59 protein-coding genes and 1 tRNA gene (2 of these 60 running past the window's edge) are annotated in these 56067 nt (G+C 61.8%); 23 read left to right on the forward strand and 37 right to left on the reverse strand.

Features of this window, described 5'->3' with window-relative positions; genetic code table 11:
* From ACS0VV_RS07080 to pgi, 4 genes are all read right to left on the reverse strand, one after another.
* Positions 1–59: the 5' portion of a DEAD/DEAH box helicase gene (locus tag ACS0VV_RS07080; RefSeq protein ID WP_483532020.1), read on the reverse strand. It extends 1375 nt beyond the left edge of the window; only the first 59 of its 1434 coding nucleotides appear in the window; it begins with the start codon at positions 57–59; its stop codon lies off the left edge, out of view.
* A 233-nt stretch (positions 60–292) separates the two neighbouring features.
* The gene (locus ACS0VV_RS07085; protein ID WP_483532021.1) at positions 293–772 is read right to left on the reverse strand and encodes a TspO/MBR family protein; all 480 of its coding nucleotides are present in this window, start codon (positions 770–772) and stop codon (positions 293–295) included.
* Between the two features lie 150 nt (positions 773–922).
* A complete protein-coding gene (locus ACS0VV_RS07090) occupies positions 923–1312 on the reverse strand; it encodes a hypothetical protein (protein WP_483532022.1) in 390 nt (129 codons plus the stop codon).
* Positions 1313–1523: 211 nt separating this feature from the next.
* Positions 1524–3044 carry a glucose-6-phosphate isomerase gene (gene pgi / locus ACS0VV_RS07095; RefSeq protein WP_483533511.1) on the reverse strand — a complete coding sequence of 507 codons (1521 nt, stop codon included), beginning with the start codon at positions 3042–3044 and terminating at the stop codon, positions 1524–1526.
* Between the two features lie 253 nt (positions 3045–3297).
* Between pgi and lepB the strand changes: the two genes are divergently transcribed.
* Genes lepB through era form a run of 3 tightly spaced genes read left to right on the forward strand, consistent with a single transcriptional unit; the run spans position 3298 to position 5674 of the window.
* The gene (gene lepB, locus ACS0VV_RS07100; protein ID WP_483532023.1) at positions 3298–4107 is read left to right on the forward strand and encodes a signal peptidase I; all 810 of its coding nucleotides are present in this window, start codon (positions 3298–3300) and stop codon (positions 4105–4107) included.
* Entirely contained in the window at positions 4104–4775 is a 672-nt protein-coding gene (gene rnc, locus ACS0VV_RS07105; RefSeq protein WP_483532024.1) for a ribonuclease III, read from the forward strand. The genes lepB and rnc overlap by 4 nt, the downstream gene beginning before the upstream one ends.
* On the forward strand, positions 4772–5674 hold the full coding sequence (era, locus tag ACS0VV_RS07110) for a GTPase Era (protein ID WP_483532025.1): 903 nt from the start codon (positions 4772–4774) through the stop codon (positions 5672–5674). The genes rnc and era overlap by 4 nt, the downstream gene beginning before the upstream one ends.
* 10 nt (positions 5675–5684) lie before the next feature.
* Here the strand turns inward: era and ACS0VV_RS07115 are convergent, their stop codons facing one another.
* The 6 genes from ACS0VV_RS07115 to plsY form a co-directional block, all read right to left on the reverse strand.
* Positions 5685–6335: a response regulator gene (locus ACS0VV_RS07115; RefSeq protein WP_483532026.1), complete on the reverse strand. Its 651-nt coding sequence runs from the start codon at positions 6333–6335 to the stop codon at positions 5685–5687.
* Positions 6336–6354: 19 nt separating this feature from the next.
* Complete coding sequence (locus ACS0VV_RS07120; protein ID WP_483532027.1) at positions 6355–6594, reverse strand: hypothetical protein; 240 nt, start codon at positions 6592–6594, stop codon at positions 6355–6357.
* Positions 6595–6673: 79 nt separating this feature from the next.
* A complete protein-coding gene (gene topA, locus ACS0VV_RS07125) occupies positions 6674–9211 on the reverse strand; it encodes a type I DNA topoisomerase (RefSeq protein WP_483532028.1) in 2538 nt (845 codons plus the stop codon).
* 75 nt (positions 9212–9286) lie between these two features.
* Complete coding sequence (locus ACS0VV_RS07130; protein ID WP_483532029.1) at positions 9287–9991, reverse strand: hypothetical protein; 705 nt, start codon at positions 9989–9991, stop codon at positions 9287–9289.
* Positions 9992–10003: 12 nt separating this feature from the next.
* Complete coding sequence (gene dprA / locus ACS0VV_RS07135; RefSeq protein WP_483532030.1) at positions 10004–11113, reverse strand: DNA-processing protein DprA; 1110 nt, start codon at positions 11111–11113, stop codon at positions 10004–10006.
* The gene (gene plsY, locus ACS0VV_RS07140) at positions 11110–11721 is read right to left on the reverse strand and encodes a glycerol-3-phosphate 1-O-acyltransferase PlsY (protein ID WP_483532031.1); all 612 of its coding nucleotides are present in this window, start codon (positions 11719–11721) and stop codon (positions 11110–11112) included. Before plsY ends, dprA begins: the two co-directional genes overlap by 4 nt.
* Before the next feature lie 116 nt (positions 11722–11837).
* Here plsY and murI point away from each other — a divergent pair, with 116 nt between their 5' ends.
* The 3 genes from murI (at position 11838) to ACS0VV_RS07155 (ending at position 16307) form a co-directional block, all read left to right on the forward strand.
* Positions 11838–12626 (forward strand): glutamate racemase, encoded by a 789-nt coding sequence (murI, locus tag ACS0VV_RS07145; RefSeq protein ID WP_483532032.1) that lies wholly within the window; start codon positions 11838–11840, stop codon positions 12624–12626.
* 137 nt (positions 12627–12763) lie between these two features.
* Positions 12764–13984 carry a 5-aminolevulinate synthase gene (gene hemA, locus ACS0VV_RS07150; protein ID WP_483533512.1) on the forward strand — a complete coding sequence of 407 codons (1221 nt, stop codon included), beginning with the start codon at positions 12764–12766 and terminating at the stop codon, positions 13982–13984.
* 145 nt (positions 13985–14129) lie between these two features.
* Positions 14130–16307 (forward strand): putative bifunctional diguanylate cyclase/phosphodiesterase, encoded by a 2178-nt coding sequence (locus ACS0VV_RS07155; RefSeq protein ID WP_483532033.1) that lies wholly within the window; start codon positions 14130–14132, stop codon positions 16305–16307.
* Between the two features lie 21 nt (positions 16308–16328).
* Here the strand turns inward: ACS0VV_RS07155 and ACS0VV_RS07160 are convergent, their stop codons facing one another.
* Together ACS0VV_RS07160 and ACS0VV_RS07165 are read right to left on the reverse strand one after the other, a co-directional pair.
* Complete coding sequence (locus ACS0VV_RS07160) at positions 16329–17534, reverse strand: type III PLP-dependent enzyme (protein WP_483532034.1); 1206 nt, start codon at positions 17532–17534, stop codon at positions 16329–16331.
* A gap of 147 nt (positions 17535–17681) precedes the next feature.
* Entirely contained in the window at positions 17682–18233 is a 552-nt protein-coding gene (locus ACS0VV_RS07165; protein ID WP_483532035.1) for a LemA family protein, read from the reverse strand.
* A gap of 73 nt (positions 18234–18306) precedes the next feature.
* Between ACS0VV_RS07165 and ACS0VV_RS07170 the strand changes: the two genes are divergently transcribed.
* Positions 18307–19260 carry a DUF3137 domain-containing protein gene (locus tag ACS0VV_RS07170; RefSeq protein WP_483532036.1) on the forward strand — a complete coding sequence of 318 codons (954 nt, stop codon included), beginning with the start codon at positions 18307–18309 and terminating at the stop codon, positions 19258–19260.
* Here ACS0VV_RS07170 and ACS0VV_RS07175 read toward each other — a convergent pair.
* Genes ACS0VV_RS07175 through ACS0VV_RS07185 form a run of 3 tightly spaced genes read right to left on the reverse strand, consistent with a single transcriptional unit; the run spans position 19257 to position 21512 of the window.
* A complete protein-coding gene (locus tag ACS0VV_RS07175) occupies positions 19257–19754 on the reverse strand; it encodes a GNAT family N-acetyltransferase (RefSeq protein WP_483532037.1) in 498 nt (165 codons plus the stop codon). The two genes, ACS0VV_RS07170 and ACS0VV_RS07175, sit on opposite strands and share 4 nt — an antisense overlap.
* Entirely contained in the window at positions 19751–20446 is a 696-nt protein-coding gene (locus ACS0VV_RS07180) for a DUF4760 domain-containing protein (RefSeq protein ID WP_483532038.1), read from the reverse strand. The genes ACS0VV_RS07175 and ACS0VV_RS07180 overlap by 4 nt, the downstream gene beginning before the upstream one ends.
* Before the next feature lie 7 nt (positions 20447–20453).
* A complete protein-coding gene (locus tag ACS0VV_RS07185; protein WP_483532039.1) occupies positions 20454–21512 on the reverse strand; it encodes a 1,9-bis(guanidino)-5-aza-nonane synthase in 1059 nt (352 codons plus the stop codon).
* A gap of 261 nt (positions 21513–21773) precedes the next feature.
* On the opposite strand from ACS0VV_RS07185, the gene ACS0VV_RS07190 reads away from it, so the two are divergent.
* From ACS0VV_RS07190 to ACS0VV_RS07205, 4 genes are all read left to right on the forward strand, one after another.
* Positions 21774–22745 (forward strand): threonine ammonia-lyase, encoded by a 972-nt coding sequence (locus ACS0VV_RS07190; RefSeq protein ID WP_483532040.1) that lies wholly within the window; start codon positions 21774–21776, stop codon positions 22743–22745.
* A gap of 65 nt (positions 22746–22810) precedes the next feature.
* Positions 22811–23254: an MAPEG family protein gene (locus ACS0VV_RS07195; protein WP_483532041.1), complete on the forward strand. Its 444-nt coding sequence runs from the start codon at positions 22811–22813 to the stop codon at positions 23252–23254.
* A complete protein-coding gene (locus ACS0VV_RS07200; RefSeq protein WP_483532042.1) occupies positions 23254–23673 on the forward strand; it encodes an MAPEG family protein in 420 nt (139 codons plus the stop codon). The genes ACS0VV_RS07195 and ACS0VV_RS07200 overlap by 1 nt, the downstream gene beginning before the upstream one ends.
* 86 nt (positions 23674–23759) lie before the next feature.
* Positions 23760–24197: a response regulator gene (locus ACS0VV_RS07205; protein WP_483532043.1), complete on the forward strand. Its 438-nt coding sequence runs from the start codon at positions 23760–23762 to the stop codon at positions 24195–24197.
* 26 nt (positions 24198–24223) lie between these two features.
* Here the strand turns inward: ACS0VV_RS07205 and ACS0VV_RS07210 are convergent, their stop codons facing one another.
* From ACS0VV_RS07210 to aspS, 11 genes are all read right to left on the reverse strand, one after another.
* Positions 24224–25624: an alpha,alpha-trehalose-phosphate synthase (UDP-forming) gene (locus tag ACS0VV_RS07210; protein WP_483532044.1), complete on the reverse strand. Its 1401-nt coding sequence runs from the start codon at positions 25622–25624 to the stop codon at positions 24224–24226.
* 21 nt (positions 25625–25645) lie between these two features.
* Positions 25646–27460 carry a glycoside hydrolase family 15 protein gene (locus ACS0VV_RS07215; RefSeq protein ID WP_483532045.1) on the reverse strand — a complete coding sequence of 605 codons (1815 nt, stop codon included), beginning with the start codon at positions 27458–27460 and terminating at the stop codon, positions 25646–25648.
* Positions 27457–28197, reverse strand: a complete 741-nt coding sequence (gene otsB, locus ACS0VV_RS07220) for a trehalose-phosphatase (RefSeq protein ID WP_483532046.1) — start codon at positions 28195–28197, stop codon at positions 27457–27459. Before otsB ends, ACS0VV_RS07215 begins: the two co-directional genes overlap by 4 nt.
* 115 nt (positions 28198–28312) lie before the next feature.
* Positions 28313–28389: transfer RNA gene (locus ACS0VV_RS07225), tRNA-Met, on the reverse strand.
* A gap of 70 nt (positions 28390–28459) precedes the next feature.
* Positions 28460–28939 (reverse strand): 2'-5' RNA ligase family protein, encoded by a 480-nt coding sequence (locus ACS0VV_RS07230; protein ID WP_483532047.1) that lies wholly within the window; start codon positions 28937–28939, stop codon positions 28460–28462.
* A 44-nt stretch (positions 28940–28983) separates the two neighbouring features.
* Positions 28984–29955 (reverse strand): endolytic transglycosylase MltG, encoded by a 972-nt coding sequence (gene mltG, locus ACS0VV_RS07235; RefSeq protein ID WP_483532048.1) that lies wholly within the window; start codon positions 29953–29955, stop codon positions 28984–28986.
* A gap of 1 nt (position 29956) precedes the next feature.
* On the reverse strand, positions 29957–30106 hold the full coding sequence (locus ACS0VV_RS07240) for a hypothetical protein (RefSeq protein WP_483532049.1): 150 nt from the start codon (positions 30104–30106) through the stop codon (positions 29957–29959).
* 1 nt (position 30107) lies between these two features.
* Positions 30108–31370: a beta-ketoacyl-ACP synthase II gene (gene fabF / locus ACS0VV_RS07245; protein ID WP_483532050.1), complete on the reverse strand. Its 1263-nt coding sequence runs from the start codon at positions 31368–31370 to the stop codon at positions 30108–30110.
* A 124-nt stretch (positions 31371–31494) separates the two neighbouring features.
* Entirely contained in the window at positions 31495–31731 is a 237-nt protein-coding gene (locus ACS0VV_RS07250) for an acyl carrier protein (protein ID WP_483532051.1), read from the reverse strand.
* Positions 31732–31861: 130 nt separating this feature from the next.
* Positions 31862–32317: a hypothetical protein gene (locus ACS0VV_RS07255; RefSeq protein ID WP_483532052.1), complete on the reverse strand. Its 456-nt coding sequence runs from the start codon at positions 32315–32317 to the stop codon at positions 31862–31864.
* Between the two features lie 77 nt (positions 32318–32394).
* Positions 32395–34182, reverse strand: coding sequence for an aspartate--tRNA ligase (aspS, locus tag ACS0VV_RS07260; protein ID WP_483532053.1), 1788 nt, complete (start codon positions 34180–34182; stop codon positions 32395–32397).
* A 187-nt stretch (positions 34183–34369) separates the two neighbouring features.
* Here aspS and rnd point away from each other — a divergent pair, with 187 nt between their 5' ends.
* The 5 genes from rnd (at position 34370) to ACS0VV_RS07285 (ending at position 39121) form a co-directional block, all read left to right on the forward strand.
* The gene (gene rnd, locus ACS0VV_RS07265) at positions 34370–35584 is read left to right on the forward strand and encodes a ribonuclease D (RefSeq protein WP_483533513.1); all 1215 of its coding nucleotides are present in this window, start codon (positions 34370–34372) and stop codon (positions 35582–35584) included.
* Positions 35581–36477 carry a hydrogen peroxide-inducible genes activator gene (locus tag ACS0VV_RS07270; protein ID WP_483532054.1) on the forward strand — a complete coding sequence of 299 codons (897 nt, stop codon included), beginning with the start codon at positions 35581–35583 and terminating at the stop codon, positions 36475–36477. Before rnd ends, ACS0VV_RS07270 begins: the two co-directional genes overlap by 4 nt.
* A 110-nt stretch (positions 36478–36587) precedes the next feature.
* Positions 36588–37583 (forward strand): serine hydrolase, encoded by a 996-nt coding sequence (locus ACS0VV_RS07275; protein ID WP_483532055.1) that lies wholly within the window; start codon positions 36588–36590, stop codon positions 37581–37583.
* Positions 37584–37649: 66 nt separating this feature from the next.
* Positions 37650–37976, forward strand: coding sequence for an REDY-like protein HapK (locus ACS0VV_RS07280; protein ID WP_483532056.1), 327 nt, complete (start codon positions 37650–37652; stop codon positions 37974–37976).
* A gap of 83 nt (positions 37977–38059) precedes the next feature.
* A complete protein-coding gene (locus ACS0VV_RS07285) occupies positions 38060–39121 on the forward strand; it encodes an NAD(P)-dependent alcohol dehydrogenase (protein WP_483532057.1) in 1062 nt (353 codons plus the stop codon).
* Positions 39122–39150: 29 nt separating this feature from the next.
* Here the strand turns inward: ACS0VV_RS07285 and pgsA are convergent, their stop codons facing one another.
* The gene (gene pgsA, locus ACS0VV_RS07290) at positions 39151–39765 is read right to left on the reverse strand and encodes a CDP-diacylglycerol--glycerol-3-phosphate 3-phosphatidyltransferase (protein ID WP_483532058.1); all 615 of its coding nucleotides are present in this window, start codon (positions 39763–39765) and stop codon (positions 39151–39153) included.
* Between the two features lie 130 nt (positions 39766–39895).
* On the opposite strand from pgsA, the gene ACS0VV_RS07295 reads away from it, so the two are divergent.
* Complete coding sequence (locus tag ACS0VV_RS07295; protein WP_483532059.1) at positions 39896–41224, forward strand: MFS transporter; 1329 nt, start codon at positions 39896–39898, stop codon at positions 41222–41224.
* A 10-nt stretch (positions 41225–41234) separates the two neighbouring features.
* Here the strand turns inward: ACS0VV_RS07295 and ACS0VV_RS07300 are convergent, their stop codons facing one another.
* Positions 41235–41438: a hypothetical protein gene (locus ACS0VV_RS07300; protein ID WP_483532060.1), complete on the reverse strand. Its 204-nt coding sequence runs from the start codon at positions 41436–41438 to the stop codon at positions 41235–41237.
* Between the two features lie 128 nt (positions 41439–41566).
* On the opposite strand from ACS0VV_RS07300, the gene ACS0VV_RS07305 reads away from it, so the two are divergent.
* Complete coding sequence (locus ACS0VV_RS07305) at positions 41567–43234, forward strand: thiamine pyrophosphate-binding protein (protein ID WP_483532061.1); 1668 nt, start codon at positions 41567–41569, stop codon at positions 43232–43234.
* Between the two features lie 3 nt (positions 43235–43237).
* Here ACS0VV_RS07305 and ACS0VV_RS07310 read toward each other — a convergent pair whose 3' ends face one another.
* The gene (locus tag ACS0VV_RS07310; RefSeq protein WP_483532062.1) at positions 43238–43645 is read right to left on the reverse strand and encodes an EVE domain-containing protein; all 408 of its coding nucleotides are present in this window, start codon (positions 43643–43645) and stop codon (positions 43238–43240) included.
* A 129-nt stretch (positions 43646–43774) separates the two neighbouring features.
* Here ACS0VV_RS07310 and ACS0VV_RS07315 point away from each other — a divergent pair, with 129 nt between their 5' ends.
* The 5 genes from ACS0VV_RS07315 to ACS0VV_RS07335 all read left to right on the forward strand — a co-directional run bounded on the left by ACS0VV_RS07315 (position 43775) and on the right by ACS0VV_RS07335 (position 49183).
* Positions 43775–45439 carry a putative bifunctional diguanylate cyclase/phosphodiesterase gene (locus ACS0VV_RS07315; protein ID WP_483532063.1) on the forward strand — a complete coding sequence of 555 codons (1665 nt, stop codon included), beginning with the start codon at positions 43775–43777 and terminating at the stop codon, positions 45437–45439.
* Positions 45440–45489: 50 nt separating this feature from the next.
* Complete coding sequence (gene dapF, locus ACS0VV_RS07320) at positions 45490–46299, forward strand: diaminopimelate epimerase (protein WP_483532064.1); 810 nt, start codon at positions 45490–45492, stop codon at positions 46297–46299.
* Entirely contained in the window at positions 46296–47480 is a 1185-nt protein-coding gene (locus ACS0VV_RS07325; RefSeq protein ID WP_483532065.1) for a MiaB/RimO family radical SAM methylthiotransferase, read from the forward strand. The genes dapF and ACS0VV_RS07325 overlap by 4 nt, the downstream gene beginning before the upstream one ends.
* A complete protein-coding gene (ftsY, locus tag ACS0VV_RS07330) occupies positions 47477–48400 on the forward strand; it encodes a signal recognition particle-docking protein FtsY (protein ID WP_483532066.1) in 924 nt (307 codons plus the stop codon). Before ACS0VV_RS07325 ends, ftsY begins: the two co-directional genes overlap by 4 nt.
* Before the next feature lie 120 nt (positions 48401–48520).
* On the forward strand, positions 48521–49183 hold the full coding sequence (locus ACS0VV_RS07335; protein WP_483532067.1) for an inner membrane-spanning protein YciB: 663 nt from the start codon (positions 48521–48523) through the stop codon (positions 49181–49183).
* Here ACS0VV_RS07335 and ACS0VV_RS07340 read toward each other — a convergent pair.
* The 8 genes from ACS0VV_RS07340 to ccmC form a co-directional block, all read right to left on the reverse strand.
* Positions 49180–51072 carry a potassium transporter Kup gene (locus tag ACS0VV_RS07340; RefSeq protein ID WP_483532068.1) on the reverse strand — a complete coding sequence of 631 codons (1893 nt, stop codon included), beginning with the start codon at positions 51070–51072 and terminating at the stop codon, positions 49180–49182. The genes ACS0VV_RS07335 and ACS0VV_RS07340 overlap by 4 nt on opposite strands.
* A 99-nt stretch (positions 51073–51171) precedes the next feature.
* Positions 51172–51897 (reverse strand): tetratricopeptide repeat protein, encoded by a 726-nt coding sequence (locus ACS0VV_RS07345; RefSeq protein ID WP_483532069.1) that lies wholly within the window; start codon positions 51895–51897, stop codon positions 51172–51174.
* Positions 51894–52316: a cytochrome c-type biogenesis protein gene (locus ACS0VV_RS07350; RefSeq protein ID WP_483532070.1), complete on the reverse strand. Its 423-nt coding sequence runs from the start codon at positions 52314–52316 to the stop codon at positions 51894–51896. The genes ACS0VV_RS07345 and ACS0VV_RS07350 overlap by 4 nt, the downstream gene beginning before the upstream one ends.
* Positions 52313–52852, reverse strand: coding sequence for a redoxin family protein (locus ACS0VV_RS07355; RefSeq protein ID WP_483532071.1), 540 nt, complete (start codon positions 52850–52852; stop codon positions 52313–52315). Before ACS0VV_RS07355 ends, ACS0VV_RS07350 begins: the two co-directional genes overlap by 4 nt.
* Complete coding sequence (locus ACS0VV_RS07360) at positions 52849–54810, reverse strand: heme lyase CcmF/NrfE family subunit (protein WP_483532072.1); 1962 nt, start codon at positions 54808–54810, stop codon at positions 52849–52851. Before ACS0VV_RS07360 ends, ACS0VV_RS07355 begins: the two co-directional genes overlap by 4 nt.
* Positions 54807–55280 (reverse strand): cytochrome c maturation protein CcmE, encoded by a 474-nt coding sequence (gene ccmE / locus ACS0VV_RS07365; RefSeq protein WP_483532073.1) that lies wholly within the window; start codon positions 55278–55280, stop codon positions 54807–54809. The genes ACS0VV_RS07360 and ccmE overlap by 4 nt, the downstream gene beginning before the upstream one ends.
* Positions 55277–55417 carry a hypothetical protein gene (locus ACS0VV_RS07370; RefSeq protein WP_483532074.1) on the reverse strand — a complete coding sequence of 47 codons (141 nt, stop codon included), beginning with the start codon at positions 55415–55417 and terminating at the stop codon, positions 55277–55279. The genes ccmE and ACS0VV_RS07370 overlap by 4 nt, the downstream gene beginning before the upstream one ends.
* Positions 55414–56067, reverse strand: the 3' portion of a protein-coding gene (gene ccmC, locus ACS0VV_RS07375; protein WP_483532075.1) for a heme ABC transporter permease CcmC. 93 nt of this gene lie beyond the right edge of the window; only the last 654 of its 747 coding nucleotides appear in the window; its start codon lies beyond the right edge, outside the window — the gene reads right to left on this strand; the stop codon is at positions 55414–55416. The genes ACS0VV_RS07370 and ccmC overlap by 4 nt, the downstream gene beginning before the upstream one ends.

Below are 56067 nucleotides of genomic sequence, written 5' to 3' on the forward strand. Positions count from 1 at the left end.
ATATCGAGGGCCTGCATAACGGGCTGCGACAGCCCGAGATCGGAGAATTTTGTAGTCATTATGTGTATTTAACTCGCAATAGATGCGGCGCGGCCAACGGACAGAATCCGGGCGCGGCGCGGGTGTCAAAACGACCCGCGTGAAAAGGGAAGTCTCAGGTAAAAGGACCGAAGGGCTGCCGGGGCTTGATGGCTTTCTCACCATCGCCGCTTCACGCTGGCGCGCGCTTCGATGGGGGCCATGTGGATGCTGCAGCGCAAAAAGTCAATGGGCGTGTGTTAACCCGCCGACTTCAACCCGTCCTTCCGAACGGTTTGTTGAGCTGCACGATCTTCCAGTTGAGCACGGTCGCGAAGCTGACCCATGCGAGGTACGGAACGATCAGCCACGGCGCGAGAGCGTCCCACCGGCCTAGCGTCAGAACGAGCGCCAGCACGCTCGCCCACAGGAACGGCACTTCGATCAATGCCCAGTCGGGCCGACGGAGCGTGAAGAAGATCGGCGACCAGACGAAGTTCGCGACGCCATTGATGACGTAGAGCGCGATCAGCCACTGCCCTTCCCCCGCCGCCTCGGCCCCGTCCCAACTGCGGTAGAACGCCCATGCGGCAAGCCCGAAAATGGTCGTCCACGCCGGACCGAACAGCCAGTCCGGCGGCTGCCAGCTGGGCTTGTTGAGCTTGTAATACCACTCGCCAATACTGGTAAGCAACGCCCCGCCCGCCGCGAGGATGAGCGCCCATATGATGGCGAAGATGAGGGGGAAGGTCATTGCGCGAGCATACACCTATTCCCCGTCATTGCGAGGAGCCGTTAGGCGACGTGGCAATCCAGCTTCCACCTTATCCGCGTGCTGCAACGTCAGAAGCTGGATCGCCGCGCCCTGCGGGCTCACGATGACGAGAACTGAGATTGCTAAAGGCTAGCTTCTAAGCTGCCATTCTACGATGTCAGAGGTCGTTACCCCTTCGGCAAATTCGACCAAGACATTGAGCGCCTCTTCGAAAGTGAAAACGCCGCCGTCTTCAGCCAGCCACTTGTTCAAGCCCTTGGGAGCATCAAGCAGTTGCTGGCCATCCGCCCGGAAAGCCAGTGCGTTGTTATCTCCGTTCTTATCCCAACATTCGATCCGCCAACCCTCGGGCCGGTTGTTGGCGACCATTATTCTCCCGTCAGGTTGCCTCACACCGGCAGAAGCGAACTCTTTGCGCAAGGTGGTGAGCATCGCTGCCCGTATTGATTCTGGAGTAGCTTGGACGTCGCCAGGCCAATAGGTGGAATACGTAACCGGAACATCATCTGGTCCGCCCACCCATGCAGGTTGTGGCTTCGGCTCCACCCATCTCGCAAAAAGGCCTGCGCCCGTGCCAGCCAAGACAATTAGTCCCCATCGCACCCACCATGGCTCAACATCGCCAAGCTGCCCCATGAGTAGGACAGTAAGAGTGGCAACCAAAACGATCCCGCCCGACCTAAGTAGCCGAGTCTTCTTTGGCGGCTTTGGCGGCTCCGGATGAAGCGACTTAGCCAACCCCAGCAGCCTTCAGCAGCGCCTCGGTACTCGCATCAAACCGCTCGCCGCCCTTTTCGATCTTCTTCGCGATTTCCTTGCCCAGCTCCACGCCGAACTGGTCGAACGGGTTAATCCCCAGCATCACCGCGCTCGCAAAGGTTCGGTGTTCGTGGAAAGCCACCAGCGCGCCGAAGGTCATTGCGTCGATATCGTCGCACAGGATCGTCGCCGAGGGGCGGTTGCCGGGGTAGTTGCGGTGCGGGTCGTCCGAGTGCTTGCCGCTCATCAGCGCAGCGCCTTGGGCAAAGCAGTTCATCAGCAGGATATGGTGGTGCGCGGCATCCAGCATATCGCCCGGCTCGATGCTGGCGATAAAGTCGATGGGCACCAGATGCGTGCCCTGATGCAGAAGCTGGAACACTGCGTGCTGCGCGTCTGTACCCACCCCGCCCCAGGTGATCGGCGCGGTCGGGCCGGTGGGCAGGCCATCGACGCTAACGCTCTTGCCGTTCGATTCCATTTCCAGCTGCTGGAGATAGTCGGGCAGCAGCCGCAGTCGCTCGTCATAGGCGAACACGGCGCGGGTCTGCGCGCCCTCCAGTCGGGAATAGAACAGATCGGCAAAGGCCGCGCGCAAGGGCAGGTTCGCTCGCCCGTCTGTATCGCGGAAATGCTCGTCCACCTTCGCCGCGCCATCGAGCATCGCCTGGAAATCGGCATAGCCCAGCGCGACCGCAATCGGGAAGCCGATGCTCGACCACAGCGAGTACCGCCCGCCCACGCTTTCAGCGAATGGCAGGATGCGCGTTTCATCGACGCCCCATTCCACCGCCTTTTCGGGCGCAGCCGTCAAAGCGATCACGCGGCCCGTGGGATCATCCACGCCATGGTCGGCGAGCCATTTCAGCGCGCTGGAGGCGTTGGTCATCGTCTCGATGGTGGTAAAGGTCTTGGACGCAACCGCCAGCATCGTGGTCGCCGGATCGCACGCCTTGAACGCGGCTTCCAAGGCCACCCCGTCAATATTGGAGACAACGTGCACGTCCACCTCCGCCCCGTCGCGGGTGAGCGCATCCACCGCCAGCGCGGGGCCAAGCGCGCTGCCGCCAATGCCGACATGGATCAGGTGCTTGACCTCGCCAAACGCGCCTTCGTGGATCGCCTCGACCATCAGCTTCATGCGTTCGAGCAGCGCGGCGGCTTCCTCGACGCTGGATTCCTTGCCGACCCCGCGCAAAGCGGTGTGCTCAGCCGCGCGGCCTTCGGTGGGGTTCACCACTTCGCCCGCAAACATCTTCGCACGCATTCCGGCGAAATCGCAGGCCTCGGCCAGCGCTTCGAAATCGCCGAGCAATTCTTCGGTCAGATGCGTCTTCGACCAGTCGAATCGGATGCCCACCGCATCCTCCCCGCCGCGCAGTTCGAGCCGTGTGGAATACTTCTCCACCCGATCGGGATCGGCAGCAAACAGCTCTTCCAGCGTGGGATCGGGATGCAGGGCGAGCGCGTTCCACGCTTCGTCACGGGTCAGGGGCACGGGTGAAGAATCCTTTCCTACAATTGGACCCTATGGCTACGCGCCTTGGCCATGATTGCAAACCGCGAAATAGCTATGCGTGAACGTTCCCACGGCCCTGCCCTCGCGCAGGCCGGAGTTTTTGCCCCAGGACCGTGTAACAGGTGTAACAGGTTCGTTGGATTTGGCGCCGGAAATGGCGGGAATCGGCGGGCAGGCTGCTGCAAATGCTTGACCTTCGCGCCGCTCCGCAACAAGGGTTACGCCCATGTCTGAAGAGCATATCCGAGAGATCGAAGAGCCCGCCGGCGCAGCGCCTGCCAAAGCCGCCAAGCCGGAAGCGAAGGAAGAGGACTGGAAGAGCTTCGGCTGGTTTCTGGTCAAGCTGGTGATCGTGGTGCTGATCTTCCGCACCTTCGCCTTCACCAGCTTCAACATCCCCTCGCAAAGCATGATGCCGCGCCTGCTGGTGGGTGACCATCTCTTCGCGCAGAAGTGGAGTTATGGCTATTCGCGCGCCGCGCTGCCGCTCGATCCCGAGGCGGGTGACTGGCACCTGTTCCAGACGCTGCCCGAACGCGGTGATGTGGTGATCTTCAAGCACCCCGTTGACCGCAGCGACTACATCAAGCGCGTGATCGGCCTGCCGGGCGACACGGTGCAGATGGTGGAAGGCGTGCTGCACATCAACGATGTGCCCGTGGAGATGGAACAGGTCGAAGACTTCGTCATCCCGCTGCAAGCAGGCGAAGATTGCCGTGGTACGACCATCTCGACCGGAGAAGGCCCGGCTTGCAGCAATCCGCAGTATCGCGAGACGCTGCCCAACGGTGTCACTTACAACATCCTCGATCTGGGTGTGACGCCGCAAGACAATACCGCGCCGTTCATCGTGGGCGAAGGCCAACTGTTTCTGATGGGCGACAATCGCGACAACTCACTGGACAGCCGCTTCCCCGCCGAGGCACAGCGCGGCATCGGGCTGGTGCCGGTCGAGAACCTCGTTGGCGAGGCAAGCTTCATGTACTGGTCGTGGGGCGGCGGTGTGCGCTGGGGCCGGATGTTCAAGGGCATATGAGCGGGCTCGATCCCGCGACGCGGGGCTGGCTCGAAGCCCATGGCTTCGCCATTGGTGACGAGACACTGTGGGCCGAGGCGCTGACCCATGGCAGCACGGGCGCGAAACGCGATTACCAGCGGCTGGAGTTTCTGGGAGACCGCGTGCTCGGCCTCACCATCGCCCACTGGCTCTACGCCGATGGCAAGAGCGATGAAGGCCGCATGGCACAGCGGCTGAACGCGCTGGTCGCCAAGGGTGCCTGTGCCGAACGTGCCCGCGAACTCGGCGTTGGCGGGCATCTGCTGATGGGCAAACAGGCCCGCGAAGACGGCGCGCATGACAGCGACAATGTGCTGGGTGACATCATGGAATCGCTGCTCGGCGCGAGCTTCCTCGAAAGCGGGTTTGACGCAACCGCCGCGCTCATCCGGCGCTTCTGGGCTGATGCTGTGGACGGCAAGACGGGCCAGTCGAAGCACCCCAAATCGGCATTGCAGGAATGGGCCGCGGGCAACCAGCGCCGCCCGCCCGAATACGAAGTGACGAGCATTGACGGCCCCGACCACGCCCGCCGTTTCACCGTGCGCGTGCGCGTCCACAAGGTCGGCGAGGTCGAGGCGGTGGCCAGTGGCAAACGCGATGCGGAAACCGAAGCGGCGCGGCTGTTTATGGAGAGGTTCGGATGAGCCAGACGGAAAGCAAATGCGGCCTCGTCGCCGTGATCGGCGCGCCCAATGCGGGCAAGTCAACGCTGGTGAACCAGTTGGTGGGGCAGAAGGTCGCCATCACCTCGGCCAAGGCGCAGACGACCCGCGCGCGCCTGCTGGGCATTGCGCTGCATGGGGAAACGCAGATCCTGCTGGTCGATACACCCGGCATTTTCGAACCCAAGCGCCGGCTTGACCGCGCGATGGTCAGCGCCGCTTGGGAAGGTACCACGGCGGCAGATGCTGTCCTGCTGGTGGTCGACCCGGTGAAGCAGCGGCGGCACGAGCTGATGCCGCTACTTGAGGGGCTGAAGGATCGCACGGAGCGCAAGATCCTCGTCCTCAACAAGGTCGATGTGAGCAAGAAGGAGCCGCTGCTCGAACTGGCGCAAGAGCTGACGCAGCTGGCCGACTTTGCCGAAGTCTACTTCGTCTCGGCGCTAACGGGCGACGGTGTTCCGGAATTGAAGGAGCATCTCGCCGGACTGATGCCCGAAGGCCCGTGGCACTATCCCGAAGACCAGGTCTCCGACGCCTCCGAACGCCTGCTCGCCGCCGAGGTGACGCGCGAGCAGCTCTACCGCCAGCTGCACGAGGAACTGCCCTACGACGCCGCGGTGCGCCCGGAAAGCTACGAGCAGCGGCCCGATGGCTCCGTCGAAATCCGCCAGCAAATCGTGATCGCGCGCGACAGCCAGAAGCCGATTGTGCTCGGCAAACAGGGGCGGCGGATAAAGGAAATCGGCGAAGCGGCGCGCAAGGAGTTATCCGAAATCCTCGGCCAGAAAGTCCACCTGTTCCTCCACGTCAAAGTCGATGAACGCTGGGCCGAAAGCCGCGAAATGTTTGAAGAAATGGGGCTCGACTGGGTGCGCTAGGGCCCGTGCCTCAGCCCACACTCACCTTAGCCAGTTTCGCCTTCAACGCCTCTTCGGTGAAGGGTTTGACGATGTAGTCATCCGCACCCGCGCCGATGCCGGTGTGGATGTCCTTCGCCTCGCCCTTTGACGTGCAGAACACGACCGTGGGGCGGCTGGTTGTAGGGAGTTCGCGCAGCGCGCTGACGAATTCGGGGCCGCTCATCACCGGCATTTGCCAGTCGGTCACGATCAGATCGGGCATCGCTTTCTCGCAGCGCAGCAGCGCTTCCTTGCCGTCCTCGGCCTCGATCACGTTGTAACCCAGTTCGGCGGCGATCTTGCCCGCCAGCTTGCGCACAACGCGGCTGTCATCGACCACGAGGCAGGTCTTGCCCTTCCCGTTCGCCACACCCGCATCACCGCGCGCGGCCATCGCCTGCGCCACAATGGCATCGGTCGCATCAACATCGGTGAGTGCTTCCACCACTTGGTCGATGTCATAATCCTGTTCGGGCGCAAGTTCGGTCAGTTCGAGCGGTTCCAGCGCCTCATCCGCCTCTGGCTCGATAAGGCTCGGCGCCTTGCGCGCATCGGCAAGGCGTTCGGCGAGTGTGCGCTTGTCCTTCAGCAGGCCCTCGCCCGCGCGCATCCCGGTCTGGCGTTTGATCAGATGTTGCATCGCGTGATCCCTCTGACCGTCAATAGCCGCTGGAAGCCGCCATCAGCGGCGCAGTCGCCGCCGCAGCGCGGACATGGATATAGGGCACCCAGACATCGCCGAATTCGGCCTTCTGGTACCAGACGTCGAGCACATCATAGGTCTCCCACAAGCCGCTCTTGTCCTTCAACCGCAGCCCCTCGCCAATGCGCGGCACCGCGGCAAAGCGCAGGCGCTGCTGCGTCTGGTCTGTTTCGTTCTGGATTTCGATCTCGATCACGTGGCACGCCCCTGATGTCGGGGTTAGGGCCTAGACAAGATTGGTTGATGAATTGCGAACGGGGCAAGCGACGGCGGCGTTACTTCGCTGCCGCCTTCTTCTTGGCAGGTGCCTTCTTCTTCGCGGGAGACTTCTTCCGGCCCTTCTTCTTCGCGGGTCCCTTCGCGGCCTTTTCCGCGATCAGCACCAGCGCCTCTTCCAGAGTCAGTGCATCCTTGTCCTTATCCTTTGGCAGTGTCGCGTTCACGGTACCGTCGGTTACATAGGCACCGTAGCGGCCGTCCATCAGCTTCACGTCATCACCCGCCTCGGTCTGGCCGAGGACTTTCAATGGCTCGCGGCTATTGCTCCCGCGTCCGCCGCGATTGGCGGCTTCGGCAAGCAGGGTGACGGCAGCATTCATGCCCGTCTCGAACACATCGCGCGTGCTGGAGAGCTTGGCGTACTTGCCGTCATGCCGCAGATACGGGCCGTAACGCCCTATCGCGGCCTCGATTTCCAAACCCGTCTCCGGATGCGCACCGATAATGCGCGGCAGGTCGAGCAGCTTCACCGCCCATTCGAGGCCGAAATCATCCACATCCTTGGGAATCGAGGCGCGCTTGGCTTCCTTGCCCTCGCCCATCTCAACGTACGGCCCGAACCGCCCCGATTTGCGCGAGATCGCCTGACCCGTTTCCGGGTGTTCGCCCATAACGCCATCGTCCGAACCGTCCTCCCCGCCGGGCTGGCCGAATTTGCGGCGGAAGGTGCATTCCGGGTAATTGACGCAGGCAATAAAGGCGCCGAAACGCCCGCCGCGCAGGTGCAGTTCACCGCCATTGCGGCCCTGCTCGGCACAAAGCGGGCACCAGCGCGGATCGTGGCCATCCTCACGCGGCGGGAAGAGGAAATCGGCGAGGAATTCGTCGAGCACTTCGGTCACTTCCGAAGGCTTCTGCTCCATCACCTCGTCGCTCTTGGGCTTGAAGTCCTTCCAGAAGCTTTCGAGCAGTGCCTTGTATTCCGCGCGCCCACCGGAGACCTCGTCCAGCTCGTCTTCAAGGCTGGCGGTGAAATCATAGGCGACATAGGTGGGGAAGAAACGTTCGAGAAACGCTGTTAGCAGCCGCCCTGAATCCTCTGCAAAGAATCGGTTTTTCTCCATCCGCACATAGTCGCGGTCGCGCAGTGTCTGGATGGTGGAGGCGTAAGTCGAAGGGCGACCGATGCCCAGTTCCTCCAGTCGTTTCACCAGCGAGGCTTCGGAAAAACGCGGCGGCGGCTGGGTGAAATGCTGCGTCGCCTCCACATCCTTCTTAGCGGGTGCATCACCCTTGCGCATAGCGGGGAGGAGATTGTCGTCATCCTCGTCCGATTTCTCGTCAAAGCTCTCGGAGTACACCGCCAGGAAGCCGGGGAATTTCACCACCTGGCCGGTGGCGCGCAGCTCGTGCTGACCGGTCGGATCGCGCAGGGTAACAGTGGTGCGCTCCAATTGCGCGGTCGCCATCTGGCTGGCCATGGCACGCTTGAAGATCAGGTCATACAGCTTGGCTTCGTCTCCCGAACCGGCGCGGTCCTTGCGGAAATCGGTCGGGCGAATGGCCTCGTGCGCTTCCTGCGCGTTCTTCGCCTTGGTCTGGTAAAAGCGCGGCTTTTCGGGGCGATAGTCTTCGGAGAACCGTTCGGCGATGGCATCGCGCGCAGCGAGAATGGCGCTCATATCCATCTGCACGCCGTCGGTTCGCATATAGGTGATCGCCCCCGCTTCATACAGCGACTGGGCACAGCGCATCGTGTGGCTGGCGGAGAACCCGAGCTTGCGCGCGGCCTCCTGCTGTAAGGTGGAGGTGGTGAAGGGAGGCGCGGGATTGCGCTTCAGCGGCTTGGTCTCGACCTCCTCGACGGTAAAGCGCCCCTGCTCCACCGCAGCCTTGGCCGCATCCGCACTACCCTTGTTGCCGAGCGAAAGTCGTTCGAGCTTCTTGCCATCGAACTTCACCAGACGCGCGTCGAAATCCGTCCCGTCATGCGCCATCTTGGCGACGACCGACCAGTATTCGTCCGCCCTGAACAGCTCGATCTCGCGCTCACGCTCGCAGATCAGGCGCAGCGCGACCGACTGCACGCGCCCCGCCGATTTGGCCCCGGGCAGCTTGCGCCACAGCACGGGGGAGAGGGTGAAGCCAAACAGGTAATCGAGCGCGCGTCGGCCGAGATAGGCGTCGATCAGATCCTGATCGAGCTGGCGCGGTTTCTTCATCGCCTCGGTCACCGCCGCTTTGGTGATGGCGTTGAACGTCACCCGCTCCACCTCGGCAGGCAAGGCCTTTCGCTTCTTGAGCAAGTCCATCACGTGCCAGCTGATCGCCTCGCCCTCGCGATCAGGGTCGGTGGCGAGGATCAGACGGTCAGCCTTCTTCGCCGCATCGGCGATGGCCTTGACCTGCGCCTTGTTGCGCGCGTCGGCATAGACTTCCCAATCCATCGCGAAATCCTCGTCCGGACGAACGCTGCCATCCTTGGGCGGCAGATCACGGACGTGGCCGTAAGAGGCGAGAACCTTATAGTCCTTGCCCAGATACTTCTCGATGGTTTTCGCCTTGGCGGGCGATTCGACGATGACTAATTGCATGATGGTGTGGACCGACCCTTACACGTGTACGTACGCGCGAGGGTTGGGACGCGTGGCGGATTCGTCAAGCGCGATTTAGTCAAACACCTGCGATAGCGTCTCGCTCCGCCCATGTAGCCTGTCGTACAAGAACACACCCAGTGCAATTGTCAGAACTGTGCCAATGTTGCTGACGAGGTTCTCAAGGAAGATCGCGACCAAACCAAAACCGGAAACGTTTAAAGCCAATCCGAGTACAAACATAATCGCCACCCCAATCAGATAGGCCAAGACGACAGGCGTAGTATTGCCACTCACCATATCCCAGCTGTCACCGATTGACTGGATTGTCCCGCGCTTGTTGGCGATAAGAAACGCTGGCGCTGCGGCCCAACGCGCACCGAAGATGAGACCCGGAATGATCAGCAACATGAACCCGATTCCGGTTCCGATGCCGATCAAGATAGCTTGCGCAACATATCGGAAGAAACGCCGCTCTCTGTCTGGCGGATAATAACCGGCGCGGCGAAGAAGCAATTCCCACAGCAAGTAGCTGGCGACAATCGCAACGATGACCAGCGCTATACCGGCGACACCAGCGCTGATCCCGAAAACCGTTTGGACAATGGAAGGTATTTCAAAGCCGGCGATGTCTCCATCGCCAACAAAAAAGAAGCCGCCCTGAAGTACCGTACCCAAAACTGTCAGCGTCAACACGAAGACGACGAGCATCTGCATATTTTCCTGAACCTTGGCGAGTACACCCTCGACAACCTCCTGCACCGTAAGTTCGTTTTCCATAATCTTCCCCTTTTATGCGGTGAGGCTTACCTTCCCACCCGCGTGCCGTTCAAGCCGGCCCGCAATCTCCAATTCCAGCAGCGCCATCTGCACCGCCCCTGCGCTCGCGCCCGATTGGCGGATCAACTCATCGACCGACACCGGCGCGTTGGTGAGCATCGCAGCAATTTCGCCGGTTTCGGCTTCAGTCGGTTCCTCTAGCGGCGCGAAATCGGCGGGCGATACAGGCTCGCGGAAGCTGGAGCGTGGCACGCCGTCAAAGCCGGTGAGCAGTTCGATCACATCCTCAGGCTCCTGCACCAGCACCGCGCCTTCGCGGATAAGGTGATTGCAGCCATGGCTGCGCGCTTCGAGCGGGCTGCCGGGGATCGCCATCACCTCGCGCCCCGCCTCTGCGGCAAGCCTCGCGGTGATAAGCGAGCCGGACTTGACCGCCGCCTCCACCACCACCGTGCCGATGGCTAGCCCGGCAATGATGCGGTTGCGCTTCGGGAAGTGCTGCCCGCGCGGTTCGGTGCCGGGCGGCTCCTCCGCGATTAGCAGTCCCTCCTGCGCGATCTGCTCCTGCAATTTCGCGTGCTGCGGCGGATAGGCGATGTCGATCCCGCTGGCGATCACGCCGATAGTGCTCGGCATCGCGCCTTCATGGCTCGCCCCGTCGATCCCCCGCGCCAAACCTGACACAACCACAAACCCCGCCTCCGCCAGCTTGCGAGCGAAATCGCGCGACAGCTTCACCGCCGCTGCCGAGGCATTGCGTGCGCCGACCATGGCCACGCAGGGCTGGCTCGCCAGCTCGATCCGGCCGCGCATGGTGATGATCGGTGGCGCGTTCTCCATCTCCGCCAAGAGCGGCGGATAGTCGGGCATATCGTGGAAGAGATAGCGCGCACCCGCCTTGCGCGCCTCGGTAATCTCGCGCTCGATCCGGTCGCGCGCGGCAGGCGTGTAGTTGCGCTTGGCGCCCCGCGCGGCGAGATCGGGCAGAGCCTCCAGCGCCACTGCCGCCGTGCCGAAACGCGCCAGCAACTGCGCATAGCTCACCGGCCCGATATTGGCGGAGCGCAGCAGGCGAATGCGCGCAAACGCCTCTTCCTGACTGAGCTTGGGCGCGCCAGTCACTTCTTGCTGCCGACCTTGGGTTCCTCACCCTTCATCAGCCGACCGATATTGGCGCGGTGGAGCCAGATAATGAGCACCGCAATGACTGCCAGCACCGGTACAAAGGGTTCGAAGCCCAGCACAACCGCAGCGATTGCCGCCGCGACAACCGCGCTCATCCCCGCAACCGAGCTGATCCGGCCAATTGCCAGCACGGCGATCCACACAAGCGCGTAGGCAAGCCCGATTTGCCATGCGAGGCCGAACGCCACGCCCGCATTGGTCGCTACACCCTTCCCGCCCTTGAAGCCGAGCCAGACGGGGAAGCAATGCCCCAGCACCGCACCGAGCGCCGCGAACGGCACCGGCCCCCACGCGGCATTGGGCATGACCGAGGCGACGCCGTACCACTGCGTCACCAGCAGCACCGGCACCAGCCCCTTTGCCAGATCGAGCAGCAGGGTGGCCGCCGCCAGCCCTTTGCTGCCGGTGCGCAGCACATTGGTTGCGCCGATATTGCCCGATCCGGTCTTGCGGATATCGCCCTTGCCCGTTGCCAACGCCAGAATGAGGCCGAACGGAATCGAGCCGCACAGATATCCGATTGCGAAACCGATGAAATTTTCCACGCCTAACCCTTGTCTTGTCTGCAAGTGCTTGAAGACAACCCGCGCTTGCTCCTAAAGCGCGTTAAACCGCAATTGCTCGCCTCCGACAAGCGAAGGCTGGCGCGAAAGAAACGGATTTGGACGCAAAATCTCCCATATTGCTGTTCGATAGCGGCCTTGGCGGGCTGACAGTGCTGCGCGCGCTTCGCAGGGTTTTGCCCGATGTGCCGGTGATCTACGCCGCCGATATTGCGGGCCTGCCTTATGGCGAGAAGACCGAGGCGGAGATCGCCGCGCGCGTCGCTGGACTGCTCGGCCGGATGAGCGAACGCTACGCGCCGCGCCTCATCTGCATCGCCTGCAACACCGCGAGCACGATTGCGCTGGGCATGGTGCGCGAGGTTCTCAATGTGCCGATTGTCGGCACGGTGCCCGCAATCAAGCCCGCGGCGGCATTGACCAAAACGGGCACGATCGGCCTGCTCGGCACCGCAGCGACGATCCGCCAGCGTTATGTCGACGATCTCGAAGCGAAATTCGCGAGCGGGAAGACGCTGATCCGCCACGCCGCCCCCGGGCTCGTCGGCGCGGCGGAGACGAAGTTGCGCGGCGGTACGCCCGACCCTGCAATTTTCACTGAAGCTGTGGCGGGCCTGCGCGATCAAGCGGGCGGCGAAGCAATCGACACTGTCGTGCTCGCCTGCACCCATTTCCCGCTCGTCGAGGAGGAATTGTGCGAAGCCATGGGCGGTGAGGTGGCCTTTATCGACGGCGCAGATGGCATTGCTCGCCGCATTGTTGCGCTCACAGAAAGTCAGGAATTCGATAATTCCGCTGGCAGCTTTGCAGTCACCACAGGAGCGCCCGATCCCGCGCTTTCCGCCGCTTTGGCCCCTTATGGCCTCACCCGCGTCGTGCAATTCTGACACCTGTTTTGGGGCAGGTCTGTCACGGAATTCCCTAAGGCGCATTCCTACTTGCGAACGCCTCGCAAACTTCGTGCTTCAAACCTTTGCCAACCTTCCCTAAGTCGCTGCGCAATGTCGCAGTGAGAGTGTGCGCCGTGAACTACGATCAGGTTTTCGATTCCGCCATTGACCGCCTTCACACCGAAGGCCGCTATCGCGTGTTCATCGACATTTTGCGCAACAAGGGCGCGTTCCCGAATGCGCGCTGCTTTGCGGGGCACAACGGGCCGAAGCCGATCACCGTGTGGTGCTCGAACGATTACCTCGCCATGGGCCAGCATCCCAAAGTGATCGCCGCGATGGAAGAAGCGCTGCACGATGTCGGCGCAGGTTCGGGCGGCACGCGCAATATCGGCGGCAACACGCATTTCCATGTCGAGCTGGAAGCCGAGCTGGCGCAGCTTCACGGCAAGGAAGCCGCACTGCTTTTCACCAGTGGCTACGTCTCGAACGATGCGACGCTTTCCACCCTTGCCAAGCTGCTACCCGGCTGCGTGATCTTTTCCGACGAATTGAACCATGCGAGCATGATCGCCGGCATCCGCAATTCGGGCTGCGAGAAGCGGGTGTTCCGGCACAATGACGTCGCGCATCTGGAAGAACTGCTCGCCGCCGAGGATGCGGACACGCCAAAGGTCATCGCCTTCGAGAGCGTCTATTCGATGGACGGCGATGTCGCGCCAATCCACGCAATTTGCGACCTCGCCGAGAAGTACAACGCCCTCACCTATATCGACGAAGTCCACGCGGTGGGGATGTATGGCGAGCATGGCGGCGGCATTTCGGAGCGGGACGAAGCGGCGCACCGGATCGACCTGATCGAGGGCACTTTGGGCAAGGCGTTCGGCGTGATGGGCGGCTATGTCGCGTCGAGCCGCAAGATCATCGACTGCATCCGTTCCTACGCCCCCGGCTTCATCTTCACGACCTCGCTCAGCCCCGCACTTGTCGCTGGCGTTTTGGCGTCAGTGCGTCACCTGAAGGCCAGCAGCGTGGAGCGTGATGCGCAGCAAACCAATGCCGCGACGCTCAAGCACCTGTTCCGTGACGCCGGCCTGCCTGTGATGGATTCAACCACCCATATCGTCCCGCTGATGGTCGGTGATCCGGTGCGCGCCAAGCAGATCAGCGACATCCTGCTCGCCGAATACGGCGTGTATGTGCAGCCGATCAATTTCCCGACCGTGCCGCGCGGCACCGAACGGCTGCGTTTCACCCCCGGCCCGATGCACAATGAAGCGATGATGGCCGAGCTGACGCAGGCGCTTGTCGAAATCTGGGACCGGCTCGACCTACAACTGCTCAAAGCGGCGTAAAATCGCGCATCGAACCCGGTTGCGCCGCCCAAGTGTTAGCCGCTTGGTAACCACATATCTGCCATAGCATAGGCGTTTCAGCCACCCTTTCCGGCGTGGCAGTCTGTGTGGGTACGTAATGGCAGTTGGTGGTCTTCTTAGAGGTTTGGCTGGCGGTAGTGGACCCAATCGCACTGGGTCGCGGATTATCTCCGCCGATGACACACAGGCGCGTATAAAAATACTCGACGATTACGAGCGTACGGGCATCGCGTGGATCTGGGCCACCGACAGCGAGGACCGGCTGATTTATCTCTCCCCCAGTGCAGACGAGCATCTGGAAGAGGGTCTTGCAAGCCTGCTCGACAAGCCGTTGCCCGACCTTTTCGAAATCGATCCCGAAAATTCCGACCGTTCCGACCGCCCGCTGCAATTTCAGCTGAAGTCGCGCAAGAAGATCACCGATCTGCCGGTGCGCCCGGTCCGGCAGCCCGGTGCACCCACACCCAAGGAAAGCTGGTGGGCCCTGTCCGGCCATCCGCTGTTCGATGCGGAGGGCAAGTTCCTCGGCTATCGCGGCAGTACCAAGGATATCACCCAAGCGTATGAGCGCGCGCGCGAGGATTCGCGGCTGGCCGAATATGATTCGCTCACCGGCCTTGCGAACCGCCACCGCATGAACCGCAAGCTGGAAAGCACGCTCGCCGCCTATAAGCGCGAGAAGCGTTCCTGCGCGCTGCTGATGCTCGATCTCGACAAGTTCAAGCAGGTCAACGACACGATGGGCCACCAGGCCGGAGACGATCTGCTGCGGCAAGTCGCCGAACGGCTGATGGCGGTTGTCCCCAGCGGTTGCGAAGTCGGGCGACTGGGCGGCGACGAGTTCCAGATCGTGATGCCCGACGAGGATGATCGCGGCAAACTGGGCGATCTTGCCGAGAAGATCATCCAGATGCTCACCTCGCCTTATCAGTTGGAGGGCAAGCGCGCGATTATCGGCGCGTCTGTCGGCATTTCCATCGCCCCTTATGACGGACTGGAGGCCGAGGAGATCATCCACGGGGCCGACCTTGCGCTCTACGCCGCAAAGAACAGCGGGCGCGGCACATATCGCTTCTACTCCGCCGATCTGAAAGATGTAGAGCAGGAACGGCAGGAACTGCTCGACGATCTGCGCGAGGCGCTGGCGACCGAGCAGTTGGCTCTCCACTATCAGCCGGTCGTCCGCACCAGCGACAATGCCGTAGTAGGCTTCGAAGCGCTTATGCGCTGGGAGCACCCCGAACGCGGCAATGTCAGCCCCGGGGTTTTCATACCGGCGGCGGAGGAAAGCGATCTCATCAACCAGCTTGGCCAATGGGCGCTGCGCCGCGCCTGCGAGGATGCGCTACAATGGCCGGAAACGGTGCGCATCGCCGTCAATGTCTCGGCGCGCCAGTTTGCCAATAAGGGCTTTCCCGCAGTCGTCACGCAGGTGCTGGCCGAAACCGGCATAGCGCCCGACCGCTTGGAGCTGGAGCTGACCGAGACGGTGTTCATGGGTGACAGCGAGACCACAGACCAGACTTTCAAGACACTGAAGGCGCTTGGCGTCCGCTTGGCGCTCGACGATTTCGGCACCGGCTATTCCTCGCTCAGCTATCTGCGCAACGCGCCGTTCGACAAGCTGAAAGTCGACAAGAGCTTCGTCGACAGTTGCACCCAGAAGAACGAGAACAGCGCCAAGATCATCACCGCGATTATCGGCCTGTCCGAAGCGCTCGGCATGGATGTGACCGTGGAAGGCGTCGAGGCCTTCGACCAATTCAAGCTGGTGACGTCCAAAGGGGCGAAATACATTCAGGGCTGGATCTACTCCAAAGCCCGCCCGCAAAGCGACATCGTCGAAATCATCGCCAATGGCGGCTACAAGATCGAACCGAGTGGCCCCGAGACGTACCGGCCAGAACGCCGCTCGGTCTTCCGCCGCATTGGCGTGATCCATGAAGACAACCGCTACGAGGCGGTTATGCGGGACCTTTCTCAGACAGGCTCTCGGATCGAGGGGCTAGTGGGTGTGCCGGTGGGCACCGGGCTGGTACTTGATCTCGGCGGCGGGCAATTGGCGGTGTGCACGGTGCGCCGCTCACAGGATGCCATCATCGGGGTGGAGTTTGAAACACCGCTGGTTAGCGATGGAGCGGGTGGCCTTGTCACCCGGCACCGCGTCTCGCCCTACGCGCTGGCTGCCGCAGGTATGCCGCTGGCCGCACTACCGCCTGGTAATTACCCCGCGCAAATGATGGGCGACGGGCCAAAATCGGCACCGCAGTTTCTGGAAGTGCAGGTGACGCGCGGAAGCTAAGCCCCGCGCGCCCGTGCAATTCTATCGCAGGCTCACCACATTGTCGCTTTCGCGCGGATCGGTGCGATCGCCGCGATAGAGGCTGGCCATCGGCTCGTCCGTTACAATCGCGCCTTCAACCGCGCCGAAACCGTTGAAATCAGTCTTCATCGCTGCGCCATAGGCACCCAGCATCCCGATCTCGATATAGTCCCCCGCCTGAATATCTTCGGGCAGAAGGAACGGGCCGGCCATATAGTCGGCGTCGTCGCAAGTCGGACCATAGAAGGCAAATTCACCAAGCGGCTTGATGAGATCATCCTCAAGCGCGCGCACGGGGAAGCGCCATGCCACATGGGCCGCATCGAACAGCGCGCCATAGGCACCGTCATTGATATACAACTCGTTCTCGCGGCGCTTTTCGACGCGCACGATGATGGACGAATATTCGGCGCACAAGGCACGGCCCGGCTCCGCCCAAAGTTCCGCCGAATAGGAAATCGGCAGGGCTTCGAAATGGCGGTGGATCATCGCGAAGTAGTCTTCGAGCGGCGGCGGCTCCATCCCCGGATATTCGCTCGGGAACCCGCCGCCCACATCGATGATGTCCACGGTTACGGCGGCTTCTGCGATGGCTGCACGCACCCGCTCCAAAGCCTGCACATAGGCAAACGGCGTCATCGCCTGGCTGCCAACATGGAAACAGATACCCAGCGCGTCGCAATGCTGGCGGGTCGCCTGCAGCAGCGGCGCAGCATCGACCAAATCGACGCCGAACTTGGCCGCGAGCGACAGCTCCGAATGCTCGGAGGAAACCCGCAGGCGCACCAGCAGTTGCAGATCGCTAGCTTCAACGCCGTCATCATCGGTCGTCGCGGTGACGATCTTTTGCAGCTCGTCGAGCGTATCGAGGCTAAATGTGCGCACGCCATGCGTGAAATAGGCCTCGCGGATGGCGCGCGGAGTTTTCACCGGATGCATGAAGCACAGCTTGGCTTGCGGCAGCAGTCCGCGCACCAGACGCACTTCGCCAATGGAAGCGACATCGTAATGCGTCACACCATTGTCCCACAGCACGCGCAGCAGATCAGGCGAGGGATTCGCCTTCACTGCATACATCGACGTGCCCGGAAACTTCTCGACAAAGAAGCGCGCAGCGCGCGCCGCCGCGTGGGGGCGCGTGAGGATTACAGGTTCGTCCGGCTCAAGCGCCGAAACTACAGCCTTTGCGTCTGGAAACTGGTGCAATTCAAGGGACCCCCTAAGGCGTTAAACCATTAGCGTTCAAGCTGGCTGCCTTGCGGAGGGTGTCCCATGGGGCAGCGGAAGCGCGGAAATAAAGCGCCCCCGCTTAATTGCAAGTGAATTCGCGTCGTTTCTTACGCAGACTTTCGGTCAGGAGAAGTCCACATTGGGCACCTGATCGACCACGCCCTTCTCGCTGTCGTCGAGCCTGTGGAAATCGGCCTGCTGAAAGCCCAGCGCACCGGCAAACAGCACTGCAGGGAAGCTTTCCCGCCCGGTGTTGTAGCGCGATACCGCCGCGTTGAGTGCCCGGCGCGCTGCCGCCAGCTTGTCTTCGACATTGGCGAGTTCGCGCTGCAATTCCTGGAAATTGGTGTTGGCTTTGAGATCGGGATAGGCCTCACCCAGCGCCAGCACCTTGTCGAGCGCGATGCGCAACGCCGCTTCGTCCTGCGAATTGACCGAACCGCTCGCCGCCTTGTTGCGCGCAGCGATCACCGCTTCCAACGTATCCGCCTCATGGCTGGCATAGCCTTTCACGGTGTTCACCAGATTGGGAATCAGATCGTGCCGCTGGCGCAATTGCGCGTCGATATCGGCCACCCCCTGATTGACGTTCTGTCGCAAGCCGACAAGCCGGTTGTAAATACCGATAACGACGACGACCAGCACAATGACAATGCCGATGAGGATAAATTCCATGATTGCTTCCTTGCCCTTCCCCTGTGAGACCCTTGTGTGCCATCAAAGCGGCATGGGGAAAAGGGGGTAAGCGATGATCGAACGTCCTGATGTGGATACGCTGCTGGCCGGACCGCTGGGCGCGTGGCTCCGCGAGCAGGAGGGGGTGCGCGAAGACGCGAAGAAGACCATGCGCAGCCGGCGCTTTACCGTCCTTGTCGTGCTGTTGCCGCTGGCGGCCTTCGTGCTGATCGCCTTCAATTTCGATCTGGCGCCGGTCATTTGGGGCGCCTTCGTTTTCGGTGCGATCGGTTTTGGCTGGGCGTATATGCCGGTCATGAACGCGGTCAAAGCGGTCAAGGTCGGCATCAACGATGCCATCGCCGATGCCCTTGGCCTCAGCTACAGCCATGATTGTGAGCCGGGAATGCCGTTCGAGCTGGCGAAGGCGTGCAAGGTGCTGCCCAGTCACGACCGCGCCCATTTCGAAGACGAATGGCGGGGTCATTTCGGAACCATCCCGTTCAGCGTGCACGAGGCCAAACTGGAGGAGAGGCGCGGCTCCGGCAAGAATACGCGCTGGGTTACCGTCTTCCACGGCCTGATAATGAGCATCGGGTATTCCAAGCGGTTCCAAGGGACGACGATTCTGGTGAAGGACAATGCCTATCGCAAGTTCTGGGGCGGCAAGTCGGACAGTGTGAAAGTCGGCGATATGCAGCTCGACTACGCCGATATGACGCATCCCGATTTCGAGGACCGGTTTGACATTTACACCACCGACCAGGTGGAAGCGCGCACCCTGATCGACCCGCTCTATGTCGAGCGGCTGATCGCCGTCGAGAAGAGCTATCACGGCGACGATGTGGCGACGATCTTCCATGAGGGCAGCCTCGTCGTCACGCTCAAAACCGGCAATATGTTCGAGAGCGGGAGCATCGAGGCGAGCGACGACCGGGCTAAGATCCAGCAGACGGTAGACCAGTTCATGCGCCTGTCCGACCTCGCCAAAGAGCTGAACAGCCGCGAGGCGCGCACGGGCGTTTAGCCGCTCAGCCTTTTCCCGAACACGCTGGAGAGCTTCTTGAAGCCGTTCTTTTCGAAGAAGCGGTGCGCGTCCTCGTTTTGCAGCCCGCTTTCGAGGAAGACCCAGTCGATCGCCCGCTCTTCGATCCGCGCCATCGCCCGATCGAGCAACTGGCTGCCTATGCCGGTAGAACGCGCCTGCGGATCGACCGCCATATCCTCGATCACGGCAAAGCTGCGGTGTTGGCCGTGTTCAAATGCGACGATCAGCATCCCGCATATCGCCCCGCCCTCTCCGCGCGCCACTAGCATATCGCGGTCACCCGGATCGGCGAAGTCGGCAGCGTAGCGTTCGGCAAGGTTCGCTATCCAGCTTTCGCCATCATCGCTGAGGCCCGTCTGGATTTCGCCGTGGCTGATATAGCTAGGCTGTGCGCCGATCACGCTGGCAGCAAAGGCGGCGGCGTCGGAGACGTCCTCGTCCGCGTTCCAGTGGAAGGTGAGGGTGTCGCTCACTGCCCCGCACCCCCGCGCGGCACCATCACGAGCTTGCCATGCTCCTTCGGGGGCCATTCGGGTACATGGTCAATACCGTCGAGCCAATCGCGAATGATCTCGCATCCCCCCATCATATGGCTGGCCGCCAAATAGAACTGCCGGAGGCGTTCGTCGGGATCGCTAACCTGCGCGTAAATCTGGATGCCGGCATCCAGCAAGTTCCGGACATCGGTGGTGTAGTTGTCACGCATACCACGCTGCCAAAGCTCGCGAAAATACCATTGATCAAGCACTTCGTGGAACCACGAAACCCAGCTTGCATAGACTTGCTTGTCGATCACGCCATTGCGTCGGAAGTTCGAGCAAACCTCGAACATATTCAGGCATTGGTAGTAGTATTGGCGCGCGATATCGGCATTCTTGCGGTCTCCGCGCGGCAAACGCGGCGGACGCTCTGTCGCCGCGTAAATCTGCATGGCCTCGCAATTCACAGCGGCATAACGAAACGCCTCGCTCGAATGCATCTCCAGCTCGAGATAGGCGGTCGACTTCTCAACGCGGTCATCGCGTGCGGCGATGTGCCGTTCCAGCTTCATCTGCTGGCGGCTGACCCACCAGCTGTAAGCGGCGGCGATGACGGAGATTACCAGTGCGACAAGCGCGAGAAGGTTCTCGGTCGCCTGGCTTTCCATCGTCATCGCCACCAGCATTGCAGGATTACTCGCCCGCGAACAGCTTTGCCCAGCGACGCTTTTCGCGGGTCTTCCAGTGGCCGCGGTGATAGGCGTCGGAGGCGAGCAGCGGCATCACGCTGCCCGCCTCGGCAAACACCATCTGCTCGATCGCGGTGGAGACCTTACCCCAGCTTGCCGCTTCTTGCAGCGTCGAGGACGAACACGCACCATCGCGCACGTCGGCGACGGTGATTTGCACGGCGTATTTGTGCACCGACACGTCTTCGTGACCGAGGATTTCGGCACACACCACCGTGTCCTGGATGAAGTTCTTGGGCACCCCGCCGCCGATCATCAGCAGGCCGCTTTCGCCGCCCTTGATCTTGATGTCGGTCAGCTCGCGGAAGTCCGCCACCGCGTCGATCATCAGATAGGGCTCCCCCTTGGCCATCTGGTCGACCTGATGCTTCACAAGGCCGAAACCGGCGGACGAGTCGACGAAAGCCGGGCAGAAGATCGGCACGTCATGCTCGTAAGCCAGCTTGACGAGGCTGTTGTCCTTCTTGCCGTGCTCGACCAGATACTTGCCCATTTCGCGGATGAACGCGCGGCTCGAATAGGGCCCCGGCGGAAGGCTGTTGGCGATGGCGTTGATGGTGAAGTCGCAGTCCTGCAGCTGCTCTTCATCGATATAGGTGTCATAGATGCGGTCGATATAGAGCGAGCGCAGCGTGTCATCATCGGGCACTTCCAGCGCTTGGTAGTGCTTGTGGCCAAGCCCTTCGAAGAAGTCCATGTCGACAATCGTCGCGCCCGTCGCCACGACGCAATCGACCATGTTGGAGCGGATCAGCTCGGCATACAGATCCATGCAACCGCCCGCACTGGTCGAGCCTGCGATGACGAGGAAGATGGTGCAATCCTTGTCGGCCAGCATCTGGTTGTAGATTTCGGTCGCGCGGCCGAGATCGCGGCTGGTGAAGCTCATCTTCTTCATCGAATCGACGATCGGACGGGCATCGAAGCTGGTGATGTCGATATGTTCGACCTGCGTGCTCAGCAGTTCCTTCTTGCGCGTATCGTTGATGGGCTTGTCACTCATGTTGCATTCGACTCCTGTCCGGTTTGCCCGATCAACGGGCCGCGTGGCTCCCCCGTTCCCCAAAACGCCGCAAAAGGGAAGAGGGAACGGCGAACCTGTTACACCTGTTACACGGTCCTGGAGCAAAAAGCGCGAGGGCCATCGCACCCCCGCAAACCCGCTTCCAGCGCGGGATAGAGGCCAAAATTCAGGGGAGATCCGCATAGTGGAGTCATCCAGCATCTTTCCAATTCTGTAGGAAAGCGGCAGACCATCGTGACGATGGAAACAGATACCAGACAACCCACCCGTGAAGGCGTGCTGCGCGCAGCCGCAAGCATCTCCGCCCACTTCCCGCCGACCCCGCTGCTGCCCTTCGAAGCGAACGGTCACACCGTCTGGGCCAAGGCCGATTGCCTGCAACCCATGGGCGCGTTCAAAATCCGCGGTGCGTGGCACCGGCTGACCGAGATGTCCGCAGAGGAACGCGCACGCGGGGTTGTCGCGGTGTCGAGCGGCAACCATGCGCAAGGGGTCGCACTCGCCGCGCGGATGCTCGGCGTTGAGGCGACCATCGTCATGCCGCAGGACGCTCCGCGCGTGAAGCTGGAGCGCACCGCCGCCTATGGCGCGCGTGTCGTCACCTATGACCGGATGACCGAGAACCGCGAGGAAATCGCCAAGGCCATCGCGGCGGAAAAGGGCGCGATCTACGCCCATGCTTATGGCGACCCGTGGGTGATCGAAGGGCAAGGCAGTGCGGGGATCGAAATCGCGGCGCAGATGAAAGCGCAGACCGGGCGCGAAGTGTCGCGCATCGTTGTGTGCTGCGGGGGCGGCGGACTCACCGCAGGTCTCGCCCTCGCCTGCCCCGATGCGAGCATTGTGCCGTGCGAGCCCGAAGGCTGGGACGATGTGTGCCGCAGCCTTGAAAGCGGCGAAATCCAGAGCGTTGGCGCAAACCCGCCCCCCACCGCCTGCGACGCAATCCAGACCTTTGCCACGTTCCCCATCAACTTTGCAGTGATGAAGGAACGCTGCACCGAATGGGCGCGGGTGTCGGAGAAGGAAATCCGCGACGCACAGCGCTTCGCCTTTGCGCATTTGCGGCTCGTCGTCGAACCCGGCGGCGCGGCGGCGCTGGCGGCGGTACTGGCGGGCAAAGTGGTGCTTGATGACAGCACGGCGGTGATGCTGACCGGTGGCAATACCGACGCGGCCGCGTTTGCAAAGGTGTTGGCGAGCGCAGATTAAGTTGCAATTGACAATCTAATTGGGTGCGGTAACTCTTGCCCGGTCTTTCGGGAAGAGTTCACCACATGAATACCGCCATTCTTGCGCCCGCCGCCGCACTCATTGTGTGGTCGATTGTCATGCTGTTCTGGATGGCGTTCACGCGCTTTCCGGCGATGAAAGCGATGCGCGAGGCGCGCGGCTCCACCGGCTCGGTGAGCAAGAGCAAGGCGGGTGGTCGCGGACAGGATCTTGAAGGGTTGATCCCTGACAATGTGAACTGGAAATCGCACAATTATACGCATCTGATGGAGCAACCGACGCTGTTCTATGCCGTGGTGCTTATCCTCGCCATGGTCGGCCCGACGCAGGACATGGTGATCGCCGCATGGCTCTACACCGTGCTGCGCATCGCGCATTCACTGTGGCAGGCGCTGGTGAACACAATCCCGGTGCGCTTCATGCTGTTCCTGCTGAGTACCTTCGCGCTCACCTATCTCGCCATCCGCGCGCTGATGGCTACGCTCTGATGGAGATTCTGCAACCGGTCGTCGCGCTGGCCGCATGGACGATGGTGATGTGGCTGTGGATGTATGCGACGCGGCTACCCGCCATGTCCGCCGCAAAGGTCGATCCGGACAGTCTGGCGCGCAATCCCGATGCGAGCCTAGACCGCACCTTGCCGCCGCACATCCAGTGGAAAGCGCATAATTACAACCACCTGCACGAAGCGCCGACGGTGTTTTATGCCGTGGCACTGGCGCTCGCACTGCTCGAAGCAGGTAATGGCCTCGCCGCGCTGCTCGGCTGGGCCTATGTCGCGCTGCGGGTGGTGCATTCGCTGGTGCAGGCGACCATCAACCGTGTGGTGATCCGCTTTGCGTTGTTTGCGGCATCCTCGCTGGTATTGATCGCGCTGATCGTGCTGGCGGCGCTCGCAGCGTTCTAGGGATTACTGCGCAGGGCACGCTTCAGCCGCCCTGCACCACCGTCGTTTACAACAGCCATGCCCCGGGCAAAGAAGGAGCATGGGCGATGGCGTATATCCTGATTGTCGATGACGACGACATTGTGGCCGAAATGGCCGCCAACATCCTCACCAATGCGGGCCATGGCTGCGGCTGGGTGAACAGCACCAAGGCGGCGATGGAACTGCTGGTGAAGCGCAAGCCCGACCTCATCCTGCTCGACCAGAATATGCCGCGCGAAAACGGCAGCGCGCTGCTGCGCCGGTTGCGCAATTCGCCGCGGCTTTACGATATTCCGGTCATTATGCTGACGGCGGTGACGGGCATCCGCGAAGAACAGATCGCCTATTACCACGGCGCACAGGACTATGTTCGCAAGCCCTTCAGCGAGAAGATGCTCCTGTTCCGCGTGCGGCAAGTTCTCAAGGCACGGCAGGTCGGCGCGACGCAGCGGCATCTGAAACATATGCCCGCCAGTGCGCATCCCGCCATGCGGATGATCTGACATGAAAGACCGCGGAACCCGGGAAGTCAGGCACCAACGCTCGCCAGATCGGCGATGAAATTCGCCGTCCATTCGTGCACATTCGCTTCGCGCACGGTGACGATCATCTTCTGGTACCGGCTCTTTCGCTCTTCCAGCGGCATATCCAGCGCCACGCGGATCGCGTGCGCCATTTCATCCGCGCTATAGGGGTTTACCAGCACCGCCCCTTCGCCATCGCAATCGAGCTGCTGTGCGGCGCCTGCAAAGCGGGAGAGGATCAACACGCCCGGATCCTCGGGGTCCTGCGCCGCGACATATTCCTTGGCCACAAGGTTCATCCCGTCGCGCAGCGGGGTTACCGCGCAAATCTTTGCCGCGCGATAAAAGCCGTAAAGCTCCTCCTGCGGAAATCCCTTGTTCACGTACCGTACCGGCACCAGATCGACCTCGCTGCGAGCACCGTTGATCTGTCCCGCTTTCTGTTCAAGCGTCGCGCGGATTTCCTGATAGCTCTGGACATCTTCGCGGCTCGGCGGAGCAATCTGGATGAAAACGAGATCGCGCACTCTTTCAGGATAGCGGTCAAAAAACCGGCTGATCCCGTCGAGGCGTTCGGGCAAGCCCTTGGAGTAGTCGAGGCGGTCCACCCCGATCATTGCCGTACGACGGCGGGTTGACGACAACAGCCGCTGTTCCGCTTGTCGCGCCTCTCCGACGTCGCCTTTTGACGTGAAATGTTCGTAGTCTATGCCGATCGGATAGGCGCGCGCGACCGTGGTCTTGCCTTCAAAGGTGACCTCGCCGGTCTCATGATTGACCTCTGCACCCAGTTCCTTACCGCAATAATGCAGGAAGCTTTCGAGCCAGACCGAGGTCTGGAACCCGAGCAGATCGTAATGCAGCATCGCACGGACAAGTCGCTCGTGATAAGGCAGGGACACGAACAGATTGGTCGGTGGCCACGGCGTGTGGAGGAAGAAACCCATCTTATTGGTGATGCCCATCGAGCGCAGCCGTTCGCCCAGCGGCAGCAGGTGGTAATCATGCACCCAAACGCTGTCATCCGGCTCGATCAGGGGTAAGGCGCTTTCCGCAAAACGCTCGTTAACCCGCTCATATCCCTTGCCAAATTCGCGCTCGTATTTGGTAAGGTCGATACGGTAGTGGAACAGCGGCCACAGCGTCGAATTGGCATAACCGTTGTAATATTCCTCGATATCCTGCGGTTCGAGATCGATTGTGGCGGTGGTTACCCCATCGCCCGAGCGGACGTAATTGATGCTACCGGTGAAATTCGGCGTATCCTGCCCCGACCATCCGAACCAGATGCCGCCATTCACTTTCAGCGCCGCGTTGAGCGCGCCCGCCAGACCGCCTTGCGCACCCGCCACCCCGCGCGCCTTGGGTACGGCAACGCGATTCGAGATGACGACAAGTCTTGGCACCAGGCCCCCTTTTGTCCGCCGCTAGCGGACCGTGTTCCATCCCTTCGACAACAATCCGGCGCAGTTAATTGTTCCGACAAGGGAATAGGTCTGCGGGAAGTTGCCCCACAATTCGCCGGTTTCAAAATCCATGTCTTCGGACAGCAAGCCCGATACGGTGCGGTGGGCGAGCATTTTCTCGAACAGATCGCGCGCCTCGTCTTTGCGGTCCATCAGCGCCAGCGCCTCGATCAGCCAGAAGGTGCAGATGTTGAACGCGGTTTCGGGCGCGCCGAAATCGTCCTCGGCAGCGTAGCGCAGCATATGCTCGCCGCGCCGCAAATCGCGCTCGATCATTTCAAACGTGGCGAGGAAGCGTGGATCGTCTGCTGCAATATAGCGCAGTTCGAGCAGTTGCAGCAGGCTCGCATCGAGATAGTCGCTCTCGAAACTCGCCCCGTAATGGCCGCCCTCGCCGTTCTGCTTCCACGCCTTGTCTTCGATCGTCTCGGTGATCTTGCGTGCCCTTTCGCGCCAGAATTCGGCACGGTCCGCCTTACCGATATGCGCGGCCACGTTGGACAGGCGGTCACACGCCGCCCAGCTCATAACGGCAGAGTAAGTGTGCACTTCCTCGCGCGTGCGGAATTCCCACAGACCGGCATCGGGCTGGTCGTGCATTTTCCACGCGGCCTCGCCCACTTCCTCCAGCGCTTCGAAATCACGGTCATCCGCCATGCGCAGCAGCCGCCGGTCGAGAAAGCCCTGCGCGCTCGGCAGCACGATCTGGCCGTAGCAATCGTGCTGCACCTGCTTGTATGCAGCGTTCCCGATGCGCACCGGCCCCATCCCGCGATAGCCCGCCAGATAGGCTGCGGTGGTCTCGCTCAACCGCCCTTCGCCCATCACCGAGTAAAGCGGCTGGATCTGCCCGCCTTTCGCCGCATCGATGATATTGCGCAGATATTTGAGATATTTCTCAAGCACATCAAGTGCGCCCAAACGGTTGAGCGCCTGCACCGTGTAATAGGAATCGCGGATCCAGCAATAACGGTAATCCCAGTTACGCTCGCTGCCGGGAGCCTCCGGGATCGAAGTCGTCAAAGCCGCGACAATCGCGCCCGTTTCTTCGTGCTGGCAGAGCTTCAGCGTGATCGCGCAGCGGATAACCTCGTCCTGCCATTCGAACGGCGTGGCAAGCCCGCGCACCCAATGCTGCCAGTATTTGCGCGTCGATTGCTCCATCCGCCGGATTTCTTCGCGCAAGTTGCCGGTGAAGGGCTCGTCCGGTCCGAGAAAGAAATGCGTATCCTGTTCGATGCGGAAGGTGCGGCCTTCCATGATGTAGCCCACCGGCGCATCGGTGGAGAGGCGCAGCGCTTGCGGTTCCACCAGATAACGGATGTGGTTTGTGCCATTGGTCGTATCGGCGAGCGAGGCACCGTGGTTCCTCATCGGTCGCAGCACAACGCGGATTCGCGGATTGCCCGCTACAGGCCGCACAATGCGCGCAAAAGCCACCGGGCGATACATCCGCCCCTTGCCTTCGTAGCGCGGACAGAAATCGAGCACTTCGACCGCGCTGCCATCCTCTGCTTCTAGCCTTGTCAGCAGGATCGGCGTGTTGCGGATATATTCCTGCGAGGAGCGGATTTGACCGTCCAGCTCGAACCGCCAGACGCCCGCATCCTGCTGGTCACCATTAAGCAGCGCACAGAAGGTCGGATCGCCATCGACGCGAGGCACGCAGCCCCACACGAAGCTGCCAGTGGAGTTGACCAGAGCCGAGACCTGGCAATTGCCGATAGGCCAGAGCTCCAGCGAGCTTTGCTGCGTATTCGCGGTTTCTTCACTCACAGTTGCAACCAATGGTGCACTGCAGCAGGGCTGGCAAGAGCGTAGGTGGCGTTTTCACTCGGGCGTTCGCCCACGGCGATGCCGAAACCGCCCAATTCGCGCGCGGCGCGCATTCCGTCTTCATCGGTCACATCGTCGCCGACAAAAACGGGTGTCGCACCAGCGAATGGCTCGACCTCCATAAATGCGCGCACCGCGCGCCCCTTGTCCTCGCCGCCTGCGACCAGTTCGATAACGCATTTGCCTTGCTTGACGACAAGTTCATGCTGCGCGGCCAGTTCGCGAGCGAAAGCGAGGCCTTTGTCCTCAAGCGAAGGATCAGACCGGAAATGCAGCGCCGCCCCGTGCGGCTTGTCTTCGGTATTAAAACCGTTCGCTGCGGCAAAGGCTTCCACCGCATCGAGCGCTTCTTGTGGCAGCGCCGCCGCAGCCTCTCCCAGCGACCTGCCATCGGAAGTGCGGCAATCGCTGCCGTGCGAACCGGCCCGCGCTATGGCGAGCGGCCCGAGATGTTCCTCCAGATTGGCAATCGCCCGCCCGCTAACCAGCGCGAGCCGCCCTGCGAGCCGTTCCGCAAGCGCGTGCATCCGCCCGTTCATGTCCTCCGGCACAAAAATCGCATCCGGCGTCGGCGCAATATCGACCAGCGTCCCGTCAAAATCGAGAAAGAGCGCCAACGGACTATGCCGGGCAAGGTCATCCAGCGGTGGCGGCGGAGGCAAAGTCAGATCTGTCACAGCCGTAGGTGTAACCGGCAGGTCCGAAGGGTCAATGCCCTTACACCTCCCCGTATGACAACCCGCCGAAACCCCTGGGCTCCGGCTGACGGACGCAAATATCATCTGCAGGATATGGTAGCGGAGGAGGGACTCGAACCCCCGACACGCGGATTATGATTCCGCTGCTCTAACCACCTGAGCTACTCCGCCACAAAGGCAACGCCCGCGGGCCGCAAGGGCGACAGGCGAGGCGCGCATTTAGGGGGCAAGCACGTCTCGGTCAACCGCGAAAACGCCAGCTTTTGATATGCTCCCACGGGCCGCCGCGATAGGCGTGGAGCGACAGCCCCGCAAAGGCGAAAGCGCGCGGGAGAATCTGGGGGCCGAGGCTGGCTTGCAAAGCCTTTGCCTCTTCAATGCTAACCTTGTTCTGTATCGTAATGTGGAGGCGCGGCGCGTGCTCGTCTTGTGGTGTTAAGAGGCCGTGGAACCGTTCCGCCAGTTCCTCTCTAACCGCCAGCATCGCTTCACTCTCCAGCTTGATCGCGGTGCCCTTGCCCAGCTTCATCAGCCCGACTAGCCGCGCCGGAACCGGCGCATAGTCCCGCGCCAAAGCCACGCAGCAATCGCGCACTTCGCTCTCGCAACTCGGCGGGAGCGCGTGGAAGAGCGTGACATGCGCGTCGAGAAAATTGCGTTCCGGCGGAAAGTAATCGCGGCGCAGCGCGGTGGCCCAGGCTTGCAGATCATCGGGCAGCATGGCCGTGAGGATCAGCGGCGCTGGCCCGCTATGCTGCGCCGTGTTCACATCTCCCCGCGCTCGCGGCGCAGCGCGAACCAGCGTTCGACAGCGGCATTGTGCCCTTCGAGTGTCTCGTTGAACTCGTGCCCGCCGCTGCCATCGGCGACCATGTAGATCGCGTTGGTCTCCGCCGGATTGAGCACTGCTTCGATGCTGGCCCTGCCCGGATTGGTGATCGGCCCACGCGGCAGGCCGACCATCGAGTAGGTGTTGTAATCGTTGATCGCCTGGATCTCCGACTGGCGGATGCGCCGACCCAACGGACGGCCTCGGGTGATCGGGTAGATGATCGTCGGGTCGGCCTGCAGCATGATGCCCTGACGGATGCGGTTCGAATAGAGCCCTGCCACCTCGCGCCGTTCTTCGGGAACGCCGGTTTCCTTCTCGACAATGCTGGCGAGAATCACCGCCTCTTCGGGCGTGGTCGCAACGGTGCGGCTCGTGCGGTTGGGCCAGAGCTCGGCAATGGTATCGTCCATCGCGCGCTGCATACGAGCGAGGACGGCGATGCGCTCTTCCCCGCGTTCGAAATTATAGGTGTCGGGCAGGACAGAGCCTTCTTCGGGCACCGGAATTTCACCCACCAGCAGCTCTTCCGCCATCAGCAGATCGTGCACGATAACCGAGGGCGTGCCTTCGGGAATGGTGATGCTGTAGGCAATCGCTGCGCCGTGCTGGAATGTATCAAGAATGCTCGCCGCGCTGGCACCAGCTGCCAGCATAAACTCGCCCGCCTTGATCGGATCACCGCTGCCGAAAATCTTCGCGCGCAGCAGGAAGGCGTCGGCAGAGGCGATGTGCCCGGCTTCTTCCAGATCATTGGCGACCGATGTGAGCGTGGAGCCGGAAGCGACGGTGAACGCCGTCTCCTCCTCTACTTCGGCACCGCCCCACCACCCCAGCGCCAGCCATCCGCCTATGCCGACGGCCAAGATGACACCAAGCGCGACCAGCCCGGCAAGCAGCTTCTTCATGTCATTCGTCCTCGGCGATGATGACCGGCGATGAATCGCCCAGGTCAGTCTGGTGAGCTTCACCCCAAGTCAGTGTCAGCAAAATGATTGGAACGATAATCAACGCAGCCAAAGCTAGTGCAATTGCCAGGAGAAAGTGGCGCGTCTTCATGTCAACCCTCTACGCGCTTCATCACCAGCGATGCATTGGTGCCACCAAAGCCGAAGCTGTTGTTGAGGACTGCGTTCACTTCGCGCTTTTTCGCGGTGAGCGGAACCAGATCGACACCCTCGGTGCCGTCATCCGGATTGTGCAGGTTGAGCGTCGGCGGCACGATCTGGTCGCGCATGGCGAGGATGCAGAAGATGCTTTCCACCGCGCCCGCGCCGCCCAGCAGGTGGCCGATGGCGGATTTGGTGCTGCTCATGCTCGCACCTCCCAAATCGCTGCCCAGCACGCGCCTGACCGCCGCCAGTTCGATCGTATCGGCCATGGTAGAGGTGCCGTGGGCGTTGACGTAATCGATGTCCGACGGCTCCAGCCCGGCTTTCTTCAGCGCCATGCGCATCGCATTTTCCGCACCCAAACCTTCGGGGTGCGGCGCGGTGACGTGATAGGCATCGCCCGACAGGCCATAGCCGACCACTTCGGCATAGATTTTTGCGCCGCGCGCCTTGGCGTGTTCGTATTCCTCCAACACCACAACGCCCGCGCCCTCGCCCATCACAAAGCCTTCGCGGTCTTTGTCATAGGGGCGGCTGGCTTCGGTCGGGCGGTCATTGAAACTGGTGTTGAGCGCGCGCGCCTGCGCGAAACCGGCAATGCCGATGGGGCAAATGGTCGCTTCCGCACCGCCTGCCAGCATGATGTCTGCATCATCGTCGCGGATCATGCGCGCGGCATCGCCGATGGAGTGCGCACCGGTGGAGCACGCGGTCACCACCGCGTGGTTGGGGCCCATCAGGCCGTATTTGATGCTTACCTGACCCGAAATCAGGTTGATGAGGCGCCCATGCACAAAGTGCGGCGAAACGCGGCCCGGACCGCGATTGGCGAGATTGTTCGATTCGAGCTCAATACCCGGCAGCCCGCCAATGCCCGATCCGATGGAGCAGCCTGCGCGCAGCTTCTTAGCATCGGTCATTTCGGTCAGACCGGCATCTTCCAATGCCTGCCCTGCCGCGTCGAGACCGAAGACGATAAACGGATCAACCTGCCGCTGGATCTTGCCGTCCACGCGCTTGTCCGCGTCAAAGCCCCACGGATGATCGGCGGGCTTTACCTCGCCTGCAATGGTGCATTTCTGGTCCGAGGCGTCGAAACGGGTGATCTGCCCGATCCCGCTTTCACCGGCGATCAAGTTCTTCCAGGTGGTTTCCACATCCCCGCCCAAGGGGGTCACAAGGCCAAGGCCGGTAACGACAACGCGCCGCATAGTCTTCTCTCTCCGCAAGCAGAAAAGGCCCAGCCATTACGGCCGAGCCTTTGCTATCCGCCCGCCACCAGCACCCTTGGGCGCAGTGCAGCGGGCAGGATCAGTTCACAACGATTGCTGGCAATCAGCCGGCATTCTCTTCGATGAACTTGTTGGCATCGCCGACCGTGTTGATCTTCTCGGCAGCATCGTCGGGAATTTCGACACCGAACTCTTCTTCAAAGGCCATCACCAGCTCGACAATGTCGAGGCTGTCTGCGCCCAGATCGTCGATGAAGCTGGCTTCCGGAGTCACCTTGTCTTCCTCGACGCCGAGATGTTCGACGACAATCTTCTTCACGCGGTCAGCGGTATCGCTCATGTAATCCCTCTCAAGATTGGGGTTTCAAACTCGCCTTTCGCCCTAATGAACGCTTGGCGTCGGCGCAAGTGGTTGCACGCGTTTTGCGGTCACTGCGAAAACTGGCGATGAAACGGCTGAATTCAAGCCATCAGGCGTATTCGACGAAGGGTATGGACGCGAAAAAGCGTTCGCGTTGCGCGGGATCGCCGAGATAATCCTGCGAAGTCAGCGTCAGAGAGCGCGGCTTGCCCTCGTTCGCCTTCAGCTTCATGATCGCAATGCCTGCACCGCGCGGAACGGTGACTTTGAGTGATTTGATGGCCGAGAGCCTATACGCCATCTCCGCCCGCCGCGGCACTTCCCGCGCAAAATCCCAACCGGCAATCGCCGCATGGGCCTCGCGATTCTTGTTTATTTGCCGTTCGATGACCGGATTGGCGACGAAATTATACGCGGCATAGGCCCCGCTCAGCCGCTGCCAGCCCGGCCCGGTGCGCAGAAGGTACAGCGTGTCTCCAATCAGAAAGCCCGAATAGACCGCCGCGTTGCGGATAAGCCCCGGCGAACGTAACAGCCAGTCGAGACGGACAACCGGTTCACTCATCAACGCCCCCTTATTTCGCGCGCATTATTCAATGCAAAGCACGCCAAGGGAAGACCACAAATCTGGGGGTTTGCGCCCTATTCCTTGCTGGCCTTGGGCAACTCCACCGTGCGGATATGCACATCGCGCAGCTGGTTGGGCGTCACTGCCGAGGGCGCGCCCATCATCAGATCCTGCGCCTTCTGATTGAGCGGGAAAGCGATGACTTCGCGGATATTCGGCTCGTCTGCGAGCAGCATCACGATGCGGTCTATACCCGGTGCCGAGCCGCCATGCGGCGGTGCGCCGAGCTTGAACGCTTCGATCATGCCGCTGAAATTCGCGTCGACATCTTCCTTTGAGTAACCCGCGATTTCAAACGCCTTGTACATGATTTCGGGCTTGTGGTTCCGGATCGCCCCACTTGAGAGTTCGTAGCCATTGCAGACGATATCGTACTGCCAAGCCTTGATTTCGAGCGGGTCGGTGCTCTCCAGCGCGTGCATTTCGCCCTGCGGCATTGAGAAGGGGTTGTGGCTGAAATCGACCTTCTTCGCCTCTTCGTCATATTCGAACATCGGGAAGTCGACGATCCAGCAGAACTTGAAGCAATCCTGCTCGATCAGCTCCAGCGTTTCGCCCACGCGGGTGCGCGCGGCACCGGCCAGCTTGGCGGCGTCTTTCTCCTTGCCCGCGGCGAAGAACAGGCCGTCATTCTCGCCAAGGCCCAGTTCGGCATAGAGCGCTTCCATGCCTTCGGTGCCGTGGTTCTTGGCAATCGGACCGCCGAACTCGCCGCCCTTGCGGGTGACATAGCCGAGGCCTGCAAAGCCTTCGCGCTTGGCCCAATCATTCATGTCGTCAAAGAATTTGCGGCTCTTCTCATGCGTATTTGGCGCAGGGATCGCACGGATCACGCCGCCGCCGCCAACAATCTTCTCGAAAATGCCGAACCCCGAGGTGGTGAAGTGGTGCGTCACATCGCTGATGATAAGCGGATTGCGCAGGTCGGGCTTGTCGGTGCCGTATTTCAGCATGGTTTCGGCATAGGGAATGCGCGGAAACTCGCCTGCGGGGGTTACGGTCTTGCCATTGGCAAACTCTGCAAAAACGCCCGCCAGAACCGGCTCAATCGCTTGGAACACGTCTTCCTGCGTCACGAAGCTCATTTCGAAGTCGAGCTGGTAGAATTCCGGCGAACGGTCAGCGCGCAGGTCTTCGTCGCGGAAGCACGGCGCGATCTGGAAATAGCGGTCGAATCCGGCGACCATCAGCAGCTGCTTGAACATTTGCGGCGCCTGCGGCAGCGCGTAGAAACGGCCGGGATGCAGGCGGCTGGGCACCAAATAGTCGCGCGCACCTTCGGGGCTGGATGCACCGAGGATCGGAGTCTGGAACTCGCTAAAACCCTGGTCGATCATGCGGCGGCGCAGCGAGGTAATCACGCGGTTGCGCAGCATGATGTTGTTGTGCACCCGCTCGCGCCGCAAATCGACGAAGCGGTATTTCAGGCGCGTTTCCTCGGGATAGTCTTCCGCCGAATTGACGATCAGCGGCAGTTCCTCGGCATGGCTCTGCACCGTTACGCTGCGGGCAAACACCTCGATCTCTCCGGTCGGCAGGTTCGGATTGACCGCCGCCGCATCGCGCGCCTTCACATCGCCATCGATGGTGATGACGCTTTCCAGTTTCAAACCGTCAAGCAAGGCAAGCGCGGGGCTGTCCTCGTCCGCCACAATCTGCGTGATGCCGTAATGGTCGCGCAGATCGACAAACAGCACGCCGCCATGATCGCGCTTGCGGTGCACCCAGCCGGACAGGCGCACGCCTTCCCCGACATTTTCTTTCGAAAGCTGTGCGCAAGTGTGGGTACGATAAGCGTGCATCGGGACTCTTTCCATTTCGGGGTCTATACCCTAGGGGCGCGCGTCGGCGCTGCGCTAAGGCTTAGGCATCTGCGCGCGCTAACAGGGTATGCACGCCGCTTTGTCAAGATTCGCGAAGGATAATCGCGTTCGGGACAGGGCCAGTGCGGTAGGCACGGTGAACCGGCCAAACGAAGTGAAAGACACGATGGAAATCCACCCCCTCATTACCGATTCCGATGATTTGGCCGATCTGTGCGAGCGGCTGGCCAAAAGCGATTTCGTGTGTGTCGACACCGAATTCATGCGCGAGAACACCTATTACCCGCTGCTCTGCCTGGTGCAGGTGGGTAACGAGCATGAAGCCGCAGCCATCGATCCGCTGGCCGAAGGGCTCGATCTCACCCCGCTGCTCGAACTTCTGACCGGGAATGACGAGGTGCTGAAGATTTTCCACGCCGGCGGGCAGGATGTGGAGATCATTTACAACCTCACCGGCAAAACGCCCTTCCCCATTTTCGATACGCAAATCGCGATGATGGCGATCAGCCAGTCGGAGCAGATCGGCTATGCCAATCTCGTGGAAAGCTGGCTCGGCATCACGGTCGACAAGGGTGCGCGCTTTACCGATTGGAGCCGCCGCCCGCTGACTGAACGGCAGATCGAATATGCGATCGGCGATGTGACCTATCTCGCCAAGATTTTTCCCAAGATCCTCAAAAAGCTCATCAAGACCGATCGCGGCCACTGGCTGAACGCCGAGATGGAAAAGCTGGCCGATCCGGCGAATTACGCCAATGATCTCGACACCGCATGGCATCGCATCCGCGCGCCGGGCCGCAATCCGGCGGTGCTGGGGCGGCTGAAGGCGCTGGCTGCGTGGCGGGAAACCGAGGCGCAGGACAAGGACATTCCACGCGGTCGTATCATCCGCGACGAAACGCTCGCCGACCTTGCCAGCCATCCGCCCAAGACACAGACCGATCTCGCCAAGGTGCGCGGGCTTTCGCAGGCGTGGAAAGAGAACGATATCGGGCGGCGCCTGATGAAAGTGCTCAAGAATGCAGAGCCGCTCTCGCCCGACGAAATGCCCGACAAGCCCAAGCGCGGTGCGCCGCTGGGAAAGGAAGGCGCGCTGGTGGCCGATTTGCTCAAACTGCTGCTGAAAATCCGCGCCCGCGAAATCGACGTGGCGTCGCGCCTGCTTACCAAGTCGGACGAGCTGGAAGCTCTGGCGGCTGGTGTGCGCAAACTCCCGATCTTGGAAGGCTGGCGCTTCGAAGTGTTCGGCAAGGACGCGCTGGAATTGGTAGAAGGCAAGCTCGCTTTCGCAGTCGAAAAGGGGCGGTTGAAAATGACCCATATCGACGATGTGCAAGCGGAAATGGTCGAGGTTGAAGCAGAGGCTGCGGCGGCTCAGTGAGCACCTACCTGCCCACTATCAAGCAGTTGCAATATCTCGTGGCGCTCCACGAGCATGGCCATTTCGGCAAGGCGGCAGAGGCAAGTTTCGTCTCACAATCAACGCTTTCCGCCGGAATCCGTGAACTGGAATCGCTTCTCGGAGTGACACTGGTGGAGCGCAGCCGCCGCGTTGTGCGCTTTACCCCGCTCGGCAACAGTGTGGTCGCCAAGGCTCATCGGCTGCTGCGCGAGGCGGAGGAGCTGTCCGATCTGGTGCAAGCTGCCGGTCAGCCATTATCTGGCGAACTGCGGATGAGTGTCATCCCCACCATCGCGCCTTTCCTGCTCCCGCGTATTCTCCCGCGTCTGCGCAAAGAGCGTCCGCAGCTAAAGCTGTTCCTGCGCGAGGAAACCTCCGACCACGCCATCGAATCGCTCCACCATGGCCGCGCCGACTGCGTGCTGCTCGCCCTCCCCTTCGCGACCGGCGACGTAGAGAAGGAAATCATCGCGCATGACGAATTGTTCGTTGCTTTCCCCAAGGACGATCCGCGCGATCCGCCAGCGGAAATATCGCCAGCGATGATCGATGAAGGCCGCTTGCTGCTGCTCGAAGACGGGCACTGCCTGAAAGAACACGCGCTCGCCGCCTGCAACCGGCCCGAAATGCGCGCGAGTGCGACGATGATCGGCACCAGCCTGCACACGCTGGTGCAGATGGTGGATAACGGCCTCGGCCTCACCATGCTGCCCAAGATGGCGATTGATGCGGGCATTTTGCTCGGCACCGATGTTGTCGCACGCCCGCTCAAAGGCAAGCAGACCGGCCGGGAGATCGCACTGGTGTGGCGCACCAATTCGCCGCGCGCGGAGGAATTCCGCCTCCTGGCCGAGGAATTGCGCGCGGGCTGAAACATTTACCACTTGCTGGTATAGCGTCGCACGTCATGCGGTTGCTCGTCGCCCCTTTTCTGCTTGCGCTTGCCGCGTCCGGTGGGCTGTCCGGTTGCAGCGAGCAGCCTGTGCAGGCCCAATCGGCGGAAAACAGTGCAGAAACGCAGCGCGCAGCACAGACCGAGGCGGCGCAAACCGAACTCGCAGCAACGATTGACCGCATCGGCGAGGACTTCGGCGGCTCACTCGGTATCGCGGTGGTCGATGTCGATAGCGGCTGGCAGACCGACTGGAACGGGGCGCAGCTGCTCCCCCAGCAAAGCGTCAGCAAGCTGTGGGTCGCCTTCACCGCCCTGCGCCAAGCGGATACCGGCGCGCTTGATCTTGGCCGCGAAGTTACGCTCACCCGCGCCGATCTGGCAGTATTTTACCAGCCGATCCGCGAGGAAATCCTTGCCGCAGGATCGGTCACGACGAGCGTGGAAGACCTCATCACCCGCGCCATCACGCAGAGCGACAACACCGCCAATGATGCGGTGCTCAATGTCGTCGGCGGGCCGGAAGCGGTGCGCGCCGAACTGGCCGATGCGCAGCTTGCCGACATCCGCTTTGGCCCCGGCGAGCGGGCGATGCAGAGCGCGATTGCCGGCCTCGAATGGCGGCAGGAATATGCCTACACCCGCCTCGGCTTTTTCGACGCGCGCGACGCGCTTCCCGACAGTGTGCGAGCCGCTGCCTTCCGCCGCTATCAGGATGATCCGGTGGACGGCGCATCGGCGCTGGCGATTGCCGGAGCCTTGGCCCGATTGGAACGCGGCCACCTGCTCACCCGCGAACGCACGCGCTGGCTGATCGAAGTGATGTTCGCAACGCGCAGCGGCCCCAACCGCCTGCGTGCCGGAGCGCCCGAAGGCTTCACTCTCGCGCACAAGACTGGCACCGGCCAGTTCTACGAAGGCCGCCAGTCGGGCTATAACGATGTCGGCCTGCTGTATGCGCCTGACGGCTCGGCCTATGCCATCGCCGTGATGATTGGCGAGACGCAGCGCCCTACGGAAGACCGGATGGCGATGATGCAGGCGGTCACCCGAGCGGTGGCCGATTATCACAACGCATTGCCTTGAAACCGCCCGCTATTCGCGCAATCCTGCCCCTCGGAGTCGCAGTTTGCCAATGTGGGGGATTATTCCATGAGTGATGCAAAACCGAACCTCTTCCTGCTCTACACGCTGAAAGAGGGGGTGACGCCCGAGCAGTTCGAAAACTGGGTGCGCACAACCGATTATCCGTCGATGCGCGGCCTAGCCCGTGTCGCCGACTTCCGCACCTACCGCGCCGAGCGGCTGCTGATCGGTGAAGGCGCGCCCGGCTTTGCCTATATCGAAGCCTTCGCAATTCCCGACATGGACGGCTTCATCGCCGAAGACATGGGCGGCGAAACGGTGCAAACGATCATGGGCGAATTCATGGGCTTTGCCGAAGCACCGCAGTTTATCGTGGTGTCTGAAGTGGAATAAGGTCCTGTCCAAGACTGCCGCAGAGGTGTAACCCGGCTCTTTAGCCGCCCGAAGCAACACGCGGCATTGCTGGGGGATAATCCATGAAGACAATTGGTTATGCAGCACGCGATACGAGCGGGGCGCTGGCGCCCTACGCCTTTGATCGCAGAAGCGAGCTGGCGCCCGGCGATATTGTCATCGAAATCCTCTATTGCGGCATTTGCCATTCGGATTTGCACTTCGCCCGCGATGATTGGGGGATGACCAACTATCCGGTTGTTCCGGGACACGAAATTGTCGGCCGCGTCATCGCCACAGGCGGCGGCGCGGCAAAATATGCCGTGGGCGACACCGTAGCGGTGGGGTGCATGGTCGATAGCTGCCAGCATTGTGACCAATGCCATGCGCATCAGGAACAGTTCTGCCGCGAAGGCATGACGATGACCTACGGCTCACCCAATCCCGATGGCGAAGGCGTCACGCAAGGCGGATTTTCCAAGCACATCGTGGTGCGCGAGGAATTCGTGCTGGGCGTGCCAGCGGCGCTCGACCTCGCCCGCGCCGCGCCCTTGCTGTGTGCCGGGATCACCACCTACTCGCCGCTCAAGGCCTGCGGCGTGACGGAGGGCAGCCGCGTAGGGGTCATCGGCCTCGGCGGGTTGGGCCATATGGCAGTCAAGATTGCCGCCGCCATGGGCGCGCAAGTCACCGTTATTTCGCGTTCCCCCGACAAGCAGGCCGATGCCGCAGAGCTGGGTGCGAGCGAATACCTCCTGTCCACGGACGAGGATTCAATGTCTGCGGCGGCGAGCAGTTTCGACGTCATTATCGATACCGTACCGGTTGCGCATGACGTCAACGCGTACATCCCGCTGCTCGATGTGGGCGGGGAACTGGTGATCGTCGGGCAGGTCGGCCCGCTGGAAACACCCACCAATACCGCACCAATGCTGTTCGGGCGCAAGTCGATTTCGGGGTCGCTGATCGGCGGGATCGCGGAAACGCAGGAAATGCTCGATTTCTGCGCCGCGAACAACGTGATGCCGGAGATTGAGATTATCCGCATGGAAGAGGTAAATAAGGCGTTCGAACGGCTGGAGAAATCCGATGTCCGCTATCGCTTCGTGATCGATATGGAGTCTCTGGCAGTTGAAGAGGTGTAGGCCACGCCACCCCCATCAATCCAAGTGCCTCAATCCATGTGCTTCAAGCCGACGCGCAGATAGTCCCAGCCGGTAATCACGGTCAGCACCGCCGCGCTCCACAGGCTGACGAGGCCGACGGTGCGGATCCACTGGTCTTGCCATGTGCCGCATCCTCCCGGCGCATCGAGCGAGGCGCAGGGCGTGCCATGTACTGCCGCGCCAAGGATGAGCGCGCCGAGCGCCACCAGCTGGAAGGTCGTCTTCCATTTGGCGAGCTTGGACACCGGCACGCTCACCTGCAATCCGCCGAGAAACTCGCGCAGGCCCGAAACGGCAATCTCGCGCATCAGGATGATCAGCCCCGCCACCACGTGCAGATCGCCAACATATGGCCCGCGCAACTGGCCTTGCGCCGCCAGCACCAGAATAACCGTCGCCACCATGATCTTGTCGGCAATCGGATCGAGGAAAATGCCCAGCTTGCTCACTGTCCCGCTCGACCGCGCAAGCATTCCGTCGAAATAGTCGGTGATGCCCATCAGCGCGTATAGGACAAAGGCCAGATAGTATCCCAATGCCCAGCCGGGCCACCACAGCAGGAAGCCGAGCAAGGGCAAGGCAAGGATACGCGACAAGGTGAGGATATTGGGCAATGTCCACATGGGCGCGACTCATAGCCGCAATATCATTCGGGAAAAAGCGTGGCCTATGGACTGGATTGGTTATAAGCCGGAGGAAATCCGCGCCCGAAGCAATAGGCCGAAGCATCAGGAAGGCGACTTAAGCGACATCATGTTCACATCGACCCACCTGCTCAAGCAGCGGCGGTTCCTGCCGCTCTTTGCCACCCAGTTGCTGAACGCGTTCAACGACAATCTCTACAAAACCACGATGGTGCTGTTCGTCGTCTATGCGGTATACAGTTCGGAAGAGGCCGAAGTGCTGTTCTCCAGCGCGGCGTCGGCAGTGTTTATCCTGCCCTTCTTCCTGCTCTCCGCCATTTCCGGCCAACTTGCCGATCTACGCGACAAGGCGAAGATCATCCGCATGGTGAAGGCTGCCGAGATCGGCATTATGACGGTGGGCGCAATCGGCCTGTTCATGGCGCTGCACGGGGTGGCGGTGGAGTTGGTGGCGATCCCGCTGCTGATGCTCGCCCTGTTTGCCATGGGGGTGCACTCGACCTTTTTCGGGCCGATCAAATACGCGATCCTGCCTCAACATCTGGAAAAAGAGGAAGTGCTGGCAGGCACCGGACTGGTCGAAGCAGGCACTTACCTCGCGATCATGGGCGGGACGATCATCGCCGGCTTTCTCGCCAATAAGGTGGAAGTCGCCGCCGCGGCGATCATGGGAGTGGCGGTTATCGGCTATCTCACCAGCCGCCACGTGCCCCCTGCACCGCCGATGGGCGAGCCTGAGAAAGTCGACTTCAATCCCTTCACCTCGTCGTGGAACCTCGTGCGCGACGTGTCGCACAACCGCGAAGTCTTCTTCGCCATTCTCGCGATCAGCTTCTTCTGGACGATCGGCTCGGTGCTGTTCATCCAATTCCCGCCGCTCGCCAAGAATGTGCTCTACGCCGATCCTGCGGTGGCCAGCCTGCTGCTGGTGTTCTTCTCCATCGGTGTGGCCATCGGTTCGGTGGCGGTGAATCTGCTGCTGAAAGGGCGGGTATCCTCGCGCTATTCGCCGGTTTCGGTGGTGCTGATGGGCGCCATGGTGGTCGCGTTCTATTTTGTGTGCCTAGCGTGGAACGCATCGGTGACGGACACCGCGCTGATGAACATTTCCACCTTCCTCTCCTACCCGCTCGCCTGGGCGCTGCTCGCCTGCCTGCTGTTTATCGCAATTTTCGGGGGGATGTTCGTGGTGCCGCTTTATGCCTTCCTCACCACCAAGGTTGAATCGAACCGCGCCAGCCGCGCGGTGGCGGCGAACAATATCGTCAACTCGGGAGCGATGGTGGTGGGGGCGTTGCTCGCCCTGGGCCTCAGCACCATTGGCATACCGCTGGCCGAGCAATTGCTGCTGAGCGCGGCGATGTGCCTTGTCTCGGCTTGGCTGGGCACGATGCTGCTGAAGGCGGAGCGCGATGCCGAGGCGGCGGCTGCCGCTTAAGCGAGCTCGGTCAGATGATAAAGGTCATCGTCCCGACAAAGCCGGCAACATAGGTCGCGGCGACCGTTTCCAGATCTTTGCGCGTCAGGTTCAGGCGGAGACGCCACGGCACCTGCCGCTCGATTTCGTTGGCGCGGTGCACCACGTGCGGCGGCAGCGACGCCCTAAACCAATGGCGGCGGGATTCGTCGGTAAGAACAAGTGCGCGTCTCATGGCATTCGTCTTAACGCTTTCGTAACCATATGCGATATCGCTGCGATGGGCGTGTCCACAGACGGGACGGTTCGCAAACCGCTGTGGGTAGTTGCAGGCGAAACCGGCTGGGTCTAACGCTGCGGACGATGACCGATACACCATCCCGCTCCGTCGCCCGCCTGCTGGTCGATTGCCTTGTCGAACAAGGCTGTGACCGCGTATTCACTGTACCGGGAGAGAGCTTTCTGCCCGTGCTCGATGCGTTGTCCGATTGCGGCGCGATCGACACGGTCACCTGCCGCCAAGAAGGGGGCGTTGCCTTCATGGCTTGCGCCGATGGAGCGATGACGGGCAAGCCCGGCGTGGCCTTCGTCACCCGTGGGCCCGGCGCGACCAATGCCAGCATCGGCGTCCACGTCGCCTTCCAGGACTCGCAGCCGATGATCCTGTTTGTCGGTGATGTCGATCGCGGCATGAAAGACCGCGAAGGCTTTCAGGAAGTCGACTTCCCCGCCTTCTTCGGGCCGATTGCCAAATGGGCCGCCAAGATCGACGATGCGGCGCGCATTCCCGAATATATCGCGCGTGCCTGGTCCGTTGCCGTATCAGGACGCCCCGGCCCGGTCGTTCTCGCCCTGCCCGAGGATATGCTGCACGAAAAAGGTATTACCGCGCCGGTGCGGCCTGCGGCTACGCGGCCTGCGCAAGCGGTTTGCCCCGATGCGATGGGCACGATGATGCAAATGATCGGTGATGCGGCGGCCCCCATCGCGATTGTCGGCGGCGCGGGCTGGCACGAGCGGGCACGGCATTATTTCACCGAATTTGCCGAGCGGATTGGTCTGCCAGTAGCGACAGCATTCCGGCGGCAGGATGCAATCCCGCCCTCCTCGCCAGTCTATGCGGGCAATCTGGGTTACGGCCCCAACCCCAAGCTGGTCGAGCGGGTCAAGGCCGCCGATCTGGTGCTGTGCGTGGGCGCACGGCTGGGTGAGGCGACTACCGACAGTTACGGCCTGATTACGCCCGATCATCCGGGCCAGATACTCATCCACGTCCACCCTGATGCAAACGAGCTGGGCCGCGTCTATCGCGCTGATTTGCCGATCTGCGCCGATATGGCCGAATTCGCCGAGAGCGCCGCGCTCTGGCCGACCGAGGACATCATCCCCTTCGATGCCGGAGCACAGGCGCACGCCGAGTGGCTTGCCTGGCACACTCCGCGTGAGGAGATGCAATACGATCTCGATCTGGCCGTGGCGATGGGCAGCGTGCGCCGCCTGCTTCCCGCAGACGCGATCATCTGCAACGGCGCGGGCAACTTCTCTGGCTGGTGGCACCGTTACTGGCCCTATGCCGGTTTCCCCTCGCAGCTTGCGCCCACCGCCGGAGCTATGGGCTATGGCGTTCCCGCAGCCGTCGCCGCCGCGCGCCGCTTTCCTGATCGCTGCGTCGTCGCCGCTGCAGGTGATGGCGATTTCCTGATGAACGGGCAGGAACTGGCCACTGCTGCGCAGTACGGGCTCGACCTGCTGGTGATCCTGTTCGACAATTCGTGTTATGGCACGATCCGGATGCACCAGGAGCGCGAATATCCCGGCCGCGAAGCGTCAACCCACCTCGCCAATCCCGATTTTGCGCTAATGGCGCAGAGCTTTGGTGGCTGGGGCAAGCGGGTGGCGACCAACGCCGAGTTCGATGTTGCACTGGAAGAGGCGATGGGCCGCAAGGGCATCCGCCTGCTCCACTGCATCACCGATATCGAGCAACTCGCCGCCAGCGGCGCGACGGTGAGCGGATTGCGCGGGTCGTAGGGGCTATTCGCCCATTTTCAGGATGATGTCCCACTCACGGGGCTTTATTTCTGCCACAGACAGCCGGCCAAGCCGCACCAGCTCGATCCCTTCGAGATCGGGGTTGGCCTTGATCGCTTTCAAGGTGACGGGTGTGTTCATTGCGCGCACCGGTTTCACCTTTACCGTCGGCCATTTGCCTTCGGCGTCAGTCGGATCAATCAGGCCGGACTTGCTCACCTCGGCAATCCCGACGATCTCCAAACCCTTGTTCGAGTGGTAGAAAAAGCATTGATCGCCCGGCTGCATAGCCTTCAGATTGTTCGCCGCGCGGTGGTTGCGCACGCCGTCCCACACGGTTGCTCCGTCGCGCAGCAGCTGTTCCCAAGCGTATTTGAAAGGCTCCGACTTGATCAGCCAGTAATTGGGCACGTGTGACTCCTCTTGCTGTCGCATTTGCTGTTTCTGGGCGCCTAGCGCGGCTGGCGCCGCATCGCAATTAACGGAAATTTGAGACGCTTGCCCGATAGAGCAAAGGATTGTTCTGGGGGACAACGCGTTTTGCCTGACAAGAATGCTAACACCGGGCGCAAAAAGGCGCCGAAGCTGCAATCCGCCGACCGTGACATTGTCGCGCTGGGGATTGCTGTGGCCGCTGTCATTCTGTTCGTCGGCACCGGTGGCTCGCTCATGCCACAAATTGTCGCTTCGTGGATGGGTCGCGGCGTCGCCCCCGACCTTGCGCTGACCAATGCGATGTTCCTTAACATTGCGCTGCTGATATTCGGCTGGCGCCGCTACACCGACCTGCGCCGCGAAGTGCAGGAACGCAAGCAGGCAGAGGCCCGCGCCCGTGATCTGGCGGAGCGCGATCCCCTGACCGGATGCCTCAACCGCCGCAGCGGTCCGCCGGCCATCGACACCCTCATCAGCGAAAGCCAGATAGCAGGAAATGATGTCGCGGTGCTGATGATCGACATCGACAATTTCAAACAGATCAACGACGTGAACGGACACCATATTGGCGACCGTGTGCTCACCACCATTGCCGAACGGATCGAGGCCCAATTGCCGCAGGACAGCGTTCTGGTGCGCATTGGTGGAGACGAATTCGCCTGTGCTTTCCCGTTCCAGATGCACGCCCGCGACCGCGTGGATTCCACCGTCGATGCGATTATCCGCAGCGTTTCCAGAGCGATCTCGCTCGACGATGCAACGATAGATGCGACGCTTTCGATCGGCATTGCCCGCACTGGGCGCGGATCGGACGGAACGACGCTGCTGGGGGCTGAACGCCTGCTCCACCGCGCCGATATTGCCATGTATCATGCCAAGAAGCGCGGGCGGAACCGCTACTTCTGGTTCGAACACCAGATGGAAGACGAACTGCGCTTCCGCAACGAGATCGAAGCGGGCATCCGCGAAGGGCTGAAGAACGGCGAGTTCGTTCCCTTCTACGAACAGCAGATTGATCTGGAGAGCGGCAGGCTCGTCGGCTTCGAAATGCTCGCCCGCTGGCATTCGCCGACCTATGGCGTCGTCGCGCCGAATATCTTTATTCCCGTGGCCGAAGAAATCGACCTGATCGGCGAGCTGTCGGAGCAGCTCATCCGCAAGGCGCTGAAAGATGCGCTGCAATGGGATCCCAGCCTTTCGCTCTCGGTCAACATCTCCCCGCTGCAATTGCGCGACCCGTGGTTCGCGCAGAAGCTGTTGCATATGCTTGTCGAGAGCGGCTTCCCGCCCGCACGGTTGGAAATAGAGATCACCGAAAGCTGCCTGCACGACAATATCGGCGCGGTGCGATCGATAATTTCGAGCCTCAAGAACCAGGGCATCCGCGTCAGCCTCGACGATTTCGGCACCGGCTATTCCAGCCTGTCGCAACTGCGTTCGCTGCCGTTTGACCGGCTGAAAATCGACCGCAGCTTTGTGACCGAAATTTCGAAAGCGGAAGTTGGCAGCGAATTGCTGCACGCGATCATCTCGCTTGGTCGCGGCCTGTCCTTACCGGTGACCGCCGAAGGAATTGAAAACGGCGAAGTGCTGGAAAAGCTGCAGGGTCTCGGCGAAATCAAGGGCCAGGGCTATCTGTATGGTCGTCCCGAGAACGCCGCCGACACAGCGGCGCGGTTACAGAAAATGGGCCTTTTGCTATCGCCTGCATCCGAGACGCCGGAAGCACAGGCAAACACCACCGCCGAAACGCTGCGAAAGGCGAGCTGATCGCGACCCTCGCCATTGCGGAATGCTGCGCTGCGCCCTAGGTGGCAGCTATGCGTATCCCCTTTGTCAAAATGCATGGGCTGGGTAATGATTTCGTCGTGCTCGATGCGCGCGAAACCGCCTTGCCCGCGCTCGACGATGGACGCGTTCGCGCAATTGCAGACCGGCGGGAAGGCATCGGCTGCGACCAGCTAATCGTGCTGGAAGCGGACGATCGCGCGACTGCCCATATGCGCATTTTCAACTCCGATGGCGGCGAAGTCGAAGCTTGCGGCAATGCCTCGCGCGCGGTCGGAATGCTCCTTGGCGGACCCGCGACGATCCGAACCGCAGGCGGAATGATTGCGACGCGCCCCGATACAGGCGGCATTGCGGTCGACATGGGCGAACCGCGCTTTGAATGGGATGCTATCCCCCTCGCCTATGCGATGGACACGCTATCGCTCCCGCTCGGCTGGGACGGGCTGGAGCAGCCGGTCGCAGTGAATGTGGGTAATCCGCACGTTGTTTTTTTCGTGCCCGATCAGAGCGCGGTGCCGCTTGAAACCCTTGGCCCGGTGATCGAGAACGATCCGGTGTTCCCCCAGCGCATCAATGTGAATGTCGCCACTGTAGTGGACCGCCAGACGATCCGCCTGCGCGTATGGGAACGTGGTGCGGGCCTCACCCGCGCTTGCGGCACCGGCGCTTGTGCGACGGCGGTCGCGGCCATGCGGCGCGGGCTTACAGATCGCGCGGTGACGGTGCATCTGCCAGGCGGCCCGCTCGCCATCGCCTGGGGCGAGGACAACCGCATCACCATGACCGGCGGCGCAACCGAGAGTTTTCGCGGCTCATTCGATTGGGACAGCTTCGGGTGAGCGCCCCCCCAAACACCGCAGAAGTCATCTCACTCGGCTGCCGCCTCAATATCTCCGAGAGCGAGCGCATTCGTGCGCTGGTAGCGAGCGAGAACGTCGTCGTCGTGAACTCCTGTGCGGTGACAATGGAAGCCGTGCGCCAGACACGCCAGGCGATCCGCAAGGCCCGCAAGGCCCGACCCGATGCGCGGCTGCTGGTCACCGGCTGCGCGGCGGATATCGAGCGCGAGCAGCTTGCCGCCATGCCCGAGGTGGACGGGCTGGTGCCGAACACCGCGAAGCTCGATGCGCGCGCGTGGAATGTCCCTGAACCGCAGCGCGCGCCGCCACCCCAGCACACCCGCGCCTTTATCGCCGTGCAGAACGGCTGCGACCATGCCTGCACCTTCTGCATCATCCCGCAGGGACGCGGGACAAGCCGTTCGCTGACAATCCCACAGGTTCTGCGCGAGGTAGAGAGCCATCTCGAACAAGGCGCGCCCGAAGTGGTGCTGACCGGCGTCGATGTCACCAGCTGGGGGCACGATCTGCCGGGCTCGCCGCCGCTGGGCGAATTGGTGCGCGCGGTGCTCAGAGCCTTCCCTAATTTGCAGCGTCTCAGAATGTCCTCAATCGACGGTGCAGAGGTCGATCCGGTGTTATTCGATCTGTTTGCCCGCGAACCGCGCGTGATGCCGCATCTGCATCTCTCGCTCCAACACGGCGCTGACCTGATCCTCAAGCGGATGAAGCGCCGCCACAGCCGCGCCGATGCGGTTTCTCTCGTGGAACGCCTGCGCACCCATCGTCCTGATCTCGCCATCGGTGCGGATATTATCGCCGGTTTCCCGACCGAGCGCGATGCGCACCATGCTGACAACCTCTCGATCATCGCCGACCTGCCTGTCGTCCACGGCCATATCTTCCCCTATTCGCCCCGCCCCAACACGCCCGCTGCGCTGATGCCGCAGCTCGACAAGGCAGTAATCAGGACGCGCGCCGCCGAATTGCGCACGGCTGTCGCGAAAACGCGCGAGCAATGGCTCACCAGCCTTGTGGGTAGCCCGCAGCGCGTCCTCGCCGAGGCGGACAGCACCGGCTATGCGGAGAACTTCGCCCGGGTAGCGCTGCCGGCAGGGACACAGCGCGGCACGATTGTCACCGTCACGCCCACCGGCCTCAACGAAGGATTGCTGATATGAGCGGGACGAGTTGGTCCGACAAGCTGTTCGGCGGTTTCCGCAAGACCTCGGATCGCTTGTCCGAAAACCTCACCGGCGTGGTCGGAACGGCCAAGCTGGATGATGCCACGCTGGATGATGTCGAGGACGCGCTGATCCTCTCCGATCTCGGCCCCGCTGCCGCCGGTCGCATTCGCGCCAAGCTGGCGGAGAAGCGGTTCGGCCTCACCATTACCGAGCGTGAGCTGAAAGAGGCAGTGGCGGAGGAAATCGCCGCGATCCTGCGCCCTGTCGCCGTGCCGCTCGAAGTGACCGCATTCCCCCGCCCGCAGGTCATTCTGGTGATCGGCGTCAATGGCAGCGGCAAGACCACGACCATCGCCAAGCTCGGCCACTGGTTGCAGGAAGATGATTACGAAGTGATGCTGGCCGCCGGAGACACCTTCCGCGCCGCCGCCATCGGCCAGCTCAAGATCTGGGCCGAGCGCATTGGCGCGCCAATCGTGACCGGCCCCGAAGGCGGCGACCCCGCTTCCATCGTCTTCGACGCGGTGAAGAAGGCGACCGATATCGGCACCGATGCGCTGATCGTCGACACCGCAGGCCGCCTCCAGAACAAGCGCGAGTTGATGGATGAGCTGGCGAAGATCCGCAAAGTGCTTGGGCGCTTGAATCCGGAAGCACCGCACGACGTGATCCTCGTGCTCGATGCGACCAATGGCCAAAACGCTCTGGGCCAGATCGAGATTTTCAAGGAGGTCGCGGGCGTCACCGGCCTTATCATGACCAAGCTCGACGGTACAGCGCGCGGCGGCGTGCTGGTGGCGGCGGCAGAGCAATACGGCCTGCCCATCCATGCCATCGGCGTGGGCGAGACTTTGGACGATTTGCGGCCCTTCGATCCCGACCTCGTGGCGCGTGTGATTGCGGGAGTGGCGTGAGGTACCGGCTGCCCTCCCTTCCCCGCTCACGCTGAGCTTGTCGAAGGGTTGTCCTTTCTTCTAGAGCAGCGCCAAAAGGAAATGCAGCCCTTCGACAAGCTCAGGGCGAGCGGAGTTATTATGTCTTCTGAACCGCCACCAAAACCCAAATCCGGCTGGCTCAATGTCGCGGTCGATTACGGCCCGCTGCTGGTCTTCTTCCTGACCTACAAATGGTTCTCGCCCGAAGATAGTGGCGATATGCTGGCAGAAGTCGCCGCTGTCATCGCCGGCACCACCGCCTTTATCTTCGCCGCCATCATTGCGCTGGCGGTGAGCAAGCTCCGGCTGGGCAAGGTCAGCCCGATGCTGTGGCTCTCAACGGCACTGATCGTTGGGTTCGGCGCGCTGACGATCTATTTCCAGGACGAACGCTTCATCCAGTGGAAGCCGACCATCGTCTACGCCATCTTCGCCGTCGCCCTGCTGGTGGGGGTCGCACGCGGCGTGGCGCTGCTCAAAGTGCTGCTCGACGCCGCCTTCGAGGGACTCGATGACACCGGCTGGCTAAAGCTCTCGCGCAATTGGGGGCTGTTCTTCATCGTGCTCGGCGCGCTCAACACGGTGCTGATTTACACCGTCGATTTCGAGACTTGGCTTGGCATGAAGCTGTGGCTGTTCCTGCCGCTGACCTTCCTCTTCACCTTTACGCAGGTGCCGATGTTGATGCGCCACGGGCTAGCCGTGGGAGACGAGGAAGAGGCAGCGGAAGAAGCGGTAAAGAACGAGCCGCCGACCGGCTAAATCTCCACCTGGCTGCCCATTTCGACCACGCGGTTGGTCGGCAGGCGGAAGAACTCCATCGGCGTTGCCGCATTGCGCATCATCCATGCGAACAACCGTTCGCGCCAGATCGCCATGCCCGGCTTCTCCGCGCTCAGCAGCGTCTGGCGGCTGAGGAAGAAGCTCGTCTTCATCATATCGAACGGGCCGCCGCACATATCCTGGCTGGCGAGCGCCTTGGGAACGTCGGTTTCCTGCATAAAGCCGTAATGCAGGATCACGCGGAAGAACCCGTCGCCCAGCTCCATGATCTCGCACCGCTTGGAATCGTCGACGTAAGGCACGTCGGCGATCTGCACCGTCAGCACGACGATGCGTTCATGCAGCACCTTGTTGTGTTTGATATTGTGGAGCAGCGCGGAGGGCGTTCCGCTGCTGCCCGAATTCATGAAGATCGCCGTGCCCGGCACACGCGCGGTGCTGGAGCGCGCGGATTTGGCGAAAATATCCAGCGGCAGACTCGCCTCGGTCATGCGCGCACGCATGAGCTTGCGTCCCTTCGCCCATGTCGTGAGCAGCGTAAATGCTATCGCGCCCACCAGCAGCGGGAACCAGCCCCCATCGGGAACCTTGGTGAGATTCGCTGCGAAATAGGCGCCATCAACTATCAGGAACAGCAACACCACCGGGACGGCGATCCATTTGGGCCATTTCCACACCCCGATCAGCAGCACCGCCATCAGCAGCGTGTCGATTGTCACCGCACCCGTCACCGCGATGCCATAGGCGCTGGCGAGGTTGGAAGAGTTCTGGAATGTGAGCACCAGCAAGATCACCGCGCACATCAGCGCCCAGTTGATTACGGGGATATAGATCTGGCCCGAATGCTCGTCCGACGTGTGGCGGATCGACAGGCGCGGCACGAAGCCAAGCTGGATCGCCTGGTGGGTAATGCTGAAGGCACCGCTGATCACCGCCTGGCTGGCGATGAAAGTTGCGCAGGTGGCCAAGATCACAAGCGGCAGGCGGTATGCCTCATCGGCAAGGTAGAAGAACGGGCTCTCGATTGCCTCATTGGCGGCCTCGGGCGGCAGGCTGAGGATCATCGCGCCCTGCCCGAAGTAATTGAGCAGCAGCGCAGGCATCACAAAGCCGAACCAGCTCAGCTTCATCGGCCCGCGTCCGAAATGGCCCATGTCGGAATAGAGCGCCTCTGCGCCGGTCACCGCCAGCACAACCGAGCCGAGCGCAAGGAAGGCGAAGACCTTCTCCGCCATAAAGAACTGCACCGCCCAATAGGGATTGAGCGCGTAGAGAATCTCCGGCGTGTTGAAGATCTGCGTGATGCCCAGCACCGCGATGACGGTAAAGTAGAGGATCATCACCGGAGCAAACAGCGCGCCAACCTTGGCGGTGCCGCGCTGTTGCAGGATGAAAAGGCCTACCAGCAGCACCAGCGCGATGGGGATGACGAAGGGCTGCAAGCCGCTATCGACAACCGTCAGACCCTCCACCGCCGAAAGCACGGAGATCGCGGGCGTAATCATCGAATCGCCGTAGAAGAGTGCGGTCGCAAACACGCCGAGAAGAACGACCAGCCATCCGTAATTGCTCTTGCCCATGCTGCGCGAAAGCAGCGCGACGAGCGCAAGGCTGCCGCCCTGCCCGTTATTGTCCGCGCGCATCAGTATCGAGACGTATTGGATCGCCACGATCAGTGTCATCGACCAGAAGATCAGGCTGACGACACCGAGCACGTGCAACTGGTCGATCGGCATGTGGTGGGCACCGCGAAAGGTTTCGCGGAAGGCGTAGAGCGGCGACGTGCCGATATCGCCGAAGACGATACCTATCGCCCCGGCCGCCAGCTTCAGCTTGGCAGATTCGCGGTCTTTTTCGGCTGCGCTCATATGGATTTACGGCCCATGTCGCCGGGAGCCCCGGCCAGCAAAGCGCGCCGTTTAGCAGCGCGAGCGGGCACTAGCAACATTGTGCAGTGCACAAGGATGTTACTGGCCGTTTTCCGGGGTTTCCGGAGCCGCAGGCGCCGGCGTCTCCCCCTGCTCTGCCTCTGCATTGGCCGCTTCCATTGCCTGCGCCTGCGCAATCATCATCAGCATACCATCGAGTCGGGCGAGCCGCTCTTCCAGCCCGGCCCTGCCCGCAGCATCCTCTGGCGCGCCTTCCAGAGCTTGCGCCCATATGTCGCGCGCTTCGGCGAAGCGGTTCTGGCGGATGAGAGCGATCCCGATGAAATAGCCCGGCCCCGGATGATCGGGTCGCAGCGATGCGGCGTTGCGATAGGCGTATTGCGCGGGCATCGTCAGCGCACCGTCAGCGTGCTCGACCAGCGCATTGCCCAGCGCCAGCCACGCCTCGAAATCCTGCGGATTGGCGGTAGTCACGCCGTTGAGAAACGTCGCTGCATCGTCAAACTGCCCGCGCCGCGCCATGCCATCGGCGGTGATGAGGAAGTCGGCCCGGCTGCGCTCATCGTCGGCGATGAATTCGCGGCGCTGGGCGACGGGGTCATAATCTTCAAGATTGACAACGCGGCTGTCCTCCGCAGCCTTGGGAGCTGAAGGCAGATCAGGGCTCGCCTGCATGGCATAACCTGCAAGGCCGAACACCAGTGTCGCTGCCAGTCCTGCCCACACGGTGCGCGGCAGCTTGTAGAGCGCGATGGCGGTGCCCATCGCCAGCAGCGCGAGCGCAATCGCAATGGCCCAGCTCATGCGCCTTCTCCCTCAGCCGTATCGCGGCGGCCGACGCGGCGCAGCAGCACCAGAATCGCAATCAGCAGCAGGATACCGGGAATGACAAAGAGCGGCCAAGTGCTCGCGCTCGCCACCGGTTCGTAGCTCACATAGTCACCATAGCGCGAAACCAGCCACGCGCGCACGTCCTCGGGGCTTTCGCCATTGGCAATGCGGGTGCGCACCTGATGCCGCATATTGCCCGCCATCGGCGCGTCACTGTCAGCAATCGACTGGCTCTGGCAGGTTATACAGCGCAAAGTGTGCATCAGCTCGGTCGCCTGCTCTTCGAGCGCGGGGTCTTCAAGCTGCTGATAGGCATAGGGCGGAGGCGGCGCGGACTGCGCGGAAAGCGGGGCGGCCATCAAAAGGGCCAGCAAGGCGGCGAGCAGTCTCATTGCGCTTGCGCCTTGCGCAATTCTTCCATCAGCACCGGCACATCCGACGCGCGGATATCGCCGATATGCTGATAAGTGATCGTCCCGTCGCCCGCGACCACGAACGTCTCCGGAACCCCGGAGGAGCCCAGTGCAACCTGCACCTCCGAAATCTGGTCGTCACCGATGCGGTTGAAGGGGTTGCCGTGCTGCGCAAGAAAGCGGTCAACCGCCGCCGCATTGTCCATAATCGCCACCGCGACAATCGGCGCACCTTGCTGCGCCAGCTCTTCCAGAAATGGCGCTTCGGCAGCGCAGGGAATGCACCAGCTGGCGAAAACGTTGAGCAGCTTGGCCTCGCCATCGGCAAGATCAGCGCTGGAAAGGCCCGGGCGGCTTTCCACCATAGCGGGAAGCGCGAATTTGGGGATTGTCTGGCCAATCAAAGCGCTGCGGACGAATTCGTCCTTGGGCTGGGTCAGCTGATAGCCGAACAGGCCGAACAGGAAGGCGGCTACGATGACGACACCCCACAAGGCGATGCGCAGGTTCTTCATGCCGGTTGCCCTTCTGGTGCAGCCGACGCAATCTCTTCGCCATCGTCTGCCTCCCCGCTACGGCGACGCAGATCAGAGCGCACGCGGCCAATCAGCGACAGCACGCCGCCGAACGCGATCAACAAGCCGCCATACCAGATGAAAGTCACAAACGGCTTCCACCACAGCCGCAATTGCCAGCGGCCATCCTCCGCCTGATTACCCACGGCAACATAGAGCTGGCCATTCCAACGGGTGAGCAGCGAGACTTCGCTCGTCTCCATCACCGGCGCCCAGAAATTGCGCGATTGCGGATGCGCTTCGCGCTCCGGCCCGCCTTTGTAGGAAAGGTGCATATTCGCCTGCATCGCCGTCCAGTTGGGCCCCGCGACCGCGTTGACGCTGTCGAGCCTGCCCGTCCAGTCGCCAACGTCCACCGTGTCGCCCACGGCTACGGCGACCAGCCGCTCCTTCTGGAAGGCGGTATCCGCCGCCATGCCGAACAGCGCCACAGCGATGCCGAAATGCGCGATGCACATTCCCCAGATCGCCAACGGCGTGCGGCGGAGCGAGCGGCCTTGTAGCGGCGCTAAGCTGGCAATCGCCACGCCCGCAGCCAGTCCAAGACCGAGCAGCGGCAGCAGCCCGATCCCGTCCCAGAACACCGCGCGGATGATAATCACAATCGCCACCGCCAGCGCAATCGCCACAGGTTTGCGCACTCGCGTGAAATCGTCGCGCTTCCAGCGCAGCAGCGGGCCGACCATCAGCACCAGCAGCATCGGCAGGAAGAAGATCGCGCTCACCGGATTGAAGTAAGGCGGGCCGACCGACACACGCACGTCAAACGCCTCGGTCAGCAGCGGATAGAGTGTGCCGAGCAAGACCACGCCAAGAATGGCCGTCAGCCCGACATTGTTCACCACCAGTGCGCCCTCGCGGCTCAGCACGGCGAACCGCTCGCCCTCGGCAATCGTGTTGGCGCGCAGCGCGAACAGCACCAGCGCGCCGCCGATATAGAGCATCAACAGCGCCAGGATGAAGCTTCCGCGTTCGGGGTCGACCGCAAAGGCGTGAACGCTCGTCAGAATGCCCGAGCGCACAAGGAATGTGCCGAGCATACTCATCGAGAACGCAATCACGCCGAGCATGATCGTCCACGTCCGCAAGGCGTCCCTCGCCGCCAGCACGCTCGCCGAATGCAGCAGCGCGGTCGCCGCCAGCCACGGCATGAGCGAGGCGTTCTCGACAGGATCCCAGAACCACCAGCCGCCCCAGCCCAGCTCGTAATAGGCCCAGTAAGAACCAGCGGTGATGCCAACGGTCAGGAAAATCCACGCGCCGAGCACCCATGGCCGCATCACGCGGGCGAAGTCGGGCGTCACATTGCGGGTGAGCAGCGCGGCCACGGCAAAGCTGAACGCCACCGACAGGCCGACATAACCGATGTAAAGCGTGGGCGGATGGAAGGCGAGACCGATATCCTGCAGCAGCGGGTTGAGGCCGTTGCCTTCGGGCGGCACCTCGGCCAGCCGTTCAAACGGATTGGAGCTGAGCAGCAGGAAGGCGTAGAACCCAAGCCCGACAAAGGCCTGCGCGCACAGGGTCGCCATCATGGTCTTTTCCGGCAGGCGCCGCTCAATTAGCGCAATCAGGCCACCCGCCATCGCCATCACGGTGACCCAAAGGAGCATCGAGCCTTCGTGATTGCCCCACGCGCCCGACAGTTTGAAGATCATCGGTTTAAGCGAGTGCGAATTGATCGCCACCAGCCGCACCGACAGGTCGGTCACCGCGAAGACATAGAGCAGCGAACTAAAGGCAATGATGCAGAGGAAGGCCTGCAAACTCGCCGCAGGCCGCGCCAGCGCGGCGAAGGCAGCGCCTTCATTGCGCGAACCGACAAACCCCGCGAGCAATTGCAGCGCTGCCAACGCAGCAGCCAGCCACAAGGCGGCCAATCCAAGCTCGGGGATCACTCGACGCTCTCTTGCAGTTCCGCGCGCATTTGCTCGGCGGTCATTTCTTCCAGTTCGCGCGGGGTATAATTCTCGTCATGCTTGGCGAGCAGTTGGTCGGCAACGAATACGCCGTTGGCGTCCATCCGTCCGTCTGCCACCACGCCGGAATTCTCGACAAACAGATCGGGCAGGATGCCGGTGTAGGTTACCGGCACGCGAGCCTTGCCGTCATGCACCACGAATTCGGTTGTTACCCCGTCCGCCGCAGTCTGGATCGAACCGGTTTCAACCATGCCGCCCAAGCGGATCGCCTGCCCCGGTTCGGGCGGATTGGCCTCGATATCCTCGGGCACGTAGAAATAACTCGCCTGATCCTGCAACGCGACCATTGCCAGCAAGGTCGCGCCGATCAGCGCGCCCACGGCGAGCAGGATGAGCACCAGCCGCTGGTGCTTGGGCTTGATGCCGCCAGAAGTCTCTTGCGTCACTTGCGTTTCACCTCGTCACGGCGGGCTTCGGCGCGTTTCATCGCCAGCCAGCTCTGCGCGACGAGCAGCAGCGTGCTGACAATCGTCACCGCATAGGCGCCGTAGACAAACGGCATATGTTCCAGCGCTTCTCTCACTGGAGAGCCTCCTCACCCGATAGTCCCGCCCCTTGCGCCTTGCGACGCAAGCGGGCCTCAGCTTGAATATCGGCCAAAATGGTGCGCATCCGCATCAGCACAATACCGCCAAAAAGGAAGGAGAAACCGAGCACCGCGAAGAGCAGCGGCCACAAGTAAATCCCGTCGATCGAGCTGCCGCCCGTCGTAATGCTGGCGGGCTGGTGGAGCGAGTTCCACCACACCACCGAACGGTTGATGATCGGCACATTGATCGCGCCGACAATCCCGAAAATCGCGGCGATGCGGCTCGATTGCCCTTCGCGCGCCAGCGAGGAAGAGAGCGCGATATAGCCGAGATAGAGGAAGAACAGCACCAGCATGGAGGTCAACCGTCCGTCCCACACCCACCAGGTGCCCCAGGTCGGGCGGCCCCAGATGGAGCCGGTGGCAAGGCAGATGAACGCAAACACCGCTCCCGGCACCGCTGCTGCTCTCGCTGCAATGGTCGCTAGCGGATGACGCCAGACCAGCTCGACCAGGCTTGCAATCGCAATCGCCGTCCACCCGCCCATGCCAAGCCATGCGGCGGGCACGTGGATGTAGAGGATTTTCACCGTATCACCCATCAGCCGGTCGGGCGGCGACTGGGTGAAGCCCCACAGCAAAGC

Source organism: Aurantiacibacter sp. KMU-128 (genome assembly GCF_056933515.1).

Coding starts and splice junctions, on each gene's coding strand:
- ACS0VV_RS07085 (WP_483532021.1), bottom strand. CDS start 772: ATGACCTTCCCCCTCATCTTCGCCATCATATGGGCGCTCATCCTCGCG.
- lepB (WP_483532023.1), top strand. CDS start 3,298: ATGTCTGAAGAGCATATCCGAGAGATCGAAGAGCCCGCCGGCGCAGCG.
- rnc (WP_483532024.1), top strand. CDS start 4,104: ATGAGCGGGCTCGATCCCGCGACGCGGGGCTGGCTCGAAGCCCATGGC.
- era (WP_483532025.1), top strand. CDS start 4,772: ATGAGCCAGACGGAAAGCAAATGCGGCCTCGTCGCCGTGATCGGCGCG.
- ACS0VV_RS07115 (WP_483532026.1), bottom strand. CDS start 6,335: ATGCAACATCTGATCAAACGCCAGACCGGGATGCGCGCGGGCGAGGGC.
- topA (WP_483532028.1), bottom strand. CDS start 9,211: ATGCAATTAGTCATCGTCGAATCGCCCGCCAAGGCGAAAACCATCGAG.
- ACS0VV_RS07130 (WP_483532029.1), bottom strand. CDS start 9,991: ATGGAAAACGAACTTACGGTGCAGGAGGTTGTCGAGGGTGTACTCGCC.
- ACS0VV_RS07165 (WP_483532035.1), bottom strand. CDS start 18,233: ATGGAATTTATCCTCATCGGCATTGTCATTGTGCTGGTCGTCGTCGTT.
- ACS0VV_RS07170 (WP_483532036.1), top strand. CDS start 18,307: ATGATCGAACGTCCTGATGTGGATACGCTGCTGGCCGGACCGCTGGGC.
- ACS0VV_RS07180 (WP_483532038.1), bottom strand. CDS start 20,446: ATGCTGGTGGCGATGACGATGGAAAGCCAGGCGACCGAGAACCTTCTC.
- ACS0VV_RS07185 (WP_483532039.1), bottom strand. CDS start 21,512: ATGAGTGACAAGCCCATCAACGATACGCGCAAGAAGGAACTGCTGAGC.
- ACS0VV_RS07190 (WP_483532040.1), top strand. CDS start 21,774: ATGGAAACAGATACCAGACAACCCACCCGTGAAGGCGTGCTGCGCGCA.
- ACS0VV_RS07195 (WP_483532041.1), top strand. CDS start 22,811: ATGAATACCGCCATTCTTGCGCCCGCCGCCGCACTCATTGTGTGGTCG.
- ACS0VV_RS07200 (WP_483532042.1), top strand. CDS start 23,254: ATGGAGATTCTGCAACCGGTCGTCGCGCTGGCCGCATGGACGATGGTG.
- ACS0VV_RS07205 (WP_483532043.1), top strand. CDS start 23,760: ATGGCGTATATCCTGATTGTCGATGACGACGACATTGTGGCCGAAATG.
- ACS0VV_RS07230 (WP_483532047.1), bottom strand. CDS start 28,939: ATGCTGCCCGATGATCTGCAAGCCTGGGCCACCGCGCTGCGCCGCGAT.
- mltG (WP_483532048.1), bottom strand. CDS start 29,955: ATGAAGAAGCTGCTTGCCGGGCTGGTCGCGCTTGGTGTCATCTTGGCC.
- ACS0VV_RS07240 (WP_483532049.1), bottom strand. CDS start 30,106: ATGAAGACGCGCCACTTTCTCCTGGCAATTGCACTAGCTTTGGCTGCG.
- fabF (WP_483532050.1), bottom strand. CDS start 31,370: ATGCGGCGCGTTGTCGTTACCGGCCTTGGCCTTGTGACCCCCTTGGGC.
- ACS0VV_RS07250 (WP_483532051.1), bottom strand. CDS start 31,731: ATGAGCGATACCGCTGACCGCGTGAAGAAGATTGTCGTCGAACATCTC.
- ACS0VV_RS07255 (WP_483532052.1), bottom strand. CDS start 32,317: ATGAGTGAACCGGTTGTCCGTCTCGACTGGCTGTTACGTTCGCCGGGG.
- aspS (WP_483532053.1), bottom strand. CDS start 34,182: ATGCACGCTTATCGTACCCACACTTGCGCACAGCTTTCGAAAGAAAAT.
- rnd (WP_483533513.1), top strand. CDS start 34,370: ATGGAAATCCACCCCCTCATTACCGATTCCGATGATTTGGCCGATCTG.
- ACS0VV_RS07280 (WP_483532056.1), top strand. CDS start 37,650: ATGAGTGATGCAAAACCGAACCTCTTCCTGCTCTACACGCTGAAAGAG.
- ACS0VV_RS07285 (WP_483532057.1), top strand. CDS start 38,060: ATGAAGACAATTGGTTATGCAGCACGCGATACGAGCGGGGCGCTGGCG.
- pgsA (WP_483532058.1), bottom strand. CDS start 39,765: ATGTGGACATTGCCCAATATCCTCACCTTGTCGCGTATCCTTGCCTTG.
- ACS0VV_RS07295 (WP_483532059.1), top strand. CDS start 39,896: ATGTTCACATCGACCCACCTGCTCAAGCAGCGGCGGTTCCTGCCGCTC.
- ACS0VV_RS07300 (WP_483532060.1), bottom strand. CDS start 41,438: ATGAGACGCGCACTTGTTCTTACCGACGAATCCCGCCGCCATTGGTTT.
- ACS0VV_RS07305 (WP_483532061.1), top strand. CDS start 41,567: ATGACCGATACACCATCCCGCTCCGTCGCCCGCCTGCTGGTCGATTGC.
- dapF (WP_483532064.1), top strand. CDS start 45,490: ATGCGTATCCCCTTTGTCAAAATGCATGGGCTGGGTAATGATTTCGTC.
- ftsY (WP_483532066.1), top strand. CDS start 47,477: ATGAGCGGGACGAGTTGGTCCGACAAGCTGTTCGGCGGTTTCCGCAAG.
- ACS0VV_RS07335 (WP_483532067.1), top strand. CDS start 48,521: ATGTCTTCTGAACCGCCACCAAAACCCAAATCCGGCTGGCTCAATGTC.
- ACS0VV_RS07340 (WP_483532068.1), bottom strand. CDS start 51,072: ATGAGCGCAGCCGAAAAAGACCGCGAATCTGCCAAGCTGAAGCTGGCG.
- ACS0VV_RS07345 (WP_483532069.1), bottom strand. CDS start 51,897: ATGAGCTGGGCCATTGCGATTGCGCTCGCGCTGCTGGCGATGGGCACC.
- ACS0VV_RS07350 (WP_483532070.1), bottom strand. CDS start 52,316: ATGAGACTGCTCGCCGCCTTGCTGGCCCTTTTGATGGCCGCCCCGCTT.
- ACS0VV_RS07355 (WP_483532071.1), bottom strand. CDS start 52,852: ATGAAGAACCTGCGCATCGCCTTGTGGGGTGTCGTCATCGTAGCCGCC.